66 protein-coding genes (2 of these 66 running past the window's edge) are annotated in these 53,933 nt (G+C 71.0%); 10 read left to right on the top strand and 56 right to left on the bottom strand.

Annotated features, from left to right (window positions below; translation table 11 throughout):
- A protein-coding gene (locus MOV08_RS23975; protein ID WP_275308771.1) for a serine/threonine-protein kinase crosses the window boundary here: on the bottom strand, positions 1-1,329 show its 5' portion. The gene continues 792 nt to the left of window position 1, outside the view; the window shows 1,329 of its 2,121 coding nt (coding positions 1-1,329); it begins with the start codon at positions 1,327-1,329; its stop codon lies beyond the left edge, outside the window.
- Positions 1,330-1,518: 189 nt separating this feature from the next.
- Here MOV08_RS23975 and MOV08_RS23970 point away from each other — a divergent pair, with 189 nt between their 5' ends.
- A complete protein-coding gene (locus MOV08_RS23970; protein WP_275308770.1) occupies positions 1,519-2,793 on the top strand; it encodes a serine hydrolase domain-containing protein in 1,275 nt (424 codons plus the stop codon).
- A 37-nt stretch (positions 2,794-2,830) separates the two neighbouring features.
- Here MOV08_RS23970 and MOV08_RS23965 read toward each other — a convergent pair whose 3' ends face one another.
- Complete coding sequence (locus tag MOV08_RS23965; protein WP_039635466.1) at positions 2,831-4,540, bottom strand: glycerol-3-phosphate dehydrogenase/oxidase; 1,710 nt, start codon at positions 4,538-4,540, stop codon at positions 2,831-2,833.
- A gap of 246 nt (positions 4,541-4,786) precedes the next feature.
- Between MOV08_RS23965 and MOV08_RS23960 the strand changes: the two genes are divergently transcribed.
- A complete protein-coding gene (locus tag MOV08_RS23960) occupies positions 4,787-6,034 on the top strand; it encodes a nucleotide sugar dehydrogenase (protein ID WP_039635464.1) in 1,248 nt (415 codons plus the stop codon).
- Positions 6,035-6,093: 59 nt separating this feature from the next.
- On the opposite strand, the gene MOV08_RS23955 is transcribed toward MOV08_RS23960, so the two are convergent.
- From MOV08_RS23955 to MOV08_RS23940, 4 genes are all read right to left on the bottom strand, one after another.
- A complete protein-coding gene (locus MOV08_RS23955; protein ID WP_039635462.1) occupies positions 6,094-7,209 on the bottom strand; it encodes a GuaB3 family IMP dehydrogenase-related protein in 1,116 nt (371 codons plus the stop codon).
- Positions 7,210-7,308: 99 nt separating this feature from the next.
- Positions 7,309-8,811 carry an IMP dehydrogenase gene (gene guaB / locus MOV08_RS23950; RefSeq protein ID WP_039635461.1) on the bottom strand — a complete coding sequence of 501 codons (1,503 nt, stop codon included), beginning with the start codon at positions 8,809-8,811 and terminating at the stop codon, positions 7,309-7,311.
- Positions 8,812-8,980: 169 nt separating this feature from the next.
- Entirely contained in the window at positions 8,981-9,556 is a 576-nt protein-coding gene (locus tag MOV08_RS23945) for a sigma-70 family RNA polymerase sigma factor (protein WP_018538709.1), read from the bottom strand.
- Between the two features lie 279 nt (positions 9,557-9,835).
- Positions 9,836-10,447: a response regulator transcription factor gene (locus tag MOV08_RS23940; protein WP_003948568.1), complete on the bottom strand. Its 612-nt coding sequence runs from the start codon at positions 10,445-10,447 to the stop codon at positions 9,836-9,838.
- Between the two features lie 382 nt (positions 10,448-10,829).
- Between MOV08_RS23940 and MOV08_RS23935 the strand changes: the two genes are divergently transcribed.
- Positions 10,830-11,162, top strand: a complete 333-nt coding sequence (locus MOV08_RS23935; protein WP_018538710.1) for a WhiB family transcriptional regulator — start codon at positions 10,830-10,832, stop codon at positions 11,160-11,162.
- A gap of 68 nt (positions 11,163-11,230) precedes the next feature.
- On the opposite strand, the gene MOV08_RS23930 is transcribed toward MOV08_RS23935, so the two are convergent.
- Complete coding sequence (locus MOV08_RS23930; protein ID WP_275308769.1) at positions 11,231-12,142, bottom strand: LysR family transcriptional regulator; 912 nt, start codon at positions 12,140-12,142, stop codon at positions 11,231-11,233.
- A 78-nt stretch (positions 12,143-12,220) separates the two neighbouring features.
- Between MOV08_RS23930 and MOV08_RS23925 the strand changes: the two genes are divergently transcribed.
- Positions 12,221-12,892: an MOSC domain-containing protein gene (locus tag MOV08_RS23925; protein WP_039641397.1), complete on the top strand. Its 672-nt coding sequence runs from the start codon at positions 12,221-12,223 to the stop codon at positions 12,890-12,892.
- 70 nt (positions 12,893-12,962) lie between these two features.
- Here the strand turns inward: MOV08_RS23925 and MOV08_RS23920 are convergent, their stop codons facing one another.
- Complete coding sequence (locus tag MOV08_RS23920) at positions 12,963-13,736, bottom strand: SDR family NAD(P)-dependent oxidoreductase (protein ID WP_275308768.1); 774 nt, start codon at positions 13,734-13,736, stop codon at positions 12,963-12,965.
- A 256-nt stretch (positions 13,737-13,992) separates the two neighbouring features.
- Here MOV08_RS23920 and MOV08_RS23915 point away from each other — a divergent pair, with 256 nt between their 5' ends.
- Positions 13,993-15,003 carry a hydroxyacid dehydrogenase gene (locus MOV08_RS23915; RefSeq protein ID WP_275308767.1) on the top strand — a complete coding sequence of 337 codons (1,011 nt, stop codon included), beginning with the start codon at positions 13,993-13,995 and terminating at the stop codon, positions 15,001-15,003.
- 94 nt (positions 15,004-15,097) lie between these two features.
- Here MOV08_RS23915 and groL read toward each other — a convergent pair whose 3' ends face one another.
- Positions 15,098-16,723 (bottom strand): chaperonin GroEL, encoded by a 1,626-nt coding sequence (gene groL / locus MOV08_RS23910; protein WP_039635445.1) that lies wholly within the window; start codon positions 16,721-16,723, stop codon positions 15,098-15,100.
- 135 nt (positions 16,724-16,858) lie between these two features.
- Positions 16,859-17,167 carry a co-chaperone GroES gene (gene groES / locus MOV08_RS23905; RefSeq protein ID WP_016571324.1) on the bottom strand — a complete coding sequence of 103 codons (309 nt, stop codon included), beginning with the start codon at positions 17,165-17,167 and terminating at the stop codon, positions 16,859-16,861.
- 408 nt (positions 17,168-17,575) lie between these two features.
- Here groES and MOV08_RS23900 point away from each other — a divergent pair, with 408 nt between their 5' ends.
- The gene (locus MOV08_RS23900; RefSeq protein WP_235096025.1) at positions 17,576-19,012 is read left to right on the top strand and encodes an FtsW/RodA/SpoVE family cell cycle protein; all 1,437 of its coding nucleotides are present in this window, start codon (positions 17,576-17,578) and stop codon (positions 19,010-19,012) included.
- Positions 19,013-19,075: 63 nt separating this feature from the next.
- Positions 19,076-20,272, top strand: a complete 1,197-nt coding sequence (locus tag MOV08_RS23895; RefSeq protein ID WP_039635439.1) for a class I SAM-dependent methyltransferase — start codon at positions 19,076-19,078, stop codon at positions 20,270-20,272.
- A 23-nt stretch (positions 20,273-20,295) separates the two neighbouring features.
- Here MOV08_RS23895 and MOV08_RS23890 read toward each other — a convergent pair whose 3' ends face one another.
- From MOV08_RS23890 to tsaB, 4 genes are all read right to left on the bottom strand, one after another.
- Positions 20,296-20,664, bottom strand: a complete 369-nt coding sequence (locus MOV08_RS23890; protein WP_039635437.1) for a hypothetical protein — start codon at positions 20,662-20,664, stop codon at positions 20,296-20,298.
- Positions 20,665-20,780: 116 nt separating this feature from the next.
- Positions 20,781-21,908, bottom strand: a complete 1,128-nt coding sequence (tsaD, locus tag MOV08_RS23885) for a tRNA (adenosine(37)-N6)-threonylcarbamoyltransferase complex transferase subunit TsaD (protein WP_275308766.1) — start codon at positions 21,906-21,908, stop codon at positions 20,781-20,783.
- A gap of 2 nt (positions 21,909-21,910) precedes the next feature.
- Positions 21,911-22,438, bottom strand: a complete 528-nt coding sequence (locus tag MOV08_RS23880) for a GNAT family N-acetyltransferase (protein WP_275311866.1) — start codon at positions 22,436-22,438, stop codon at positions 21,911-21,913.
- Between the two features lie 44 nt (positions 22,439-22,482).
- Entirely contained in the window at positions 22,483-23,160 is a 678-nt protein-coding gene (gene tsaB, locus MOV08_RS23875; RefSeq protein WP_275308765.1) for a tRNA (adenosine(37)-N6)-threonylcarbamoyltransferase complex dimerization subunit type 1 TsaB, read from the bottom strand.
- A gap of 131 nt (positions 23,161-23,291) precedes the next feature.
- On the opposite strand from tsaB, the gene MOV08_RS23870 reads away from it, so the two are divergent.
- Positions 23,292-23,870, top strand: a complete 579-nt coding sequence (locus MOV08_RS23870; protein ID WP_039635431.1) for a hypothetical protein — start codon at positions 23,292-23,294, stop codon at positions 23,868-23,870.
- A gap of 33 nt (positions 23,871-23,903) precedes the next feature.
- Here MOV08_RS23870 and MOV08_RS23865 read toward each other — a convergent pair whose 3' ends face one another.
- The 8 genes from MOV08_RS23865 to MOV08_RS23830 all read right to left on the bottom strand — a co-directional run bounded on the left by MOV08_RS23865 (position 23,904) and on the right by MOV08_RS23830 (position 31,835).
- Positions 23,904-24,194 (bottom strand): hypothetical protein, encoded by a 291-nt coding sequence (locus MOV08_RS23865; RefSeq protein ID WP_275308764.1) that lies wholly within the window; start codon positions 24,192-24,194, stop codon positions 23,904-23,906.
- Positions 24,195-24,372: 178 nt separating this feature from the next.
- The gene (gene tsaE / locus MOV08_RS23860; protein ID WP_275308763.1) at positions 24,373-24,915 is read right to left on the bottom strand and encodes a tRNA (adenosine(37)-N6)-threonylcarbamoyltransferase complex ATPase subunit type 1 TsaE; all 543 of its coding nucleotides are present in this window, start codon (positions 24,913-24,915) and stop codon (positions 24,373-24,375) included.
- A gap of 70 nt (positions 24,916-24,985) precedes the next feature.
- Positions 24,986-26,293, bottom strand: coding sequence for an alpha/beta fold hydrolase (locus MOV08_RS23855; protein ID WP_275308762.1), 1,308 nt, complete (start codon positions 26,291-26,293; stop codon positions 24,986-24,988).
- Positions 26,290-27,477, bottom strand: coding sequence for an alanine racemase (alr, locus tag MOV08_RS23850; RefSeq protein WP_275308761.1), 1,188 nt, complete (start codon positions 27,475-27,477; stop codon positions 26,290-26,292). Before alr ends, MOV08_RS23855 begins: the two co-directional genes overlap by 4 nt.
- A gap of 319 nt (positions 27,478-27,796) precedes the next feature.
- Positions 27,797-29,227: an NAD(P)H-hydrate dehydratase gene (locus MOV08_RS23845; protein WP_275308760.1), complete on the bottom strand. Its 1,431-nt coding sequence runs from the start codon at positions 29,225-29,227 to the stop codon at positions 27,797-27,799.
- A 71-nt stretch (positions 29,228-29,298) separates the two neighbouring features.
- Positions 29,299-29,667 (bottom strand): holo-ACP synthase, encoded by a 369-nt coding sequence (locus MOV08_RS23840; protein WP_039635420.1) that lies wholly within the window; start codon positions 29,665-29,667, stop codon positions 29,299-29,301.
- A 4-nt stretch (positions 29,668-29,671) separates the two neighbouring features.
- Complete coding sequence (gene glmS, locus MOV08_RS23835) at positions 29,672-31,519, bottom strand: glutamine--fructose-6-phosphate transaminase (isomerizing) (RefSeq protein WP_039635418.1); 1,848 nt, start codon at positions 31,517-31,519, stop codon at positions 29,672-29,674.
- Positions 31,520-31,577: 58 nt separating this feature from the next.
- Entirely contained in the window at positions 31,578-31,835 is a 258-nt protein-coding gene (locus MOV08_RS23830) for a hypothetical protein (protein ID WP_275308759.1), read from the bottom strand.
- A gap of 170 nt (positions 31,836-32,005) precedes the next feature.
- On the opposite strand from MOV08_RS23830, the gene coaA reads away from it, so the two are divergent.
- Positions 32,006-33,004, top strand: coding sequence for a type I pantothenate kinase (gene coaA, locus MOV08_RS23825; RefSeq protein ID WP_376738535.1), 999 nt, complete (start codon positions 32,006-32,008; stop codon positions 33,002-33,004).
- A gap of 75 nt (positions 33,005-33,079) precedes the next feature.
- Here coaA and glmM read toward each other — a convergent pair whose 3' ends face one another.
- The 3 genes from glmM to rplM form a co-directional block, all read right to left on the bottom strand.
- Positions 33,080-34,438, bottom strand: a complete 1,359-nt coding sequence (gene glmM / locus MOV08_RS23820) for a phosphoglucosamine mutase (protein WP_039635412.1) — start codon at positions 34,436-34,438, stop codon at positions 33,080-33,082.
- A 140-nt stretch (positions 34,439-34,578) separates the two neighbouring features.
- Entirely contained in the window at positions 34,579-35,091 is a 513-nt protein-coding gene (gene rpsI, locus MOV08_RS23815) for a 30S ribosomal protein S9 (protein WP_039635410.1), read from the bottom strand.
- 42 nt (positions 35,092-35,133) lie between these two features.
- Complete coding sequence (rplM, locus tag MOV08_RS23810) at positions 35,134-35,577, bottom strand: 50S ribosomal protein L13 (protein WP_275308758.1); 444 nt, start codon at positions 35,575-35,577, stop codon at positions 35,134-35,136.
- A gap of 336 nt (positions 35,578-35,913) precedes the next feature.
- On the opposite strand from rplM, the gene MOV08_RS23805 reads away from it, so the two are divergent.
- A complete protein-coding gene (locus MOV08_RS23805; protein WP_275308757.1) occupies positions 35,914-36,777 on the top strand; it encodes a hypothetical protein in 864 nt (287 codons plus the stop codon).
- A 55-nt stretch (positions 36,778-36,832) separates the two neighbouring features.
- Here the strand turns inward: MOV08_RS23805 and truA are convergent, their stop codons facing one another.
- The 31 genes from truA to rplC form a co-directional block, all read right to left on the bottom strand.
- Positions 36,833-37,684 carry a tRNA pseudouridine(38-40) synthase TruA gene (truA, locus tag MOV08_RS23800; protein WP_275308756.1) on the bottom strand — a complete coding sequence of 284 codons (852 nt, stop codon included), beginning with the start codon at positions 37,682-37,684 and terminating at the stop codon, positions 36,833-36,835.
- Positions 37,685-37,769: 85 nt separating this feature from the next.
- Positions 37,770-38,252 carry a 50S ribosomal protein L17 gene (rplQ, locus tag MOV08_RS23795; protein WP_275308755.1) on the bottom strand — a complete coding sequence of 161 codons (483 nt, stop codon included), beginning with the start codon at positions 38,250-38,252 and terminating at the stop codon, positions 37,770-37,772.
- A 218-nt stretch (positions 38,253-38,470) separates the two neighbouring features.
- Positions 38,471-39,493: a DNA-directed RNA polymerase subunit alpha gene (locus MOV08_RS23790; protein WP_003956430.1), complete on the bottom strand. Its 1,023-nt coding sequence runs from the start codon at positions 39,491-39,493 to the stop codon at positions 38,471-38,473.
- Positions 39,494-39,608: 115 nt separating this feature from the next.
- On the bottom strand, positions 39,609-40,235 hold the full coding sequence (rpsD, locus tag MOV08_RS23785; RefSeq protein ID WP_039635400.1) for a 30S ribosomal protein S4: 627 nt from the start codon (positions 40,233-40,235) through the stop codon (positions 39,609-39,611).
- Between the two features lie 27 nt (positions 40,236-40,262).
- A complete protein-coding gene (gene rpsK, locus MOV08_RS23780) occupies positions 40,263-40,667 on the bottom strand; it encodes a 30S ribosomal protein S11 (RefSeq protein WP_004571845.1) in 405 nt (134 codons plus the stop codon).
- A 64-nt stretch (positions 40,668-40,731) separates the two neighbouring features.
- Entirely contained in the window at positions 40,732-41,112 is a 381-nt protein-coding gene (rpsM, locus tag MOV08_RS23775; protein ID WP_039635397.1) for a 30S ribosomal protein S13, read from the bottom strand.
- Positions 41,113-41,309: 197 nt separating this feature from the next.
- A complete protein-coding gene (gene rpmJ, locus MOV08_RS23770) occupies positions 41,310-41,423 on the bottom strand; it encodes a 50S ribosomal protein L36 (RefSeq protein ID WP_003956441.1) in 114 nt (37 codons plus the stop codon).
- A gap of 60 nt (positions 41,424-41,483) precedes the next feature.
- Positions 41,484-41,705, bottom strand: coding sequence for a translation initiation factor IF-1 (gene infA / locus MOV08_RS23765; protein ID WP_003956442.1), 222 nt, complete (start codon positions 41,703-41,705; stop codon positions 41,484-41,486).
- Positions 41,706-41,891: 186 nt separating this feature from the next.
- Entirely contained in the window at positions 41,892-42,728 is an 837-nt protein-coding gene (gene map / locus MOV08_RS23760; protein WP_039635386.1) for a type I methionyl aminopeptidase, read from the bottom strand.
- A 115-nt stretch (positions 42,729-42,843) separates the two neighbouring features.
- Positions 42,844-43,497 carry an adenylate kinase gene (locus tag MOV08_RS23755; protein ID WP_275308754.1) on the bottom strand — a complete coding sequence of 218 codons (654 nt, stop codon included), beginning with the start codon at positions 43,495-43,497 and terminating at the stop codon, positions 42,844-42,846.
- Positions 43,497-44,810 carry a preprotein translocase subunit SecY gene (gene secY, locus MOV08_RS23750; RefSeq protein WP_039635382.1) on the bottom strand — a complete coding sequence of 438 codons (1,314 nt, stop codon included), beginning with the start codon at positions 44,808-44,810 and terminating at the stop codon, positions 43,497-43,499. The genes MOV08_RS23755 and secY overlap by 1 nt, the downstream gene beginning before the upstream one ends.
- A gap of 228 nt (positions 44,811-45,038) precedes the next feature.
- The gene (gene rplO, locus MOV08_RS23745) at positions 45,039-45,494 is read right to left on the bottom strand and encodes a 50S ribosomal protein L15 (protein ID WP_039635380.1); all 456 of its coding nucleotides are present in this window, start codon (positions 45,492-45,494) and stop codon (positions 45,039-45,041) included.
- A 1-nt stretch (position 45,495) separates the two neighbouring features.
- On the bottom strand, positions 45,496-45,678 hold the full coding sequence (rpmD, locus tag MOV08_RS23740) for a 50S ribosomal protein L30 (RefSeq protein ID WP_039635378.1): 183 nt from the start codon (positions 45,676-45,678) through the stop codon (positions 45,496-45,498).
- On the bottom strand, positions 45,678-46,280 hold the full coding sequence (gene rpsE / locus MOV08_RS23735) for a 30S ribosomal protein S5 (protein ID WP_039635375.1): 603 nt from the start codon (positions 46,278-46,280) through the stop codon (positions 45,678-45,680). The genes rpmD and rpsE overlap by 1 nt, the downstream gene beginning before the upstream one ends.
- A gap of 46 nt (positions 46,281-46,326) precedes the next feature.
- Complete coding sequence (gene rplR / locus MOV08_RS23730; protein WP_039635373.1) at positions 46,327-46,710, bottom strand: 50S ribosomal protein L18; 384 nt, start codon at positions 46,708-46,710, stop codon at positions 46,327-46,329.
- Positions 46,711-46,713: 3 nt separating this feature from the next.
- Complete coding sequence (gene rplF, locus MOV08_RS23725) at positions 46,714-47,253, bottom strand: 50S ribosomal protein L6 (RefSeq protein ID WP_039635371.1); 540 nt, start codon at positions 47,251-47,253, stop codon at positions 46,714-46,716.
- Between the two features lie 21 nt (positions 47,254-47,274).
- Positions 47,275-47,673 carry a 30S ribosomal protein S8 gene (gene rpsH, locus MOV08_RS23720; protein ID WP_039635369.1) on the bottom strand — a complete coding sequence of 133 codons (399 nt, stop codon included), beginning with the start codon at positions 47,671-47,673 and terminating at the stop codon, positions 47,275-47,277.
- Between the two features lie 239 nt (positions 47,674-47,912).
- On the bottom strand, positions 47,913-48,098 hold the full coding sequence (locus MOV08_RS23715; RefSeq protein ID WP_003956452.1) for a type Z 30S ribosomal protein S14: 186 nt from the start codon (positions 48,096-48,098) through the stop codon (positions 47,913-47,915).
- Between the two features lie 5 nt (positions 48,099-48,103).
- The gene (gene rplE / locus MOV08_RS23710; protein ID WP_018538751.1) at positions 48,104-48,664 is read right to left on the bottom strand and encodes a 50S ribosomal protein L5; all 561 of its coding nucleotides are present in this window, start codon (positions 48,662-48,664) and stop codon (positions 48,104-48,106) included.
- The gene (rplX, locus tag MOV08_RS23705; protein ID WP_039635367.1) at positions 48,664-48,987 is read right to left on the bottom strand and encodes a 50S ribosomal protein L24; all 324 of its coding nucleotides are present in this window, start codon (positions 48,985-48,987) and stop codon (positions 48,664-48,666) included. The genes rplE and rplX overlap by 1 nt, the downstream gene beginning before the upstream one ends.
- 3 nt (positions 48,988-48,990) lie before the next feature.
- Complete coding sequence (rplN, locus tag MOV08_RS23700; protein WP_003998823.1) at positions 48,991-49,359, bottom strand: 50S ribosomal protein L14; 369 nt, start codon at positions 49,357-49,359, stop codon at positions 48,991-48,993.
- 171 nt (positions 49,360-49,530) lie between these two features.
- A complete protein-coding gene (rpsQ, locus tag MOV08_RS23695; protein ID WP_006604882.1) occupies positions 49,531-49,812 on the bottom strand; it encodes a 30S ribosomal protein S17 in 282 nt (93 codons plus the stop codon).
- Positions 49,812-50,036, bottom strand: coding sequence for a 50S ribosomal protein L29 (gene rpmC, locus MOV08_RS23690; protein WP_039635360.1), 225 nt, complete (start codon positions 50,034-50,036; stop codon positions 49,812-49,814). The genes rpsQ and rpmC overlap by 1 nt, the downstream gene beginning before the upstream one ends.
- Positions 50,036-50,455: a 50S ribosomal protein L16 gene (gene rplP / locus MOV08_RS23685; protein ID WP_016571059.1), complete on the bottom strand. Its 420-nt coding sequence runs from the start codon at positions 50,453-50,455 to the stop codon at positions 50,036-50,038. The genes rpmC and rplP overlap by 1 nt, the downstream gene beginning before the upstream one ends.
- Before the next feature lie 5 nt (positions 50,456-50,460).
- Positions 50,461-51,285, bottom strand: a complete 825-nt coding sequence (gene rpsC / locus MOV08_RS23680; RefSeq protein WP_039635358.1) for a 30S ribosomal protein S3 — start codon at positions 51,283-51,285, stop codon at positions 50,461-50,463.
- Positions 51,285-51,632 (bottom strand): 50S ribosomal protein L22, encoded by a 348-nt coding sequence (gene rplV, locus MOV08_RS23675; RefSeq protein WP_039635356.1) that lies wholly within the window; start codon positions 51,630-51,632, stop codon positions 51,285-51,287. Before rplV ends, rpsC begins: the two co-directional genes overlap by 1 nt.
- Before the next feature lie 44 nt (positions 51,633-51,676).
- A complete protein-coding gene (gene rpsS / locus MOV08_RS23670) occupies positions 51,677-51,958 on the bottom strand; it encodes a 30S ribosomal protein S19 (protein WP_016571057.1) in 282 nt (93 codons plus the stop codon).
- Between the two features lie 12 nt (positions 51,959-51,970).
- Positions 51,971-52,807, bottom strand: coding sequence for a 50S ribosomal protein L2 (rplB, locus tag MOV08_RS23665; protein ID WP_016571056.1), 837 nt, complete (start codon positions 52,805-52,807; stop codon positions 51,971-51,973).
- Positions 52,808-52,847: 40 nt separating this feature from the next.
- On the bottom strand, positions 52,848-53,171 hold the full coding sequence (gene rplW / locus MOV08_RS23660; RefSeq protein WP_039635354.1) for a 50S ribosomal protein L23: 324 nt from the start codon (positions 53,169-53,171) through the stop codon (positions 52,848-52,850).
- Entirely contained in the window at positions 53,171-53,821 is a 651-nt protein-coding gene (gene rplD, locus MOV08_RS23655; RefSeq protein ID WP_039635352.1) for a 50S ribosomal protein L4, read from the bottom strand. The genes rplW and rplD overlap by 1 nt, the downstream gene beginning before the upstream one ends.
- Before the next feature lie 8 nt (positions 53,822-53,829).
- On the bottom strand, positions 53,830-53,933 hold the final stretch of the coding sequence (gene rplC / locus MOV08_RS23650; protein WP_039635350.1) for a 50S ribosomal protein L3. 541 nt of this gene lie beyond the right edge of the window; 104 of the gene's 645 nt are visible here — the last part of the coding sequence; its start codon lies beyond the right edge, outside the window; it ends in the stop codon at positions 53,830-53,832.

The raw sequence follows: 53,933 nt of genomic DNA, 5'->3' as shown, positions 1-53,933 counted from the left end.
GCGCGGCGGGGCGGGACGGCCGTCGCGGTCGCCGGGTCTGGAGTCGGACCGGGCCGCCGCGGCGGCGTTCCGCACGGACGTCAGGGCCGCGCGCACCCGCTCCTTGGCGGCGTCCGCGTCGAACCCGGCGCGGGCCGGGGAGCCGTCCGCCGCGGTCTTGCTCGCGGCCGGCCGCGCCGCGGCGCTCTCCTTGGCGGGCTCCCGCGCCGGCGCCGGCTTCGCCGAACCGCCGTCCGTGCGCGCCGCCTTCGACGCGCCCGGCGCCGCCCGGTCGGCCCCGGTGGCCGCACCGGTACCGGTGGCCGTGGTGGCCGCACCGGCCGCGCTCGCCGCCGAGGCCGCGGAGGCCGTCGGCTTCGCCTTGGGCTTCTTCGGCGCCCGGGGCTTGGCGGTGTCCTTGGCGGGCCTGGCGCCGCCGGGCCGCTCCGGCGGCGCGGTGGGCAGGACCATCGCCCGCGTCGCGTCCATCGGGGGCTCCGGCTTGGGCTCCGGCGCGTGGATGACCTCGTGCAGCAGCGCCCGCGCCCCCGCCTCGTCCAGCCGGCCCTCCGGATCCTTCACCAACAGGCCGTAGATGACGTCCTCCAGCGGCCCGGCGCTCTTGGGCGGCTCGACCGGCTCGGTCATCACGGCGGTGAGGGTGGCGATCGCCGAGCCCTTGTCGTACGGGGGCACGCCCTCGACACAGGCGTACAGCAGCCCGCCGAGCGACCACAGGTCGGCGGGCGGGCCCGGCTTCTGGCCGCGGGCCCGCTCCGGCGAGATGTACGAGGGCGCGCCGACGAGCATGCCGGTCGACGTCACCGAGGGGTCGCCCTCGACCTGGGCGATGCCGAAGTCGGTGAGCACGACCCGGCCGTCGTCGGAGATCAGCACGTTGGACGGCTTCACGTCGCGGTGCAGGATGCCCTGGCCGTGGGCGGCACGCAGGACGTCGAGCACCGCGTGGCCGACCTCGGCGGCGCGGCGCGGGGTGAGCGGACCGTCGTCGCGGATGACCTCGGCCAGCGAGCGGCCCTCGACCAGCTCCATCACGATCCACGGCCGGTCGTCCTCGTCGACCACGTCGTAGACCGTCACCGCGCTGTTGTTGCGGATCCGGGCGATCGCCTTGGCCTCGCGCAGCGTGCGGGTGATCAGACGACGCTTCTCGTCCTCCTCGATCCCGCCGGGAAAGCGCAGTTCCTTGACCGCGACCGTGCGCCCCAGGACCTCGTCGCCGGCCCGCCAGACGGTGCCCATTCCGCCCCGGCCGAGAACATCGGCGAGCCGGTACCGGCCGGCGAGGAGCCTGCCCTCCTTGCCGTCCATCTCGACCTCGTCGCCCACTGAATCCCCTCTGCATTCCAGCCGAGTTGGCGGCCTCGATTCTCCATCGATCGCCAAACTGGCCCAACTCGGACAACCCACCCTGGCAGAGCCTTCATTCTCTCTCATCCGCGGCCGTGCGGAAGGCCCGGGTGGGTGCCGGAGGGTGCCGCGCACCCGTCATGATGGCCCCGACGACGGGAGTTCTTTTTGCCGCTCCACCCTCCCCGCCCGATCACCCCGGGTCCGCCGCGCCCGGTCGCCCTCATCGTCCTGGCCGTGCTGGCCGCCCTGGCCCTGACGGCGTGTACGAGCACCCCGCTCGCCTCCGTGGCACGCCCGAGGGCGGTCCGGGCGCCGGCCACCACCGCTGCCGCGCTGCACCGCCTGGTGACCGACGGCGCGCCCGGCGCGGCCGCGCTGGCCACCCGGGACGGCCGCCTGGCCGCCCTCCCGTCGCCCAACCACCGCCCCTCAACGGCGCCGCTGCGCGGCGGCACCTCCCAATTCACCGCAGTCGGCGTCGCCGATCTGCGCAGCGGCCGGAAGATGGGCCGCCTGGACCGCTTCCGGGCGGGCAGCCTCACCAAGACCCTGGTCGCGACGGTGGTCCTGCAACTCGTCGGCGAGGGCCGGCTCGCCCTGGACGACCCCGCCGCGGAGCACCTCCCGCCCGGCGTGCCGCTCACCGGCGCGGGCGGCGCGAACGATCTGCGCCGGGTGACGATCCGCCAGCTCCTGGACCACACCAGCGGCCTGTTCAACTACACCGAGGACCCCCACCTCGCCGAACAGCTCTACGGCGCGGGCTTCGTGGCCCACCGCTACGACCGCCACACCCCCACCGAGCTGCTGCGGATCGCCCTCGCCCACCCGCCGACCGGCGCCACCGGCGGTAGCCGGGGGAGCGCCCCCTTCTCCTACTCCAACACCAACTACCTGGTCCTCGGCCTGGTCATCCAGGGCGTCACCGGGCACCCGTACGCCGAGGAGCTGCGCCGCCGGATCCTGGCCCCGTTCGACCTGCGCGGCACCTCGTTCCCCGGCGACAGCCCGACACTGCCCGCGCCGCACGGCCGCGGCTACTCCGTGATCGACGGCCGCCAGGTGGACAGCACCGCCCTCAACCCCAGCCGGGCCGGCGCCGCCGGCGAGATGATCACCACCCTCGTCGACCTCAACCGGTTCTTCGCCGCGCTGCTCGGCGGCAGGCTCCTGGCGCCCCGCCAGATGGCCCAGCTGCGCAGCGAGAAGGCCACCCACGGCGCGTACGGCCTGGGCGTCTACGCCACCCGTCTGCCCTGCGGCGTGACGGTCTGGGGCCACAACGGCGACATCAACGGCTCGTACGCGCAGACCGCCGGCACCGCCGACGGCCGGCACCTGGTCAGCTACCGGGTCAACACCGACGACCCGACCGACCAGGGCGACGGCACCGCCGTGCTGACCGCCGAGTTCTGCCCGTCCCGCGCCCGGCCGGACTGAGACGGCGCAGCCGGGCCGGACCCGGCTGCGCCACGGACTACGTCAGCGGCACGATGTCCGGCGCGCCCAGCCGGGCCGCATCCGCCGTCAGGTCGTCGGGCTGGCGCTGGGATTCGCGCTCCGCCTCCACCCGCTTCTCGTAGTGCGCGATCTCCTTCTCGATCTGCGCGCTGTCCCAGCCCAGCGCCGGCGCCATCAGCTCGGCGGCCTCCCGGGCGCTGCGGGTGCCGCGGTCGAAGGTCTCGATGGAGATCCGGGTGCGCCGGGTCAGTACGTCGTCGAGGTGCCGGGCGCCCTCGTGCGTGCAGGCGTAGACGACCTCGGCGCGCAGGTAGTCGTCGGCGGCGGCGAGCGGCCGGCCCAGCGAGGGGTCGGCCACCACCATTTCCAACAGTTCCTCGGACAACGAGCCGTAACGGTTCAACAGGTGCTCCACCCGGGCCACGTGCAGACCGGTCCGGGCGGCGACCCGGGCCCGCGCGTTCCACAGCGCCCGGTAGCCCTCGGCGCCCGCCAGCGGCACGTCCTCGGTGACGCACTCGGCGACCCGGGCGTCCAGCCCGTGCACCGCCTCGTCCACCGCGTCCTTGGCCATCACCCGGTAGGTGGTGTACTTGCCGCCCGCGACGACCACCAGGCCCGGCACCGGGTGGGCGACCGTGTGCTCCCGGGACAGCTTGCTGGTGGCGTCCGACTCGCCTGCCAGCAGCGGCCGCAGACCGGCGTAGACGCCCTCCACGTCGTCCCGGGTGAGCGGGGTGGCCAGCACCGAGTTCACGTGCTCCAGCAGGTAGTCGATGTCGGCGCTGGAGGCCGCCGGGTGCGCCTTGTCCAGGTCCCAGTCGGTGTCCGTGGTGCCGATGATCCAGTGCCGCCCCCAGGGGATGACGAAGAGCACGCTCTTCTCCGTCCGCAGGATCAGCCCGGTCGTGGAGTGGATCCGGTCCTTGGGGACGACCAGGTGGATGCCCTTGGAGGCGCGGACGTGGAACTGGCCGCGCTCCCCGATCAGCGCCTGGGTGTCGTCGGTCCACACGCCCGTCGCGTTGACGATCTGGCGGGCCCGGATCTCGTGCTCCACACCGCCCTCGACGTCCTGCACCCGCGCGCCGACCACCCGCTCGCCCTCGCGCAGAAAACCCACCACCCGCGCCCGGTTGGCGACGTGCGCGCCGTAGGCCGCCGCGGTCCGCACCAGGGTGGTGACGAACCGGGCGTCGTCCATCTGCGCGTCGTAGTACTGCAACGCGCCGACCAGCGCGTCCCTCCGCAGGCAGGGCGCCACCCGCAGCGCGCGGCGGTGCGAGAGGTGGCGGTGGACGGGCAGCCCCCGGCCGTGGCCGGAGGAGACCGACATCCCGTCGTAGAGCGCCACGCCGGAGCCCGCGTACCAGCGCTCCCAGCCCTTGTGCTGGAGCGGATAGAGGAACGGCACCGGCTTGACCAGATGCGGCGCCAGCCGCTGGAGCAGCAGCCCGCGCTCCTTCAGCGCCTCCCGCACCAGCGCGAAGTCCAGCATCTCCAGATACCGCAGGCCGCCGTGGATGAGCTTGCTCGACCGGCTGGAGGTGCCCGACGCCCAGTCACGGGCCTCGACCAGCCCGGTGTCCAGCCCGCGGGTCGCGGCGTCCAGCGCGGTACCGGCGCCGACGACGCCGCCGCCGACCACCAGCAAGTCCAGTTCCCGCTCCGCCATCTGGGTGAGTGCCTTGGCGCGCTGCGCCGGTCCGAGTGTCGCTGTCTTCACCACTGCCTCCCGCTGTGATTCGGAGCCGGACCCCCCGTCCGTCGATTCTCTCCGCGGTTGGTTCCGGCGACCACCTTCCGCTCAGGGCGGCAACACCCGGCCACCTCGATCCGCCAATACCCATTCTGGGTCAAATATCCGCTTAGTCTACTTATGTCCTTTTAGTGGTTGGGGTCCGCGCGCCGCCGGCCACCACCAGGACACCGCGCAGGGCCCACACACTCGCTCGGGAAGGACGGCCGCAGCATGCCCGCAGATCTCGCCGTCATCGGACTCGGTCACCTGGGTCTCCCCCTCGCCCAGGCCGCCACCACCGCCGGCCTCACCACCATCGGCTACGACCCCGATCCCCAGGTGGCCGCCCTCCCCGGCACCGGCGGCCCCCTCTCCCCCACCGAGGTCCGCCGGCTGCTGGCCGCCGGCTTCCGCACCACGGCCGACCCCGCCGCCCTGGGCCGGGTCCGCACGGCCGTCCTGTGCGCGCCCACCCCGCTCGGCGCGGACGGCACCCTGGACCTGTCCGCCCTAGCCGACGCCGCCCGCACCCTGGCCACCCGCCTGCGCCCGCACACCACCGTCATCCTCGAATCGGCCGGTTACCCGGGCACCACCGAGAAGTTCCTCCGCCCCCTCCTGGAAGCCGGCTCCGGCCTCACCGCCGGCCGCGACTTCCACCTCGCCTGCTCCCCCACCCGCCACGACCCCGGCAACCGCACCCACCGCTACCGCAACACCCCCAAGGTCATCGGCGGCCTCACCCCCGCCTGCACCGAGGCCGCCGCCGCCTTCTACGGCCGGCTCACCGACAAGGTCGTCCGCGCCCGCGGCCCCCGCGAGGCCGAGACCGCCAACCTGCTGGAGACCAACTACCGCCACATCAACATCGCCCTGATGAACGAGATGGCGGTCTACTGCCACGAGATCGGCGTGGACCTGTGGGACGTCATCCGCTGCGCCGAGACCAAGCCGTTCGGCTTCCAGTCCTTCCGCCCCGGCCCCGGCGTCGGCGGCCACGCCGCCCCCATCGACCCCAACCACCGCGCCCCGCACGGCGGTTCACCCGGCGCACCGCTGCGCATGGTGGAACTCGCCCAGGAGATCAACGGCCGGATGCCGACCTACGTCATCCAGCGCTGCACCACGCTCCTGAACGAGCACGGCAAGTCCGCCCGCGGCGCCCGCGTCCTGCTGCTCGGCGTCACCTACAAGCCCGACCTCGCCGACCTGGCCGGCACCCCCGCCCACGAGGTCGCCGCCCGCCTGCGCGACCTGGGCGCCCACCTCACCTACCACGACCCCTACGTCCCCCACTGGGAGGTCCACGGCCGCCCCGTCCCCCGCGCCGACTCCCTCTACGAGGCCGCCGCCACCGCCGACCTGACGGTGCTCCTCCAACCGCACCGCACCTACGACCTCCAGGGACTGGCGGTCAAGGCACAACTCCTCCTCGACACCCGCGGCGCCACCCCCACCGGCGCCGCCCACCGCCTGTAACGCGCGAAAGCCCGGCCGCGCCAACGCGCAGCCGGGCTTCTCACTTCCTCAGACGGGGCCTACCGCCGCGGCGCGACCGTCACCTCGACCCGCTGGAACTCCTTCAGCTCGGAGTAGCCCGTGGTGGCCATCGCCCGCCGCAGCGCGCCGAAGAAGTTCATCGTCCCGTCCGGCGTGGTCGACGGACCGCACAGGATCTCCTCCGTCGTGCCGACCGCACCGAGGTCGACCCGCTTGCCGCGCGGCACGTCCTCGTGGACCGCCTCCATGCCCCAGTGGTGGCCGCGGCCCGGCGCGTCCGTCGCCCGCGCCAGCGGCGAGCCCATCATCACCGCGTCCGCGCCACAGGCGATCGCCTTGGGCAGGTCGCCGGAGTAGCCCACGCCGCCGTCGGCGATCACGTGCACGTACCGGCCGCCGGACTCGTCCATGTAGTCCCGACGGGCGGCGGCGACATCGGCCACCGCGGTCGCCATCGGCACCTGGATGCCCAGGACGTTGCGGGTGGTGTGCGCCGCCCCGCCGCCGAAGCCGACCAGCACGCCCGCCGCGCCGGTCCGCATCAGGTGCAGCGCCGCGGTGTACGTCGCGCAACCGCCGACGATCACCGGCACGTCCAGCTCGTAGATGAACTGCTTGAGGTTCAGCGGCTCGGCGGCGCTGGAGACGTGCTCGGCGGAGACCGTCGTCCCGCGGATCACGAAGATGTCCACGCCCGCGTCCACGACCGCCTTGGAGAACTGCGCGGTGCGCTGCGGGGAGAGCGCGGCGGCGGTGACCACACCGGCCTCGCGCACCTCCTTGATGCGCTGCCCGATCAGCTCCTCCTTGATCGGCGCGGCGTAGATCTCCTGGAGCCGCTTGGTGGCGGTGGCGCCGTCCAGCTCCGCGATCTCCGCCAGCAGCGGCTCGGGGTCCTCGTAGCGGGTCCACAGCCCTTCGAGGTTGAGCACGCCGAGGCCGCCCAGCTCGCCGATGCGGATCGCGGTCTGCGGGGAGACCACCGAGTCCATCGGGGCCGCGAGGAACGGCAGCTCGAAGCGGTAGGCGTCGATCTGCCAGGCGATCGAGACCTCCTTCGGGTCGCGGGTGCGCCGACTGGGTACCACGGCGATGTCGTCGAACGCGTATGCCCGGCGGCCGCGCTTGCCGCGCCCGATCTCGATCTCAGTCACTGGTTCTGCCTTCCTACGGATACGCCCCCAGTATCCCCGACGGGGAAGACTGGGGGCGCATCCGGCCGCCGCTCGGCGAAGCGGGCGTCGAGGAGGCCGTCAGCTGCGCGCGTAGTTGGGCGCCTCGGTGACCATCTGCACGTCGTGCGGGTGGCTCTCCTTCAAACCGGCGGCGGTGATCCGCACGAACCGGCCCTTCTCCTTGAGCTCGGGGATGTCGGCGGAGCCGACGTAGCCCATGGAGGCGCGCAGACCGCCGACGAGCTGGTGCGCGACCGAGGCCAGCGGGCCGCGGTAGGGCACCTGGCCCTCGATGCCCTCCGGCACCAGCTTGTCCTCGGAGAGGACGTTGTCCTGGAAGTAGCGGTCCTTCGAGAACGACCGGGCCTGGCCGCGCGACTGCATCGCACCCAGCGAACCCATGCCCCGGTAGGACTTGAACTGCTTGCCGTTGACGAAGACCATCTCGCCCGGCGACTCCTCGCAGCCGGCCAGCAGCGAGCCCAGCATGACGGTGTCCGCACCGGCCGCGATCGCCTTGGCGATGTCGCCGGAGTACTGCAGACCGCCGTCGCCGATCAGCGGCACGTTCGCCGCGTGGCACGCCTGCGCGGCCTCGTAGATCGCGGTGACCTGCGGGACGCCGATGCCGGCGACCACCCGCGTGGTGCAGATCGAGCCCGGGCCCACGCCGACCTTCACGCCGTCCACGCCGGCGTCGATCAGCGCCTGGGCGCCGTCACGGGTGGCGACGTTGCCGCCGACGACGTCGACGCTGATGTTGGACTTGATCTTGGCGATCATGTCGAGGATGCCGCGGCTGTGCCCGTGCGCGCTGTCCACGACCAGGAAGTCCGCACCGGCCTCGACCAGCGCCTGCGCCCGGTCGTAGGCCGAGTCGCCGACGCCCACCGCGGCACCGACGATCAGCCGGCCCTCGGCGTCCTTGGCGGCGTTCGGGTACTTCTCCGCCTTGACGAAGTCCTTGACCGTGATCAGGCCCTTGAGCACGCCCGCGTCGTCGACCAGCGGCAGCTTCTCGATCTTGTGGCGGCGCAGCAGCTCGATGGCGTCCTCGCCGGAGATGCCGACCTTGCCGGTGACCAGCGGCATCGGCGTCATGACCTCGCGCACCTGGCGACTGCGGTCCATCTCGAAGGCCATGTCGCGGTTGGTCACGATGCCCAGCAGCTTGCCCGCGGCGTCGGTGACCGGCACCCCGCTGATCCGGAACTTGGCGCACAGCGCGTCCGCCTCGGCCAGCGGCGCGTCCGGCCGGACCGTGATCGGGTCGGTGACCATCCCGGACTCGGAGCGCTTGACCAGGTCGACCTGGTTGGCCTGGTCCTCGATCGACAGGTTGCGGTGCAGCACGCCCGCGCCGCCCTGGCGCGCCATGGCGATCGCCATCCGCGCCTCGGTGACCTTGTCCATCGCGGCCGAGAGCAGCGGGATGTTGACCCGGACGTTCCGCGAGACGCGGGACGCGGTGTCGACGGCGTTGGGCAGCACCTCCGACGCGCCGGGCAACAGCAGCACGTCGTCGTATGTCAGCCCGAGCATGGCGAATTTGGCGGGCATACCCTCGACGTTGTCACTCATGACACCTTCCCCAATGCTCTTGCCTCAGCGCGGACTCCCATGCTAACGGCCTTGTACGGTGTCCCATTCCACGAGCAATGAGGGCCTCGTCACTCGTACTTTCCTACGGCGACTTCCCGCCGCGGGACGAGCGGGACGGCGATCCATCGGACGCCGCGCTGTCCGGGGGCTACTGCTCGGCCAGCGCCCGCAGCCTGCTCAGGGCACGGTGCTGGGCGACCCGCACCGCACCGGGCGACATGCCCAGCATCTGCCCGGTCTCCTCGGCCGTCAGCCCCACCGCCACCCGCAGCAGCACCAGCTCCCGCTGGTTCTCCGGCAGATTGGCCAGCAGCTTCTTGGCCCACTCCGCGTCGCTGCTCAGCAGCGCCCGCTCCTCGGGACCCAGCGAATCGTCCGGCTGCTCGGGCATCTCGTCCGACGGCACGGCCGTACTGCCCGGATGCCGCATCGCGGCCCGCTGAAGATCGGCGACCTTGTGGCCGGCGATGGCGAAGACGAACGCCTCGAAGGGCTTCCCGGTGTCGCGGTAGCGGGGCAGCGCGCACAGCACCGCGACGCAGACCTCCTGCGCCAGATCCTCGACGAAGTGCCGGGCGTCGCCGGGCAGCCGGGAGAGCCGGGTGCGGCAGTAGCGCAGGGCGAGGGGGTGGACGTGGGCCAGCAGGTCGTGGGTGGCCTGCCGGTCTCCTTCGACGGCGCGTGCGACGAGAGCGCCGATCTCCTGCTTCCCGTCATCGCGCATCGGTCCATGGTGCCTTGACGCCGAACGATCCGCGGCATCAGGTCCACACTTGTGCACTGAAGCGTTATGCGCGGCAGGTGCGCCGGCTGTCATCTCGTGCGCCCTCCCCTCCTGCCCGACCGGCCCGTCCCCGAGGAACTCCATGCCTCAAGCATGCGGCACCGCGCGGGGAATCGGGCCGCCGTGGCACCGGGCAGCGTGCGGGGCACCATGTCGCCCCGCCCGCCAGAGGGCGGGCGGGGATCTTCATTCCCCCGCATCGCTGCACGTCACGACGGTTCAGCGGACCAGACCCCAGCGGAAACCGAGCGCCACCGCATGCGCCCGGTCAGAGGCGCCGAGCTTCTTGAAAAGCCGCCGCGCGTGCGTCTTGACGGTGTCCTCGGAGAGAAACAGCTCACGTCCGATCTCGGCGTTGGAGCGGCCATGGCTCATCCCCTCCAGCACCTGGATCTCGCGGGCGGTGAGCGTCGGCGCGGCGCCCATCTCGGCCGACCGCAGCCGGCGCGGGGCGAGCCGCCACGTCGGATCGGCCAGGGCCTGGGTCACCGTCGCGCGCAGCTCGGCGCGCGAGGCGTCCTTGTGCAGATAGCCGCGGGCGCCGGCGGCGACCGCCAGCGCGACCCCGTCCAGGTCCTCGGCCACCGTGAGCATGATGATCCGGGCACCGGGGTCGGCGGACAGCAGTCGGCGCACGGTCTCGACACCGCCGAGGCCGGGCATCCGTACGTCCATCAGAATCAGGTCCGAGCGATCGGCCCCCCAGCGGCGGAGGACCTCCTCGCCATTGGCCGCGGTGGTCACGCGCTCCACGCCGGGCACGGTTGCAACCGCCCGTCGGAGCGCCTCTCGGGCAAGCGGGGAGTCGTCGCAGACGAGGACGGATGTCATGACCGCCCTCCGCAGCTGATGCGCGTCACCTTGAGCCTCCAGGCTGGTACGTATCGTCACCTGGGCGGTTGGCGCACCCCTCGGACACCTGCCCGAGGACTACCTCCGCCAACCACCTCCGCACACTCAACGACGGTCACTCGAAAGAGTTACGGCTTCGGCGACCGAGTTCAGCACGCTCCGTAAGGAGCCGGATACGCAGACGACTCACCGAGCTGCCGGCATCCGCGCGTGCACCCTATGCCCTATTTGGCTCTGTTTCTTCCATTTTCGCGTTGACTGCGGCTAGATTCGCAATGAGTCATATTTACATCTACTTCGACAGTAGATGTAACGTCGTGAGCACCGAGCCCGATACGCATCGCCTCCGAGGGGACAAGCAATGGCAGATTTCTCCCGCCTCCCGGGCCCGAACGCAGACCTCTGGGACTGGCAGCTGCTGGCCGCCTGCCGCGGCGTGGACAGCTCGCTCTTCTTCCATCCCGAGGGCGAGCGGGGGGCGGCCCGCAGCGCGCGGGAGGCATCGGCGAAGGAGGTCTGCATGCGCTGCCCCGTGCGGGCCCAGTGCGCGGCGCATGCGCTGGCCGTCCGCGAGCCCTACGGCGTCTGGGGCGGCCTCACGGAGGACGAACGCGAGGAGCTCATGGGGCGGGCCCGGCACCGGATGGTCCCGGCCAGCTCGCTGCCCGGACACGCGACCATGCCGGGCGCCTGACCGACAGCGCCCCGCATCATTCGAAGAAACGTTCCTGCACGCCTGACGGGCGGCACCGCTCGCGGCGGTCAGCGCCCCGCGGCGTCCGCCAGCTGATCCAGCATCGCCCCGACCGCGGGCACGTGCGCCAGGTCCGGCAGCGTGAGCGCGACGATCTCGCGGTGCACCGCAGGCTCCATCCGCACCGTCGACGCCCCCTTGGGACGCACCGACTCCAGCGTCAGCTCGGGCAGCGCCGCGACCCCCAGCCCCGCCCCGACCAGCCCGATCACCGCCGGATAGTCGTCGGTGGCGAAGTCGATGCGCGGGGTGAACCCGGCGCGCTCGCACACCTCGACCAGATGCGTGCGGCAGCGCGGGCAGCCCGCGATCCACGGCTCGCCGGCCAGGTCCGCGAAGCACGCGGCACCGGCCTTGGCCAGCCGGTGGCCGTCCGGCACCAGCCCGACCAGCCGGTCCGACAGCACCGGCCGGACCACCAGGTCCTCCCACTCCGCCCCGGCGGACGGGTCCGCGCCGGGCACCTCGGGATAGCGGAACGCCAGCGCGATCTCGCACTCGCCGTTGCGCAGCAGCTCGATCGAGCGCGGCGGCTCGGCCTCGTCCAGCGACACCCGGACCCCCGGGTGCGCGGCCCGCATCCTGGCCAGCGCCGTCGGCACCAGCGTCGAGCTGCCCGACGGGAACGACACCAGCCGCACCCGCCCCGAGCGCAGCCCCGCGATGGCCGCGACCTCGTCCTCGGCCGCGCTGAGCCCCGCCAGGATGCCGGCCGCGTGCCGGACCAGCGCCTCGCCGGCCTGCGTCAGCCGCATCTCGCGCCCGGTGCGCACCAGCAGCGGGGTGCCGGCGGACTGCTCCAGGGCCTTCATCTGCTGGCTGACCGCGGGCTGGGTGCAGCCCAACTCCCGCGCGGCGGCGGAGAAGGAACCGGTCCGGGCGACGGCGCGCAGCACGCGGAGATGACGGGCTTCGATCACCCTTCGAGCATAAGCGATTCTTGGACAGAACATGAAAAATAGCGTGAAGTCTTTTGCCGGATGTCCTACCGTGCGCACATGAATGCGACGTTGCTGACCGTGAACATCGGGCGGGCCACCCCCTCCGCCCACACCTCCAACGAGGGCGGAACGGGCATCGACAAGCGCCCGGCGGACGGGCCCGTGGCGGTGACCGCCCCCGGCCCCAAGGGCACCGCCGGCAGCGGCCTCGCGGGCGACGCGGTGGTCGACCGGCGCCACCACGGCGGCGACGACCAGGCCGTCTACGCCTACGCCCGCGAGGACCTCGACGACTGGCAGCGGCAACTGGACCGCGAGCTGGCCAACGGCGTCTTCGGCGAGAACCTCACCACCGCCGGCCTGGACGTCACCGACGCCCGGATCGGCGAACGCTGGCGCATCGGCCCGCAGGTGCTGCTGGAGGTCACCTCGCCGCGGATCCCCTGCCGGACGTTCCAGGGCTGGCTGGACGAACGCGGCTGGATCAAGCGGTTCACCCAGGCCGCGGTGCCCGGCGCATACCTGCGGGTCCTGGAGGCCGGCGAGATCCGCGCCGGCGACACCGTGACCGTCGAGCACCGGCCCGACCACGACGTCACCGTCGCGCTGATGTTCCGTGCCCTGACCACCCGGCGCGAACTGCTGCCGCGCCTGCTGGCGGCGGGCGACGCCCTGCACGAAGAGGCCCGGGCGACGGCGACGAAGTACGCGGCGCAGAGCGCGAACTGACCCCGCGGGGCCCGGTCGACCGGGCCCCGGCGACGCGATGCCGCCTCGCACCGCGCGGTCGGTCCCGGCCCTACTTCGGGCCGTACTTCCGACCGGTGCGCGAGGTCAGGCCGCCCAGCACGCCGCGCGGCGCCAGCTTCACGACGCCCATCAGGGCCTTGTAGCGCGGGTCCGGAATGGACAGCGACTTGCCGCGCGCCAGGTCCTTCATGGCCGCGTCCACGAGCTTGTCCGCGTCCAGCCACATCCAGCCCGGGATGTTGTCCGTGCCCATCCCGGCCCGCTGGTGGAACTCGGTCCGCACGAAGCCCGGGCACAGCGCCATCAGGCGCACCCCGCTGCCCGCCAGGTCGCGCGCCGCGCCCTGGGTGAACTGCACGACCCACGCCTTGCTCGCGCCGTACGTGCCGCGCGGGACGAACGCCGCGACCGACGCCACATTGACCACGGCGCCGCGCCGGCGCTCGCGCATCCCGCGCACCCCGGCCGTGGTCAGCCGCAGCACCGCCTCGCAGTGCACCTTCAGCATCGTCAACTCGTCGGCCATCGTGACTTCGAGGTACTCGCCCTTGTTGCCGAAGCCGGCGTTGTTGACCAGCAGGTCCACCGGGCGCCTGGTGTCGCCCAGGCGCGCCTCGACGGCGGCGATGCCGTCCTCCGTCGCCAGGTCGGCGCTGAGCACCTCCGCCTCGATCCCGTGCCGGTCGTGCAGTTCGGTGGCCTGCTCCCGGAGCCGCTTCTCGTCGCGGGCCACCAACACCACGCTGTGCCCGTCGCTCGCGAGTCGGCGGGCGAATGCGGCGCCGATGCCGGCCGTTGCTCCTGTGATCAATGCAGTCGTCATACCGGAACGGTAGCGGGGGGCCGGCGCTTCCCACGTTGCGGCCGGGGTGGCGTTTGGCTTCCGTCGGTCCGCGGCGGGTGCGGGGCGCCCGCCGCGGCGGCGGACCGGGGCTCCATGGCCGCCCCGCGTCGTCGGCCGCCCCTCCGTACCGGCCGGCGGGCCGTGAACGGTCGGGGCCGCCGGCGGGTAGGCACCGACCGCCAGGGGCGGCGGAAGCCGAGCGTCCGCCCCGCCGCGACGCAGGAGGAGTCCAGAGATGCGCCCAGCACTGCTTCTGGCCATGGGGCCGGGTATCGCCGAGCGGCTGTTCGGGGGGCCGCAGCGGGTCCGGCTCGAACGGCTGGCCCGGACGGACTGCCAGCTCGTCGCACACGAGTTGGCCGCGCCGGGACCCGCGGTGGCCGCCGCCCTCGCCGAGGCCGAGGTGCTGCTCACCTGCTGGGGCGCCCCGCCGCTGACCGCGGAGGTGCTCGCGGCGGCGCCCCGGCTGCGGGCCGTCGTGCATGCGGCCGGGTCCGTCAAGCAGCTCGTCACCGACGCCTGTTGGGACCGGGGCGTCGCCGTCAGTTCGGCCGCCGCGGTCAATGCGCAGCCGGTCGCGGAGTACACGCTGGCCGCGATCCTGTTCGCCAACAAGCGCGTGCTGCACGCCGCCCACCGCTACCGCACCCTGCGCGCGCCCCACGACTGGCTGGGCGAACTGGACGGCGCCGGCAACCACGGCCGCACCGTCGGCATCGTCGGCGCCTCCCGGATCGGCCGCCGCGTCCTGGCGTTGCTGCGCACGTTCGACCTGCGGGTGCTGCTCCACGACCCGTACGTGGACGAGGAGGAGGCGGGGCGGCTGGGGAGCGAGCCGGTGGCGTTGGCGGAGTTGTGCGCGCGCAGCGACGTGGTCAGCGTGCACGCGCCGGAGGTGGCCGCCACCCGGCATCTGATCGGCGCCCGCGAGTTGGCGCTGATGCCGGACGGGGCGACGCTCGTCAACACCTCCCGCGGGTCGCTGGTGGACGAGGCGGCGCTGGTCGCGGAGTTGCGCAGCGGGCGGATCTCGGCCGTGCTCGACGTCACCGAGCCCGAACTCCCGCTCGCCGGCTCACCGTTGTACGACCTGCCGAACGTGCTGCTCACGCCGCATGTCGCCGGGTCCATGGGCACCGAGCTGCGGCGGATGGCCGACCATGCCCTCGACGAGGTGGAGCGGTATGCGCGGGGCCTGCCGTTCGCGGATCCGGTGCGGCGGGAGGGGTTGGGGCACTCGGCCTGACGGGTTCCGGGTACGGGCGAGGCCCGGCCCGCTGGGGTGCGGGGCCGGGCCTCGTGGGGTGCCGGCGCGGATGCGGCCGGCGGTTGCGCAGGGGTCAGTGCGCGTGGCCGTGGCCGTGACCGGCGGCGGCAGCCTCTTCCTCTTCCTTCTTCTCGACGACCAGGGTCTCGGTCGTGAGCAGGAGGGAGGCGATGGAGGCGGCGTTCTCCAGGGCGGAGCGGGTGACCTTGACCGGGTCGATGACGCCGGCCTTGACCAGGTCGCCGTACTCGCCGGTGGCGGCGTTGAAGCCGTTGCCCTTGTCGAGCTCGGCCACCTTGGAGGTGATCACGTAGCCCTCCAGGCCGGCGTTCTCGGCGATCCAGCGCAGCGGCTCGACGGCGGCGCGGCGGACCACGGCGACACCGGTGGCCTCGTCGCCGTCCTTGTCGAGGTTGCCCTCCAGGACCTTGACGGCGTGGACCAGCGCGGAGCCACCACCGGAGACGATGCCCTCCTCGACCGCGGCGCGGGTCGCGGAGATGGCGTCCTCCAGACGGTGCTTCTTCTCCTTGAGCTCGACCTCGGTGGCCGCGCCGACGCGGATCACGCAGACGCCGCCGGCGAGCTTGGCGAGGCGCTCCTGGAGCTTCTCGCGGTCCCAGTCGGAGTCGGTGCTCTCGATCTCGGCCTTGATCTGGGCGACGCGGCCCTGGACGTCCCCGGAGTTGCCGCCACCGTCGACGAGGGTGGTGTCGTCCTTGGTGATGGTCACGCGGCGGGCGGTGCCCAGCACGTCCAGGCCGACCTGGTCGAGCTTGAGGCCGACCTCCTCGGCGACGACGGTGCCGCCGGTGAGGGTGGCCATGTCGCCGAGCATCGCCTTGCGGCGGTCACCGAAGCCGGGGGCCTTGACGGCCACCGCGTTGAAGGTGCCGCGGATCTTGTTGACGACGAGGGTGGAGAGGGCCTCGCCCTCGACGTCCTCGGCGATGATCAGCAGCGGCTTGGAGGCGTTCGCCTGGATGATCTTCTCAAGCAGCGGCAGAAGGTCCTGGATGGAGGAGATCTTGCCCTGGTGGATCAGGATGTAGGGGTCGTCGAGGACGGCCTCCATGCGCTCCTGGTCGGTGACCATGTACGGCGAGAGGTAGCCCTTGTCGAAGGCCATGCCCTCGGTGAAGTCCAGCTCCAGGCCGAAGGTGTTGGACTCCTCGACGGTGATCACACCGTCCTTGCCGACCTTGTCCATGGCCTCGGCGATCAGCTCGCCGACCTGCGGGTCCTGGGCGGACAGCGCGGCGACGGCGGCGATGTCGGACTTGTCGTCGATCGGGCGGGCGGTCGCCAGCAGCTCGTCGGAGACGGCCTTGACGGCGGCGTCGATGCCCTTCTTCAGGGCGGCCGGGGAGGCACCGGCGGCGACGTTGCGCAGGCCCTCGCGGACCAGCGCCTGGGCCAGCACGGTGGCGGTGGTGGTGCCGTCACCCGCGATGTCGTTGGTCTTGGTCGCCACCTCCTTGACGAGCTGGGCGCCCAGGTTCTCGTACGGGTCCTCGACCTCGACCTCGCGGGCGATGGTGACACCGTCGTTGGTGATGGTCGGGGCACCGAACTTCTTGTCGATGACGACGTTGCGGCCCTTGGGGCCGATGGTGACCTTGACGGTGTCGGCCAGCTTGTTGACGCCGCGCTCAAGGGCGCGACGGGCGTCCTCGTCGAACTTCAGGATCTTCGCCATGGCTGCTTCAAGTCCTCTCGTTGCGATCGTCGGCCTCGCCGCCGTGACCGCTCTCGCTCAAACGAACTGCGCCCCTGCCCCGGGTCGATGAGAACGCGGGAACCAGGGGCGCAGATCAGGGCAAATCCGGGTGACTTACTTCTCGACGATCGCGAGCACGTCGCGAGCCGAGAGGACGAGGTACTCCTCGCCGCTGTACTTCACCTCGGTGCCGCCGTACTTGCTGTAGAGCACGACGTCACCGACCTTGACGTCGAGCTCGACGCGCTTGCCGTCCTCGAAGCGACCCGGACCGATCGCCAGGACGACGCCCTCCTGGGGCTTCTCCTTCGCGGTGTCCGGAATGACCAGGCCAGAGGCCGTGGTCTGCTCGGCGTCGAGCGGCTGGACCACGATGCGGTCCTCGAGCGGCTTGATGGCAACCTTGGAGCTGGCGGTCGTCACGATCCGACCTCCCCCTTCGGAGATCTCACGGGGTTAACTGTCTGAGGTGGCGACCAGGTGGATCCGTCGTCGCGGGTGCCGGATCTGCCCGTCGCTGTGTTGGCACTCCCCGAGGGAGAGTGCCAACGCTGAGACTATGACGCGGTTAGCACTCGGTCAAGCGGAGTGCCAGCGCGCCGGATACGCGTACCGTGTCTGCTGCCGGTGGCCGGGGGTGGGGTCGGACACACCTGCCGGCCGACGGCAACCGCGCCCGCGGCCGGCCCGTCTTGCCCCTGGGACCGCTGGCCACCGGGCCACGACCCGGCCGCCCCGCGGCCCTGACCCATCGATCGCGGAGGAACAGTGCGTGGACTGACCAGCGCTTCCCGGAATCCCGGGGGACCGGAGAGCGATGCCGAGCGCACCATGACGTTCGCCGCGCTGGCCCACGCGCCGAACCGTCGGCGCACCGAAGCCTGGCTGCTCGGGTTCGTCGTCTTCATCACCGTCTTCGGCTACGCCTACACCGAGCTGTCGATGAAGGGGCAGCTCCCCGGCGGGCTGGCCGGCTTCGCGGTGAGCGTCTTCTTCATCGCGCTGGTGCCGCACCTGGTCGTCCGCCGGTTCGCGCCGCGCGCCGATCCGCTGATCCTGCCGTTGGCGACACTGCTGACCGGGATCGGGCTGGTGCTGCTGCACCGGCTGGACATCACCTATGCGGAGAAACCCCGGCTGCACATCGCCCAGGCGGCGACCGGGCAGTTGGTGTGGACGGTCATCGGAGTGGCGGTCTGCATCGCGATCCTGATGGTGCTGCGCGACCATCGGCTGCTCCAGCGCTACATCTACCTGACGATGGCCGTCGCGCTGGTGATGCTGATGGCGCCGGCGTTCTTCGGCGCGGACAAGTTCGGCGCCAAGCGCTGGATCATGCTCGGGCCGCTGTCGCTCCAGCCCGGCGAGTTCGTGAAGATCATGATCGTGGTGTTCTTCGCGGGCTATCTCACGGTCAACCGCGATGCGCTGGCGCTGTCCGGGCGCCGGGTGATGGGCATGCAGCTGCCGCCGGGACGGCAGCTCGGACCGATCGCCACGATCTGGGTGATCAGCCTGCTGGTGCTGGTCTTCGAGCGCGACCTGGGCACCTCGCTGATCTTCTTCGGCGTCTTCGTGATCATGCTCTACATGGCCACCGAGCGCACCAGCTGGGTGGTCTGCGGCCTGCTGATGGCCGTGGTCGGCGCCGGCGTCGTCGGCTCGACCGAACCGCACGTCAAGGGCCGTGTGATGGCCTGGCTGCACCCGATGGACATCTTCCTGCCGGAGAACAAGCGGCCGCCGGGCCTGATCTCCGACCAGGCGGCACAGGCGCTGTTCAGCTTCGGCAGCGGCGGGATAGGCGGCTCCGGGCTCGGCCAGGGCCACCCCGAGCTGATCGGATTCGCCGGCAACAGCGACTTCATCCTCACCACCGTCGGCGAGGAACTGGGACTGGCCGGCGTGATGGCCGTCCTGTTGTTCTACGCGCTGCTGGCCCAGCGCGGGATGCGGGCAGGGCTGACCGCCCGCGACCCGTTCGGCAAGCTGCTGGCGGTCGGGCTCTCCGGCGCGCTGCTGCTCCAGGTCTTCGTCGTCACCGGCGGCGTCACCGGCCTGATCCCGCTGACCGGCAAGGCGCTGCCGTTCCTCGCGGCGGGCGGCTCGTCGATGGTCGCGAACTGGGTGATGGTGGCGGTGCTGCTGCGGGTCAGCGACAGCGCCCAGCGGCGCCGGGAGCCGGTCCGCCCGTCTCCGGAGCGGCCGGACGCGGACGCGACCCAGCGGGTGCCGCGGATCAGCGGACCGCCCGCACCCGGGGCCTGACGGCGACGCTCCGCCGACCGGCCCGCGGGACCGTCCGCGGGCCGGCCCACCGGCTGGCCCACAATGGTGCGGGTGACCGACCTCGACACCTTCTCCGCGCTGCTCGCCCCCGAGGGCCAGGAACTGCTGGCCCTCCTACGGGACTACGACCCGGCGGACGAGCTGGCGACCGCCACCCGGCTCCGCCGCGACCATCCCGCACCGCTGGTCTCCGCCGCCCTCGGGCAGGCCCGGCTGCGACAGCGGGCCGCCGCGAAGTTCGGCGCGGACGCCGCGCGGATGTACTTCACCCCCAACGGCGTCGAGCAGTCCACCCGCACCTCGGTCGCCGCCCACCGCGCCGCCCGGCTCGCCGCGGCCGGCGTGCGGACCCTGGCCGACCTGTGCTGCGGGATCGGCGGCGACGCGCTCGCGCTGGCCCGGGCCGGGATCCGGGTGCTGGCCGTGGACCGCGACCCGCTGGCCTGCGCGGCGGCCCGGGCCAACGCCGAGGCGCTGGGGTTGGCCGGCCTCGTCGAGGTGCGGTGCGCGGACGTCACCGAGGTCGACACCGCCGGGTACGACGCGGTGTTCGTGGATCCGGCGCGGCGCAAAGGGGTCCGCGGCGGCCGCATCTTCGATCCCGAGGCGTATGCGCCGCCGCTGTCCTGGGCGGTCGGGGCGGCCCGTTCGGCGCCGTGCGCGGCGTTGAAGATCGCGCCCGGGGTGCCGCACGAGGCGCTGCCCGAGGACGCCGAGACGGAGTGGATCTCCGACGGCGGGGACGTGAAGGAGGCCGTGCTGTGGTTCGGCACCGGCCGGGGCGGCGCCCACCGGGCCACCCTGTTGCCGGCCGGCGACTCCCTGGTCGGCGCCGGCCTCCCTGACCCCGAGCCGGGGCCGGTGGGCGACTGGCTCTACGAGCCCGACGGCGCGGTGATCCGCGCCCATCTGGTCGCCGACGTCGCGGAGCAGGTCGACGGGCGGCTGATCGACCCGACCATCGCGTATGTGACGGCGGACCGGCTGACGCCGACGCCGTACGCCACCGCCTACGCGATCACCGACGTGCTGCCCTTCAACGTCAAGAAGCTCAAAGCGCTGCTGCGGGAGCGCGAGGTGGGCGTCGCGGTGATCAAGAAGCGCGGGTCCGCGGTGGAGCCCGAGGAGCTGCGCCGCAAGCTCAAGCTCGCCGGGCCGCGCACCTGCACGGTCTTCCTCACCCGGGTCGCGGGGGCGCCCACGATGCTGCTGGGCCACCCCGCGGCGCAGGGCGCCTGACGACGGGAGTCTGACGACAGGCCCTAGGCCAGGTCGGTCAGATCCTCGGCGTAGACCTGGGAGAGCGGCTGCGGGCCCACGTACTGCTGGCAGGCGCACGGCCGGGCCTCGTAGCGGGCGGGCCGCTGGTCCGCGTCCCAGGCGACGGCGGTCCGCACCAGCTCATGGCACTTGCCCTGTTTGTCGTGCTTGGCGAGGTGGTGCTCACAGCCGCAGACGGCGGCCGGCGGCCGGTCCGACGCCTCCAGGGCCAGGCGCTCCTCGCGGCGGGCCTCGATGAGGGCGAGCTTGCGCTTGTGGCGCGTCTTGAGCGCCTTGCGGACCGTGCCGCGCACCGCGGTGCCGGCGTAGAGGGCCGGCCCGGCCAGGAAGAAGAGATACCACCAGTCCATCGCGCGTCCCCCGTCGTTCCCCCTGTGCGGACGGGGCGGTCGGCCCGCGCCCCGGCCACCAGGATAGAGCGTCGCGCGACGCCTCCCACCAGCCGGAACACCGACGGCCGGAACGCCTACGAGTAGAGGTTGTCCTTGCTCAGCTCGTGGAAGTGGTCGTGGTCGTGCGCATGCCCGTGGGTGTGGGCGTGCGGGTCCGGGACGTGGGTCTCGGTGACCGGCAGCGAGGAGTCCGCGGAGAGGTCCCAGGCGGACGCCGGGCGGTTGCGGGCCACCATCTCGGCGCCCAGGGCCGCCACCATCGCCCCGTTGTCGGTGCACAGCTTGGGGCGCGGCACCCGCAGCCGGATGCCGGCGTCCTCGCAGCGGCGCTCGGCCATCGCCCGCAGCCGGGAGTTGGCCGCCACCCCGCCGCCGATCATCAGGTGGTCCACGCCGTTGTCCTTGCAGGCCCGGACGGCCTTGCGGGTCAGGACGTCGACGACCGCCTCCTGGAAGGACGCCGAGACGTCCGCGACCGGCACCTGCTCGCCGGCCGCCCGCTTGGCCTCGATCCAGCGGGCCACCGCGGTCTTCAGTCCGGAGAAGGAGAAGTCGTAGAGGGGGTCGCGGGGGCCGGTCAGCCCGCGCGGGAAGCGGATCGCGTCCGGGTCGCCCTCGCGGGCCATCCGGTCGATGACCGGGCCGCCGGGGAAGCCGAGGTGGAGCACCCGCGCCACCTTGTCGAACGCCTCGCCGGCGGCGTCGTCGATGGTCGCGCCGAGCGGGCGGACGTCGGAGGTGATGTCCGGGGCCAGCAGCAGCGACGAGTGGCCGCCGCTGACCAGCAGCGCCATCGTCGGCTCCGGCAGCGGACCGTGCTCCAGCTGGTCCACGCAGATGTGCGAGGCGAGGTGGTTGACGCCGTAGAGCGGCTTGCCGAGGGCGTAGGCGTACGCCTTGGCGGCCGAGACGCCCACCAGCAGGGCGCCCGCCAGGCCGGGGCCCGCGGTGACCGCGATGCCGTCCAGATCGGAGGCGGCGACCCCGGCGTCCTTCAGCGCGCGCTGGATGGTGGGGACCATCGCCTCCAGATGGGCGCGGGAGGCCACCTCGGGCACCACCCCGCCGAAGCGGGCGTGCTCGTCGACGCTGGAGGCGACCGCGTCGGCCAGGAGGGTGTGGCCGCGGACGACGCCGACACCGGTCTCGTCGCAGGAGGTCTCGATACCGAGGACGAGCGGTCCACCGCGGGAGTCAGCCATGTTCACGTTCCTTGTACGGAGGGTGCTTCGGAGGAGGTCTGGGAGGGGCGGCGCATCACCAGTGCATCGACGTTGCCGGGCTGGTAGTAGCCGCGGCGGAAGCCGATCGGCTCGAAGCCGAAGCGCTCGTAGAGGCGCTGCGCGCGGGTGTTGTCGACCCGCACCTCCAACAGCACCTCGTGGCATTCGAAGTCGGTGGCGGTGGCGAGCAGCGCGGACAGCAGCCGGGCGCCGAGGCCGCTGCCCCACTGGTCGCGGGCGGTGGCGATGGTCTGTACGTCGCCGGTGCCGTCGATCGCGGCCAGCCCGCCGTAGCCGACGATCCGGCCCTCGACGGCACCTCCCCCGGACTCCGTCCGGGGGGACCCCCGTCGCGGCGGCACCTGCACCTCGGCGACGAGGTAGCGGCGGGTGGCCAGCGGGCCGCGGGCGTGCGCGAGTTCGGACCAGAACATCCCCGGCGACCAGGCGTCCTCGGGGAAGAGGTCACGCTCCAGCTCCAGCACCGGGCCCAGGTCCCACCAGCGCATCTCCCGCAGCACGACGGACGGCCCGGTCGCCTCGGGTCGGCCGCTCACTGGGGAGTGACCACCTTGTAGTTGGCCGGTACCTGGGCGTCGGGGCGGCGCAGGTACAGCGGTCGCGGCGGCAGCAGCTCCTCGCCGGCGGCCAGCTTCCGCGCGGCGAGCTCGGCCAGCGCGGCGGCGGACTGGTGCTCGGGCCCGTCCCGCCGGACGCCGGTGAAGACGGTGTCGTAGAGCAGCGCGCCGGCGCCCACGGCGGGGACCCCGGCGACCTCGTCGGCGATCTCGGCGGGGCGGTCCACGGCCGGCTCGGTCAGCCGGGCCGGGGGGAGGTCGGGCGACGTGCGGGCCGCGTAGCGCGCCCAGTAGACCTCCTTGCGGCGGGCGTCGGTGGCCACGACGAAGGGTTCGGTCAGACCGGAGGCGTGGGCGATGCCGTCCAGCGAGCACAGGCCGTGGACCGGGACGTCCAGCGCCGCCCCGAAGGTGGTGGCCGTCACCAGCCCCACCCGCAGCCCGGTGTACGGGCCGGGTCCGACGCCGACCACGATGTCGGTGACCTCGGCGAGCTTGTGCCCGGCCTCGGCCAGCACCCGGTCGACGGCGGGCAGCAGCAGTTCGCCGTGCCGGCGCGCGTCCACGTCCCCGGCGGCGGCGAGGGTGCGGGAGCCGTCGTGGAGCGCGACGGTGACGGCGGGGGTGGCGGTGTCAAGAGCTAGCAGCAGCACGCCTTCAAGACTACGGCGCGGCCGGCGGTGCCCGTCGCGGTGCTACCGTCGATCCGCAGCCAGCCCGGTCAGCACAACAGCCAGCAGCCTCCCGCCCCCGGGCGAGGAGCGTACGGAAAGGTGGCACCGCGGTGCCCGCTAAGAGCAGCACGATCGTCACCGGTCTCACCGCGGCCGCCCTGGTCGCGATCGGTGTGCTGGGCTTCCAGGCGTCCGCCTCCGCCTCCGGTCCGCTCGCCCCGGTCCGGGGCGACGCCCGGGCGGCCGACAAGAAGCCGGACGCCCGCGACCAGCACGACAAGAAGGACAAGCCGCCGGCCCCGGTGCCGGTCCCGGCGCAGTCCGGCACCGGCAAGCGCGTGGTCTACGCGCTGGGCGCCAAGCGGGTCTGGCTGGTGGGCGCGAACGGCACGGCGCAGCGGACGTTCACGGTGTCGCCGAGCACGGTGCACCCGGCGCCGGGGACGTACCCGGTCAGCTCGCGGTCGGTGAGCGTGACCGGCTCGGACGGGGTGGCGATCGAGCACGTGGTGCGGTTCGCCGGCGTCGACGGGGTGGCCGTCGGCTTCAGCGCGGCGGTCGACGGCTCCACGCCCACGCCGGGCGGGGCGAGCGGGAAGAAGACCGGCGGCATCCGGGAGTCGCGCGAGGACGGCGCGGCACTGTGGGACTTCGCGGTGCGCGGTGTGAAGGTCGTCGTCGTCCCCTGAGCCCGCCGGGCCCGGCCGCTTCGCCCCTGTGGGTTACGCGGCGTCGCGCCCCGTAGTGGACGCCCGCCCCTCGGGTCCGGCGCCGCCCGACCCGCCCGCTCGCCCGGCTTCGGTGTCCTCGGCCCGCTCCTGCGCGCCGTTGCGCTGCTGTGTGCGGGGTTCCGCCGCGGCGTCCGGCGGTGTGGAGACGGCGCTGGCCGCGGCGCAGGCCGCGAGGAGTTCGTTCATCGTCGGCGGCGCCTTCCGCGCGTCCTGTTCGGCGCGCCCGGCCGCCGCGACGGGGGTGGCCCCGCGCCGTTCGGTCGTGGGCTGGTGGGGGGACATGGACGCCTCCCGGGCTCCTGGGGCAAGCGACAGGGGTTAGGGTCTACTTAGGTACACCTAACCAGGGCTCTCCCACCCATGTGACCACGCCTGACACCGCCGACGCAACATCTTGCCGACGGCTTGTCGGAAACTACCGCCCCACACCGCCCGATAAGGGCTCTTTTGCGCCCTTTCGTCAGCAGATCTCCAGGTCCGGAAGCCCGGCGTCCACCCAGCGCCCACCGATCCCGGCGACCGTCACCTCGCGGACGTCGTCCACGTCCTCCTCCGGGTGCCCGTCCACGCCACCGGGGGCGTCGGCGCCCCCTCCCACGGCCCGGCCGATGACGACGTGCAGCCGGTCCTCCGCCAGCTCCTCGACCTTGCCGTCGCCCCACTCGACGACCACCACCGACTCCGGCAGCGAGACGTCGAGGTCCAGGTCCTCCATCTCGTCCAGGCCGCCGTCGAGCCGGTACGCGTCGACGTGCACCAGCGCCGGGCCACCGGTCAGCGACGGGTGCACCCGGGCGATGACGAAGGTCGGCGAGGTCACGGCGCCGCGCACGCCCAGGGCCTCGCCCAGACCGCGGGTCAGCGTGGTCTTCCCCGCACCCAGCTCACCGCTGAGCAGCACCAGGTCGCCGGGGCGCAGCAGCGGCGCCAACCGGCGGCCCAACTCCTGCATCTGATCGGGGGACTTGACGGTTACGCGGGCAGTCGCGCCAGTGGTGCTCATGCCGCAAATGGTACGGCCCGGACGGGGCGACGGTCCCGCACCGAGCCCGGGACCGCCGTCCGGGACCGGCTCAGGCCCGCGCGGTGCGCGACCGGCGGGCCGCCGCGCCCGCCCGTTCCACCAGCGCCACCAGGTGGTCGTTGACCAGCTCGGGCCGCTCCAGCATCACCAGGTGCCCGGCGTCCGGCACGCACACCAGTTCGGCGTCCGGCAGCACCTCGGCGATGGTCCGGCTGTGCTCGGCCGGGGTGATCAGGTCCTCCTCGCCGGCGAGCACCAGCGCGGGCACCGCGTCGTACGCCACCAGCGCCTCGGTCTTGTCATGGACCGCGAACGCCGGGAAGAACTCGGCGACCACGTCGATCGGGGTCGCCTCGATCAGCCGCTCCCCGAACCGCGCGATCGCCGGATCCACGTCATCGGACCCGAACGAATAGCGCTTGATCAGCCCCGCGAACAGATCGGCGGTGGCCCGCCGCCCGCGCTCGACGATCTCGCTCTGCCGGCCCAGCGCCTTGAGCACGCCCGGCGCCAGCCAGTGGAACGCCTTGGAGCCCATCGACGGCAGCCCGAACCCGACCTCGCTCAGCCGGCCCGCCGACGTCCCGATCAGCGCCACGCCGACCACCCGCTCCGCGACGTACTCGGGGAACTGGTCGGCCAGCGCCATCACCGTCATCCCGCCCATGGAGTGCCCGACCAGCACGATCGGCCCCTCGGGCACCGCGGCGTCCAGCACCGCCTTCAGGTCCCGGCCCAGCAGGTCGATGGTGACCGGCTCGGTCCCGTCGACCTGTCCGTGGCCGCGGGCCGAGCGGCCGTGGCTGCGCTGGTCCCAGTGGACGGTACGGAGCGCGCCGCGCAGCGCGGCCCGCTGGAAGTGCCAGGAGTCCTGGCTGAGGCAGTAGCCGTGGCTGAAGACGACCGTGGGCGCCGGGGAGCGCCGCCCCAGGGCCGCCGTGAGCCGCTTGTGCAGCCCGCTCCGGGCGTCCTGGGCGGCCCGCACCTCCTTGCCCGCGCGGCCGCCCGCGGTGCCGTTCACGACCGTCCTGCCGCCCTTGGCCCGCCTGGCGGCCGGGCCGTCCACCACCTCGTCGACCTCGTAGTACAGCTCGGTCCCGTCCTCGGCGATCGCCGCGCCCGGGGTGCCGCGCAGCGTGCCGTACGGGCCGGCCGCGTCCAGCGCCAGCCGGGCCCGGCGGCGCATCCCGCGGCCGACCGTCAGGCGCTCTATGGCCACCCCGGCCGCCGCGCCCGCCGCGACCACGCCGATCGCCAGGCCCGCGACGCCCGCGTGGCGGCCCGCCCGGGCCCAGTTCCCGGCCGCCTCCGCGGCCGTCTCCACGGCCTGCGCCGCGGCCTCCGTGCCGTCGGTCATGCCACACCCCCCGTCAGCGCCGCGTCCTGCGCGGACCGGTCCGGCGCCTCGCTGTCCACATAGACGCGGGGCACCCGCTTCCCGATCCGGGTGACGATCTCGTACCCGATCGTCCCGGCCGCCCGCGCCCAGTCCTCCGCGCTCGGCTCGCCCTGGTCGCCGGGCCCGAACAGCACCGCCGGCTCGCCGGCCTCGGCGTGGTCCCCGCCCAGATCGACGACGAACTGGTCCATCGCGACCCGCCCCACGATCGTCCGCCACTTCCCGGCGACCAGCACCGGCCCCGTCCCCGAGGCGTGCCGCGGGATCCCGTCGGCGTACCCCAGCGGGACCAGCGCCAGGGTCGTCTCCCCCGGCGTCGTGTAGTGGTGCCCGTAGGACACCCCGTGCCCGCCCGGCACCCGCTTGACCGACGCCAGCGAAGCCTGAAGCGTCATCGCCTGCCGCAGCCCGAAGTCCTCCGGCGCCCCCACCTCGGGGCTGGGCGACACGCCGTAGATCCCGATCCCCGTCCGCACCAGGTCGAAGTGGGCCTCGGGGAGGGTGAGCAGCGCCGGCGTGTTGGCGATGTGCCGCACCTCCGGCCGCAGCCCGGCCGCCTCGGCGACCGCCAGCGCCCGGCGGAACTCCGCCAGCTGGGCGGCGATCGACGGGTGCCCGGGCTCGTCGGCGCAGGCGAAGTGCGACCAGACACCGGTGACCGCGAGCACGCCCTCCGCCTCGGCGGCGCGGGCGGCGGCGGTCAGCTCCGTCCAGTCCGCCGGCGGGCAGCCGTTGCGCCCCAGACCGGTGTCGATCTTGAGCTGGACGCGGGCGACCCGGTCACGGTCGCGCGCCGCGGCCACCGCCTCCCGCAGCGCCCACATGCCGCTCACCGAGACATCGACGTCCTGCTCGATCGCTTCGCCCCAGGGCCCGCCCGGCGTCCACAGCCAACACAGCAGACGGCCGGTGTCCCCGGCCGCGCGCAGCGCCAACGCCTCCTCGGGGAGCGCCACGCCCAGCCAGGGCGCACCGGCCTCGCGAGCGGCGCGGGCACAGTGGATCGCGCCGTGTCCGTAGGCGTCGGACTTGACGACGGCCATCAGCTGCGCCCCGGGGGCGAGGCTCCGCAAGGCACGGACGTTCGACCGCACGGCGGCGAGGTCAATGACGGCACGGGCTCGCTTCGCTGTCTCGTTCATCCCCCTCAGTGTCGCAGGCGAGGCGCCGCGCCGGCCGCCTTCCCGCGTTGTGGTGAGGGTGGGGTTGGTATTCCACCGGGCAGCGACGCCCCGGCGTGCGCGCCGCCGCGACCGCCTCCACCTGCGCCATCGAGGGGCAGCCGCCGACGGGCCCGGGCCGCACACCGGCCCGCGTGACACCCGCCCCCAGCGGGGCGGTAGACGGACCACCAGCCTCCGCGAAGGACGGACAAAAGTGCGGAACAGCAACAAATCGCTCGCGCTGCCACGGTGGCCCGGGTGATCCGCATCCGTCCGGGTCCGGCGGCATCAACAGCCGCTACGACACCACGTTCTCCCAGGCCGCCCCCAACGCCCCGGCCACCTCCGACGCCACGATCGGCTCGCCCCGCGGCCCCGCCGCGTGCCGAGCCGCGAGCCCGTGGAGGTAGGCGCCCACCGAACCGGCGTCCCGCGGCGCGAGGCCCGCGGCCAACAGCGCCCCGGTGAGGCCGGAGAGCACGTCCCCGCTGCCGGCCGTCGCCAACCACCCCGTCCCGGTGGGGTTGGCCCGCACCGGAACCCCGGCAGCCGGATCCGCCACCAACGTCGTCGAGCCCTTCAGCAGCACCGTCGCCCCGTACCGCCCCGCCAACTCCCGCACGGAGTCCAGCCGCGCCGCCTCGACCTCCTCGCGCCCCCGCCCCAGCAGCGCCGCCGCCTCCCCCGCGTGCGGCGTCAGCAGGGTCCCGGCCGCCCGCCGCCGCACCTGATCGGGCGTCAGGAAGCGGAGCCCGTCCGCGTCCACCAGCACCGGGACGTCCGCCGACAACACGTCCTCCAGCCCGTCGGACTCATCACCGAGACCGGGCCCGATGACCCACGACTGCACCCTGCCCGCCTTCCCCGGCGGCCCGGTGTGCACCAGGGTCTCCGGGAACCGCGCCAGCACCGCGTCGGCCGCCGGCCCCACGTACCGCACCGCCCCGGCGCCGCCCCGCAGCGCGCCGGCCACCGCCAGCACCGCCGCCCCCGGATAGCGCGCCGACCCGGCGACCACCCCGACCACCCCGCGCCGGTACTTGTCGCTCTCCGCAGCCGGCCGCGGCAACAGCTCCGCCACGTCCGCGTGCTGCAGCGCCTCCACATCGGCGGTGGCCGGCGGGCGCAGGCCGATGTCCACCAGGCGGAGCGCGCCGGCCCGTTCGCGCGCCGGGTCGATCAGCAGGCCCGGCTTGTACGCGCCGAACGTGACGGTCGCGTCCGCCCGTACGGCGTCACCGGGCACCTCGCCGGTGTCGGCGTCCACCCCGCTCGGCAGATCGACGGCCACCACGATCGCCGCCTCCCGCGCCGCGCCGGCGAGCCGGGCGGCCTCCGGGCGCAACCCGCCCCGGCCGCCGATGCCGACGATGCCGTCCATCACCAGGTCGGCCCGCCCGATGTCGCGGAGCGGATCGGCCGAGACCCGGCCACCGGCCGCGCGCAGGGCCGCCAGGCCGCCGGCGTGGGCCCGTTCGGGCGAGAGCAGTACGGCGACCACCCCGGCGCCGCGGCGGGCCAGCCGGGCGCCGGCATAGAGCGCGTCCCCGCCGTTGTCGCCGCTGCCCACCAGCAGCACCACCCGGGAGCCGTACACCCGGCCCAGCAACTCGGCGCAGGCGACGGCGAGTCCGGCCGCCGCCCGCTGCATCAGGGCCCCCTCGGGCAAACGGGCCATCAGTTCCTGCTCGGCGGCCCGCACGGCCGAAACGCTGTAGGCAGTCCTCATGCGGCCAGTGTCACACCGGGACGGGGCGGCGGGGCGGCGGCGCGAAGAGCCCACCCCGCCCCGGCCCCGCCCTACCCCTCGGCGATCACCACCGCCGAGGCGACGCCCGCGTCATGACTGAGCGACACATGCCAGTTCTGCACGCCGAGTTCCGCGGCGCGGACGGCGACCGTGCCGCGCACCCGCAGCCGCGGCTGGCCGCTGTCCTCGACGTACACCTCGGCGTCCGTCCAGTGCAGACCGCCCGGCGCGCCCAGCGCCTTGGCCACCGCCTCCTTGGCGGCGAACCGGGCGGCCAGGGAGGCGATGCCCCGCCGCTCGCCGCTCGGCAGCGTCAACTCCGTCTCGATGAACAGCCGGTGCGCCAGCTCCGGCGTCCGCCGCAGCGCCGCCTCGAACCGGTCGATCTCCGCCACGTCGATCCCGACCCCGATGATCACCCGATCACTCCACCGTGACGGACTTGGCGAGGTTGCGCGGCTGGTCGACCTCGTTGCCGCGGGCGGTGGCCAGCTCGCACGCGAACACCTGGAGCGGCACCGAGGACACCAGCGGTTGCAGCAGCACCGGCGTCCGCGGGATCCGGACGAGGTGGTCGGCGTACGGGACCACCGCCTCGTCGCCCTCCTCGGCGATCACGATGGTGCGGGCGCCGCGGGCCCGGATCTCCTGGATGTTGGAGACGATCTTGTCGTGCAGGACGGACCGGCCGCGCGGCGAGGGGACGACCACGACGACCGGGAGGTCCTCCTCGATCAGCGCGATCGGGCCGTGCTTGAGCTCGCCGGCGGCGAACCCCTCGGCGTGCATGTACGCCAGCTCCTTGAGCTTGAGCGCGCCCTCCAGCGCCACCGGGTAGCCCACGTGACGGCCCAGGAACAGCACGGTGTTCTTGTCCACCAGCGAGCGGGCCAGCTCGCGGACCGGCTCCATGGTGCCCAGGACCTGCTGCACCTGCGTGCCGATGGCGGCGAGTTCGCGCACCACGTCCCGGATCTCGTCGCCCCACTTGGTGCCGCGCACCTGCCCGAGGTACAGCGCGACGAGGTAGACCGCGACGAGCTGGGTCAGGAACGCCTTGGTGGACGCCACCGCGACCTCCGGCCCGGCGTGCGTGTAGAGCACCGCGTCGGACTCGCGGGGGATCGTCGAGCCGTTGGTGTTGCAGATGGCCAGCACCCGCGCGCCCTGCTCGCGGGCGTGCCGCAGCGCCATCAGGGTGTCCATGGTCTCGCCGGACTGGCTGATGGCGATCACCAGCGTGCGGTGGTCCAGGATCGGGTCGCGGTAGCGGAACTCGCTGGCCAGCTCGGTCTCGCAGGGGATCCGCGTCCAGTGCTCGATGGCGTACTTGGCGATCATCCCGGCGTGGTAGGCGGTGCCGCACGCGACGATGACGACCTTGCTGACCTCCCGCAGCACCGCCGGCGGGATCCGCACCTCGTCCAGCGAGAGCACCCCGGCCGCGTCGACCCGGCCCAGCAGGGTGTCCGCGACCGCCTTCGGCTGCTCGGCGATCTCCTTGAGCATGAAGTAGTCGTAGCCGCCCTTCTCGGCGGCCGACGCGTCCCAGTCGACGTGGTAGTGGCGGACCTCCGCGGGCGCACCGTCGAAGTCGGTGACCGTCACGCCGTCCCGGCGCAGCTCGACGACCTGGTCCTGGCCGAGCTCGACGGCCTCCCGGGTGTACGCGATGAACGCCGCCACGTCCGAGGCCAGGAACGCCTCGTCCTCGCCGAGGCCCACCACCAGCGGGGAGTTGCGGCGGGCACCGACGACCACGTCCGGCGCGTCGGCGTGCACCGCGACGAGGGTGAACGCCCCCTCCAGCCGCCGGCACACCTGCCGCATCGCCTCGGTCAGCTCGCCGCACGAGGAGTACTCCTCGGCCAGCAGGTGCGCGACCACCTCGGTGTCCGTCTCGGACGCCAACTCATGGCCGCGGTCGGCGAGTTCGGCGCGCAGCGCGGCGAAGTTCTCGATGATGCCGTTGTGCACGACACAGACCCGGCCGGCGTTGTCCAGGTGCGGGTGGGCGTTGGCGTCCGTCGGACCGCCGTGCGTCGCCCACCGGGTGTGGCCGATGCCCACCGCGCCCGTGGGCAGCGGCCGGTCGGCCAGCTCCTTCTCCAGGTTGGCCAGCTTGCCGGCCTTCTTCGCCGCCGCCAGCCCGCCGTCGGCCAGCACCGCCACCCCGGCCGAGTCGTAGCCCCGGTACTCCAGCCGCTTCAGCCCGGCCAGCACCACCTCAAGGGCGCTCTGCCCGCCCACGTATCCCACGATTCCGCACATGGAGGCAGCCTAGGGCCTGTCGTCGCCCGGAGGACCGCCGTGCGGCGTCCGAGCCCGCTCAGTACCCGCGGGCTATCCGCTCCTGTGCCTCCCGGACCCGTTCGAGGAGCTCCTCGTCGGCCTCCGGGTCGGCGCCCGGCGCACGGTGCTCCAGGAAGTCCGTCAGGTCCTCGCCGAGATCCTCCTCCGGCAGTTCCTCGGCCAGCTCGGCGTGCACGCGGGCCGCGAAGGCGTCCGCCGCGGCCCGCGCGCCGGCCGCCCTGATCCGGCGTTCCCTGGCCCGCTCGCGCAGCAGTTCCACCAGGCGTGCTCGCACGCCACCCCCCTGTGTCTCCACGGCGCGCTCCCCTGGCGCCGTCCCCGTCACGACCGTCCCCGTCACCGACCGTACCGGGCGCCGCGCCGCCGGGTACAGAAACGCTGGTCCGGCCGTACCGGGCGCGGCACCGCCACCCCGCCGCCCGGCACCGGGGCCCGCCGCGGACAATGGGGCCCGTGCCCCAGACGACGGATTCGCCGCAACGACGCCGCACCGACAGCTCGCCGTACGTCGACCTGACGCGCGCGGAGTGGAGCGCCCTGCGGGAGAAGACCCCGCTGCCGCTGACCGCCGAGGAGGTCGAACGGCTCCGCGGCCTGGGCGACGTCATCGACCTCGACGAGGTGCGCGACGTCTACCTCCCGCTGTCCCGGCTGCTCAACCTGTACGTCGGCGCCACCAGCAACCTCCGCGGCGCGCTCAACACCTTCCTGGACGACACCGGCAACGGCCACGGCTCGCAGCCCGGCACGCCCTTCGTCATAGGCGTCGCCGGCAGCGTCGCGGTCGGCAAGTCCACCACCGCCCGGCTGCTCCAGGCACTGCTGGCCCGCTGGCCGGAGCACCCGCGCGTCGAGCTGGTCACCACCGACGGCTTCCTCTTCCCCAACGCCGAGCTGCACCGGCGGGGGCTGATGTCCCGCAAGGGCTTCCCGGAGTCCTACGACCGCCGGGCGCTGACCCGCTTCGTGGCGGACGTGAAGTCCGGCAAGGCGGAGGTCACCGCGCCCGTCTACTCGCACCTGATCTACGACATCGTGCCCGGCGAGCGGCTGACCGTGCACCGGCCCGACATCCTCATCGTCGAGGGCCTCAACGTGCTCCAGCCGGCACTGCCCGGCGGGGACGGCCGCACCCGGCTGGGCCTCGCCGACTTCTTCGACTTCTCGGTCTACGTGGACGCCCGCACCGAGGACATCGAACGGTGGTACCTCGGCCGCTTCCGCAAGCTGCGCCAGACCGCGTTCCAGAACCCGTTCTCGTACTTCCGCAAGTACACCCAGGTCTCCGAGGACGAGGCGCTGGACTACGCCCGCCTGATGTGGCGCACCATCAACCGGCCCAACCTGGAACAGAACGTGGCCCCCACCCGGGGCCGCGCCAACCTGGTCCTCCGCAAGGGCCCGGACCACAAGGTGCAGCGGCTGTCGCTGCGGAAGCTGTAGACACCGAAGCGGGGCCGCCCTCGACCCGGCAGCATCGCTGCCGTACGAGGGCGACCCCGCCCGGACGGAACTCCGTTATCCCAGCGCGGACTTGACCGCGTCGGCCAGGCGCTGGGCGACGGCCCGCGCCTGCTCGATGTCGGCCGCCTCGACCATCACCCGGACCAGCGGCTCGGTGCCGGAGGGCCGCAGCAGCACCCGTCCGGTGGCGCCCAGCTCCCGCTCCGCCTCGGCGACCGCGGCGGCCAGCTCGGCGGAGCTGGTCACCCGCGACTTGTCGACGTCGGGGACGTTGATGAGGATCTGCGGCAGCCGCTCCATCGCGCCCGCCAGGTCGGCCAGCGACCGGCCGGTCGCCGCGACCCGGGCCGCCAGCATCAGGCCCGTCAGCGTGCCGTCGCCGGTGGTGGCGTGGTCCAGCACGATGACGTGCCCGGACTGCTCGCCGCCCAGCGCGTAGCCGTGGGCCTTCATCTCCTCCAGGACGTACCGGTCGCCGACCGCGGTCTGCACGAGGTCGATGCCCGCGCCCTCCATGGCCAGCTTGAAGCCCAGGTTGGACATGACGGTGGCGACGACGGTGTTCTTGCGCAGCGTGCCGGCCTCGCGCATGCCGAGCGCCAGGACGGCCAGGATCTGGTCGCCGTCGACCTCGTTGCCGGCGTGGTCCACGGCCAGGCAGCGGTCGGCGTCGCCGTCGTGGGCGACACCGAGCGCGGCGCCGTGCTCCAGGACGGCCGACCGGAGCTTGTCGAGGTGGGTGGAGCCGCAGGCGTCGTTGATGTTCAGCCCGTCCGGCTCGGTGCCGATGGTGACGACCTCGGCGCCGGCCCGCGCGAACGCCTCCGGCGAGACCCGGGCCGCGGCACCGTGCGCCCCGTCGATGACGATCTTGAGCCCGTCCAGGCGGTTGGGCAGCACGCCGACCAGGTGCGCGACGTACTTGTCGAAGCCCTCGTCGTAGTCGGTGACCCGGCCCACACCGGCGCCGGTCGGCCGCTCCCACGGCTCACCGGCGCTGTGCCCGCGGTAGGTCTCCTCGATGCGGTCCTCCAGCTCGTCGGCGAGCTTGTGGCCGCCGCGGGCGAAGAACTTGATGCCGTTGTCGGGCATCGGATTGTGGCTGGCGGAGAGCATCACGCCCAGATCCGCACCGAGCGCCCCGGTCAGATAGGCGACCGCAGGGGTCGGCAGCACCCCCACCCGCAGCACGTCCACCCCGGCGCTCGCCAGGCCGGCGACCACCGCGGCCTCCAGGAACTCCCCCGACGCCCGCGGATCGCGACCGACCACGGCCACCGGCCGATGGCCTTCAAACGTGCCCGCCTCGGCCAGCACATGCGCCGCCGCGACCGACAGGCCGAGCGCCAGCTCCGCCGTCAGGTCCGCGTTGGCGACGCCGCGCACACCGTCCGTGCCGAAGAGTCGTCCCACTGGTGTCCTCCGAAGTAGATGAGCTGTGACCGGGGCTTGGATTCCAGGTATACGCCGCGGTCTGTCGGAAGCCGAACGCCCCGGCAGCACGGAAGTGCCACCGGGGCGTTCGCCAAGGGCTGCCTGCGTGCAGCGCGTGATTAGCGCTTGCTGTACTGCGGCGCCTTGCGGGCCTTCTTCAGACCGGCCTTCTTGCGCTCGACCGCACGGTCGTCACGCTTGAGGAACCCGGCCTTCTTCAGGGCGGGACGGTTGGCGTCCACGTCCGCCTCGTTCAGCGCACGGGCCACACCCAGGCGCAGCGCACCGGCCTGGCCGGAGATGCCGCCGCCGGAGATGCGGGCCACGACGTCGTAGCGGTTGTCCAGCTCGAGCACCTTGAAGGGCTCGTTGACTTCCTGCTGGTGCACCTTGTTGGGGAAGTAGTCCTCAAGGGTGCGGCCGTTGATCTTCCACTGGCCGGAGCCGGGGATGATCCGCACGCGGGCGATGGCGTTCTTGCGACGGCCCAGGCCGGCGGCCGGCTGCGGCTCGCCGAAGCGGGACGCGAGGGACTCGGAGGTGTACTCACCCTCCAGCGGAACCTCGGTCTCGGTGGTGTACTGCTCGACCTCGACCTCGTCCAGCGGGGTCTCGGGGGTGGTCTCAGCCACGATGCTTCCTCAGATTCTCTGTCGTCTTGGGGTGGCCGGGACTTACTGCGCGACCTGGGTGATCTCGAACGGGACCGGCTGCTGAGCAGCGTGCGGGTGCTCGGCGCCCGCGTAGACCTTCAGCTTCGAGAGCATCTGACGGCCGAGGGTGTTCTTGGGGAGCATGCCCTTGATGGCCTTCTCGACGGCCTTCTCGGGGTTCTTGGCCAGCAGCTCGTCGTAACGGACGGAGCGCAGACCACCCGGGAAACCGGAGTGACGGTAGGCCATCTTCTGGGTGCGCTTGTTGCCGGAGAGGTGCACCTTGTCGGCGTTGATGATGATGACGAAGTCACCGGTGTCAACGTGAGGGGCGTAAACCGGCTTGTGCTTACCCCGGAGGAGGGACGCGGCCTGGCTGGCCAGACGGCCCAGGACAACGTCCTGCGCGTCAATGATGTGCCACTGGCGCTGAACATCGCCGGGCTTGGGGCTGAACGTACGCACGTCTTAGCCTTCGCTTCGTGAGTCGGGTTATCCCCTGGGGAGACCCAGGGAAAGGGTCCTGTACTGGCACCGTGACTGCTCACACAGCGGGATGGCACTACGGGCGACGCAACCCGATCGTCCACCGCCGGTCAGCGGCCTGGCTAGCCGGCGTAAGGCCCCTCACGTGAGATAGAGCAAGCCCATACGCATAACGAACCAGCAGGATACTGACCCAACCCCGGACGGGTCAAAACGTGGCCCGGACAGGCGTGCGGTCGCGTCCCCCGCACACCGGCCCGAAGCGGTTCCGCTCCCCCCGCCACACGCTCACCCGCGCGCACTAGGATGCGCGGCATGAGTTTTGGGCAAGGGGGGCCGTTCGACGGCCCGGGGGGTTCCACTCCGGACTGGTCAGCGCTGGCCGACGAGAGCGCGGCACGCACGCGGCGCAAGCGCTGGCTGATGATCGGCGGCGGCGCGGTCGCCGTGCTCGCGGTGGCCGGCATCGTCGCCACCGCCGTGATCAACAGCGGCGGCCCGTCCGACGACAGCCCCTCGGCCCACCCCACCGCCTCCGGCCAGACCGCCGTGCCGGACGACAAGCCGTCCTTCCCCGACGTCTCGGTCCCGCCCCCGCCCAACCCGCAGGACTACATCTCCGACCCCAAGAAGGACACCGCGCCGCTCACCCCCGCCACCCTCTTCCCGCAGAAGAGCATGGTCGTCGGCGAGCACAGCTACCCGCAGACCGGCACCGCCAGCACCACCGACTGCACCGCCGGCGCCCAGGGCCCCCTGGTCTCCTCGCTCGGCCACAACGGCTGCAAGCAGCTGCTGCGCGCCACCTACTCCAGCGGCGGGGTCGCGGTCACCATCGGCGTCGCGGTCTTCGACTCGCCCGCCAAGGCCGCCGCGGTGATGAACGAGAACAAGCCCAACCTCATGCCGCTGTCCGGCAGCGGTGTCCCGGCCGACTTCTGCCAGGGCAGCAAGTGCCGGATGACCACCAACGCCACCGGCCGCTACGCGTACTTCACCATCGCCGGCTACACCAACGGCAAGGACGTCACCGGCAACGAGACCCAGGCCCTGCAGATCGGCCGGGACGGCGGCGCCTACGCCTTCACCCAGATCGCCCAGCGCGGCAAGGACCAGGCCGCCAAGGCCGCCGAGCAGCAGCTCAAGGAGGCCCGGCGAAAGGCCGGCAAGACCTCCTGACACCCCCGGCGGCGCCGGCCCCGCGCCCCGTGGCGGGCACGGGGCGGGCGCGGCCTCAGCAGCAGCCGGCCGACGGCAGCGACCGCTTGTTGCGCGCTTCCCTGCTCCGGGCGGCGAGCAGCTCGTCGGCGGGGTAGCCGACCTCCTCCAGGGTCAGCCCGTGGGGTCGTACGACGTGCACGGCGGAGTCCCGCACCCCCGCGGCCAGCACCTTCCCGGGCCACTCCGGACCCCGGTGGCCGTCGCCGACGAAGAGCAGCGCGCCGATCAGCGACCGCACCATGTTGTGGCAGAAGGCGTCCGCCCGGACCGTCGCGGTGATGATCCCGTCCGCGCCCTTGACCAGGCTCAGCTCCTGGAGCGTGCGGATCGTGGTCGCACCCTCCCGCTTCTTGCAGTACGCGGCGAAGTCGTGCTCCCCGAGCAGCCGCTGCGCGGCCTCGTTCATGGCGTCCACGTCGAGCGGCCAGTCGTGCCACAGGACGTGCCCCCGCAGCAGCGGGTCCACCCCGCCCGGGTTGTCGGTGACGCGGTAGGCGTAGCGCCGCCAGATCGCCGAGAAGCGCGCGTTGAAGCCGCTGGGCGCCTCCCGCAGGGCCCACACCCGTACGTCCTTGGGCAGGCGCCCGGCGAGCCGCTTGAGCAGCTTGTCGTGGTGCTCCCGCCACACCTGCTCGGGCAGATCGACCTGCGCGACCTGTCCTCGCGCGTGCACCCCGGCGTCGGTCCGGCCCGCGACGGTGAGCTCATAGGTCTCGCCCGACCGCGTCACGGTCCGGATCGCGTCCTCCAGCTCCCCCTGGACCGTGCGCCGCTCCCGCTGCTTGGCCCACCCGGAGAACTCCGAGCCGTCGTACGCCAGGTCCAGCCGCACCCGGACGAACCCGGGCTCCACTTCGTCACTCACACCGCAATCCTCTCAGGCCCACCACAGGCGAAAGCGGGCCCGCCCCCAGGGGGGCGGACCCGCTCACCGCTCAGCGACGACGGACTCAGGCGTCCTTCGACTCCTCGGCGGCCTCGGCAGCCTTGGCCTCGGCAGCCTTGGCCTCGTCGGCCTCCTTGACCGCGCGCTTGGCAGCGGCCTCGGCCTCGGCGACGGTCGCCTTCTTGGCGATCTCGCCCTCGACCAGCTCGATGACGGCCATCGGGGCGTTGTCGCCACGACGGTTGCCGATCTTGGTGATACGGGTGTAGCCACCCGGACGCTCCGCGAACCGCGGCGCGATCTCGGTGAAGAGCGTGTGCACGACGCTCTTGTCCGTGATCAGCTCCATGACCTGGCGGCGGTTGTGAAGGTCGCCCTTCTTCGCCTTGGTCACCAGACGCTCCGCGAACGGACGCAGACGACGGGCCTTGGCCTCGGTCGTCGTGATGCGGCCGTGCTCGAAGAGGTTGGTCGCCAGGTTGCGCAGGAGCGCCTTCTCGTGCGCAGCGCTGCCGCCCAGACGGGCGCCCTTGGTGGGCTTCGGCATGGTGTATCTCCTTCATTGCTGCACCGGCCGTATCAGGTACCGGTGTCAGTTCCCACGAGGCGGCCGCCCCGCGGAAGTCACACTGCATTCGCCCGGGGGACGACCCCCGGGCCCCCAGCAGGGGGTTCATGCATCAGCCCGTTCGGCGTTCGAGGACAAAGCCCCAGCCGAAAACGGCGGGACGGCCGAGAACGTCGACCACCCCGCCGTCAGGCGGATCAGTACTGCTCGGTCTCCACGAAACCGGCGTCCGCGTCGTCGTCCGCGCCGAACGCGTCGGCAGCGGCGGTCGGGTCGAACCCGGGGGGCGAGTCCTTCAGCGCGAGACCCATCCCGGCCAGCTTCGCCTTGACCTCGTCGATCGACTTCGCACCGAAGTTGCGGATGTCGAGCAGGTCCGCCTCGGAGCGCGCGACGAGCTCGCCCACGGAGTGGATGCCCTCACGCTTGAGGCAGTTGTAGGAGCGGACGGTGAGCTCCAGCTCCTCGATCGGCAGCGCCAGGTCGGCGGCCAGGGCGGCGTCCGTCGGGGACGGGCCCATGTCGATGCCCTCGGCGTCGATGTTCAGCTCGCGGGCGAGACCGAACAGCTCCACCAGGGTCTTGCCGGCCGAGGCCATGGCGTCGCGCGGACGCATCGCCTGCTTGGTCTCGACGTCGACGATCAGCTTGTCGAAGTCGGTGCGCTGCTCGACACGGGTCGCCTCGACCTTGTAGGTGACCTTCAGCACGGGGCTGTAGATGGAGTCGACCGGGATCCGACCGATCTCCTGGCCGACCTGCTTGTTCTGCACGGCGGAGACGTAGCCGCGACCGCGCTCGACGGTCAGCTCCATCTCCAGCTTGCCCTTGCCGTTGAGCGTGGCGAGGACGAGGTCGGGGTTGTGCACCTCGACACCGGCCGGCGGCGCGATGTCGGCGGCGGTGACCAGACCCGGGCCCTGCTTGCGCAGGTACATCACGACCGGCTCGTCGTGCTCCGAGGAGACGACCAGCTGCTTGATGTTGAGGATCAGGTCGGTGACGTCCTCCTTGACACCCGGCACGGTGGTGAACTCGTGCAGCACGCCGTCGATGCGGATGGACGTGACCGCCGCACCCGGGATCGAGGAGAGCAGGGTCCGGCGGAGGGAGTTGCCGAGGGTGTAGCCGAAGCCCGGCTCCAGCGGCTCGATGACGAACCGGGAGCGGTACTCGTCGACGACCTCTTCGGTCAACGAGGGACGCTGAGCGATCAGCATGGTGTGTGTCCTTCAGTCGTGGACGCCCGCTATTTGACGTCCGCTGTACTTCAAAGGGTACGGGCGGTACGACACCGATGGCGCCGTACCGCCCTGACCTGTTCCGCTGGGGCTCTTACTTGGAGTAGAGCTCCACGATCAGCTGCTCCTGCACCTGGGTGTCGATCACCTGGCGCTCGGGCAGGCTGTGCACGAGGATCCGCAGCTGCGAGGGGATCGCCTCCAGCCACGCCGGGACGGTCTTCTCGCCGGCCTCCGCCTTGGCCACCTCGAAGGGGGTCAGGGTCCTGGAGCCCGTGCGGACCTCGATGATGTCGTTCACGGCGACGCGGGCCGACGGGATGTCGGTCTTGCGGCCGTTGACCTGGATGTGCCCGTGGCGGACCAGCTGACGGGCGTGGTCACGGGACTTGGCGAAGCCGGCCCGGTAGACCACGTTGTCGAGGCGGGTCTCAAGGATGCGCAGAAGGTTCTCACCGGTCTTGCCGGTCTTCTGGTTCGCTTCCTTGTAGTAGCCCACGAACTGCTTCTCAAGGACACCGTAGATACGGCTGCACTTCTGCTTCTCACGAAGCTGGAGCAGGTACTCGCTGTCCTTGGTGCGCCCGCGACCGTGCTCACCCGGGGGGTAAGGACGGATCTCGATCGGGCACTTCGCGCTCTCGCACTTGCTCCCCTTGAGGAAGAGCTTCTGCTTCTCCCGACGGCAACGCTTGCAGTCGGCCCCGGTGTAACGCGCCATTGTCTAGTTGTCTCCTACTTCAGTGGGTCAGACGCGGCGACGCTTGGGCGGGCGGCATCCGTTGTGCGGGGTCGGGGTGACGTCCTGGATCGAGCCCACCTCAAGACCGGTCGCCTGCAGCGAGCGGATGGCGGTCTCGCGGCCCGAACCCGGACCCTTGACGAAGACGTCGACCTTGCGCATGCCGTGCTCCTGCGCGCGGCGGGCGGCCGACTCGGCGGCCATCTGCGCGGCGAACGGAGTGGACTTGCGCGAGCCCTTGAAGCCGACGTGGCCGGCAGAGGCCCAAGAGATCACGTTCCCGGTCGGGTCGGTGATCGAGACGATCGTGTTGTTGAACGTGCTCTTGATGTGAGCGTGCCCGTGGGCGACGTTCTTCTTCTCCTTGCGGCGCACCTTCTTGGCGCCGGCCGTACGGCCCTTCGGAGGCATTCAAATTCTCCCGTGGAGGTGATCGGTCCTACAGCGAAGACCGCTGGTGGGGTCCTGCTGAGGACTACTTCTTGCCCGGCTTCTTCTTGCCGGCGATCGCGCGACGCGGACCCTTGCGGGTACGGGCGTTCGTGCTGGTGCGCTGACCGTGCACCGGCAGACCGCGGCGGTGACGCAGACCCTGGTAGCAGCCGATCTCGACCTTGCGGCGGATGTCGGCCTGGATCTCGCGACGGAGGTCACCCTCGGTCTTGAGGTTGTTGTCCACGTACTCGCGGATCTTGACGAGGTCTTCCTCGACCAGGTCGCGGACCCGGGTGTCCGGGTTCACGCCGGTGGCGGCGAGGGTCTGCTGCGACAGCGTGCGCCCGATACCGAAGACGTAGGTGAGGGCGACCTCCACACGCTTTTCGCGCGGGAGATCAACGCCTGCGAGGCGTGCCATTGATGTGGCTCCTGATGGCTATTCGGAGGTCTTCCGCAGCACCGTTCCCGTAAGACTCTGCGGCATTACGAGCCGGGTCCCCGGCCTCCGAGCCGGGGGTGTCGTCCCTCGCGCGCGGCGCGGGGGTCGGGTGACTGCATATGTACGTTTTGTGCTTGCGTCGCGCGAACTGCGAAATTGCAGGTGGTCGGCGTGCGTCAGCCCTGGCGCTGCTTGTGGCGCAGGTTGTCGCAGATGACCATGACCCGGCCGTGGCGGCGGATCACCTTGCACTTGTCGCAGATCTTCTTGACGCTCGGCTTGACCTTCATGGGATGTGAGGTTCTCCGGGTCAGTGCCGCTGCCCCACGGGAGCGGGGCTTCGGCAAGATCTACTTGTACCGGTAGACGATACGGCCACGCGTCAGGTCGTAGGGAGAGAGCTCCACGACGACCCGGTCATCCGGGAGGATACGGATGTAGTGCATCCGCATCTTGCCGCTGATGTGCGCGAGGACCTTGTGACCGTTCTGGAGCTCTACCTTGAACATTGCGTTCGGCAGAGACTCGATCACGGTGCCCTCGATCTCGATGGCACCTTGCTTCTTGGCCACGCTTCGCCTTTCGGATCGGCTACCTTGATCGACTCACTTGCACTGTCCGCACCCGACGTGCGGGCACACGGGTGCACGAGAGCCGACGCGTCAGTCTACGTCAGTGCCTGAGAAAAGACGAATCCAGGAGTATTGCCCAACCGCGGAGATCATTACGCGCGGAAGCTGGTGACAGCATGCTGCGGACTACGCCAGAGGGTCCGGCGCCGCGGTGATGCCGAGGCTCGCGAGCTTGGCCTTGCCACCGTCGGGAGCGGTGAGCACCAACGGGCCGTCCTCGGTCAGCGCGACCGAGTGCTCCCAGTGCGAGGACCAGCTGCCGTCGTTGGACTTGACCGTCCAGTCGTCCTCGAGGACATGGGTCTTGGCGGTGCCGAGATTGATCATCGGCTCGATGGCGATGCAGAAGCCGGGCACCAGCTTCGGGCCCCGGCCGCGCTTGCGCTCGACGTAGTTCAGCAGGTGCGGGTCCATGTGCATCTGCGAGCCGATGCCGTGGCCGCCGTAGTCCTCGACGATGCCGTACTTGCCGCTGGCCGGACGGGGTTGGCGACGGATGTAACCCTCGATCGCCCGGGAGATGTCCACCAGCCGGTTGCCCTTGGCGACCGCGGCGACCCCCGCCCACATCGACTCCTCGGTGACCCGGCTGAGCTCGACCAGCTCCGCGGAGTGACCGGACCCGACGAAGGCGGTGTACGCGGCGTCCCCGTGCCAGCCGTCGATGATCGCGCCGCAGTCGATGGAGATGATGTCGCCGTCCTGGAGCACCGTGTCGGCGGACGGGATGCCGTGCACGACCACGTCGTTCACGGAGGTGCAGATGGTGGCGGGGAAACCGCCGTACCCGAGGAAGTTCGACTTCGCGCCGTGCTCGGCGAGCACCTTGCGCGCCACGTCGTCCAGGTCCTTGGTGGTGGCGCCCGGCACCGCGGTCTCACGGGTGGCCGCGTGGATGGCGGCGACCACCAGACCCGCCTCGCGCATCTTCGCGATCTGCGCGGGGTTCTTGATCTCCAGCATGCCGGTGCCTACCGCCTTCGTTCTCGCACGAGGTTGTGTCGGGGGATTTCCCGCCCACCCAACAGTACGGCCGCGGCGCCCGTGCTGGGCACCGCGGCCGTACCGAGCCGTGGCTTTACTCGCCGCGCTCCAGTGCGTTCATCGCGCGCTGGGTGACCTCCGCGACCTTGCCGAGGGCCGGGATCGTCACGACCAGGTCCTGGGCCTTGTAGTAGTCGATGATCGGCTCGGTCTCCGAGTGGTAGACCTCAAGCCGCTTGCGCACGGTGTCCTCGCGGTCGTCCTCGCGCTGGTACAGCTCGCCGCCACAGGCGTCGCAGACACCCTCCGTCTGCGGCTTGTTGTACTCGACGTGGAAGACGTGGCTGGAGTCCTTGCGGCAGATCCGCCGGCCGGCGATCCGCTTGACCACCTCGTCCTCGGGGACCTCCAGGTCCAGGACGGCGTCCAGCTTCAGACCCTTGGTCTGCAGGAAGGCGTCGAGCGCCTCGGCCTGGCCGAGGTTGCGCGGGAAGCCGTCGAGCAGGAAACCCTCGACCGCGTCGGCCTGTTCCATACGGTCCTCGGCCATCCCGATGGTGACCGAGTCCGGCACGAGGTTGCCGGCGTCCATGTAGGACTTGGCCTCGACGCCCAGGGGGGTGCCCTGGGAGATGTTGGCCCGGAACAGGTCCCCCGTGGAGATGTGCGGGATCGCGAGGTTCTTGGCCAGGTACGCGGCCTGCGTACCCTTACCGGCCCCCGGGGGTCCGACGAGGACGATTCGCATCAGCGGAGGAACCCTTCGTAGTTGCGCTGCTGAAGCTGGCTCTCAATCTGCTTCACGGTCTCCAGACCCACACCCACGATGATCAGGATGCTCGTCCCGCCGAACGGGAAGTTCTGGTTCGCGTTGAACAGCACCAACGCCACTGTTGGTACGAGCGCGATCAGCCCCAGGTACAGCGAGCCCGGCCACGTGATCCGGTTGAGCACGTAGCTGAGGTACTCGGCCGTCGGGCGACCAGCCCGGATACCCGGGATGAAGCCACCATACTTCTTCATGTTGTCGGCAACTTCTTCGGGGTTGAAGCTGATGGCCACGTAGAAGAAGGCGAAGAACACGATCAACAAGAAGTACGTAATGATGTAAACGGGGTGATTTCCCTTGGTGAAGTTGCTGGCGATCCACCTCGCCCACCCCGCGTTGGACCCGCTGAACTGAGCGATGAGCGCGGGGATGTAGAGCAGCGACGACGCGAAGATGACAGGAATCACACCTGCCTGGTTCACCTTCAGCGGGATGTAAGTGGACGTACCACCGTAGGAACGGCGCCCGATCATGCGCTTCGCGTACTGCACCGGAATGCGCCGCTGCGCCTGCTCGACGAAGACCACCAGAGCGACCATCGCCAGGCCCACCGCGATCACCGAGAAGAACTCGATCCAGCCGTCGGCCAGCTTGCCCTGCAGCTTGATCTGCCACAGCGCGCCCGGGAAACCGGCGGCGATCGAGATGAACATCAGGATCGACATGCCGTTGCCGATGCCGCGGTCGGTCACCAGCTCACCGAGCCACATGATGAGGCAGGTGCCGGCGGTCATCGTGATCACCATCGTGATGGTGGTGAAGATCGAGTCGTTGGGCACGATCTGGCTGGCGACCGGGCAGCTCTGGAAGAGCGCACCGCTGCGGGCGGTGGCGACCAGGCCGGTGCCCTGCAGCACGGCCAGCGCCACGGTCAGATAGCGGGTGTACTGGGTGATCTTCGTCTGGCCGGACTGTCCCTCCTTCTTGAGGGCCTCCAGCCGTGGGATCACCACGGTCAGCAGCTGGAGGATGATGCTCGCCGTGATGTACGGCATGATCCCCAGCGCGAAGATCGTGATCTGCAGCAGCGCTCCACCGCTGAACATGTTCACCAGGGCGAACAACCCGCTGTTACCGCCGGCCTGCTTCATGCAGGTCGCGACGTTCGCGTAGTTCACCCCTGGGACGGGGACGTGCGCTCCGATCCGGTAGAGCACGATGATGCCCAACGTGAACAGCAGCTTCTTGCGCAGGTCGGGCGTCTTGAACGCTCGGGCGAACGCGGTGAGCACGGTGCCTCCTGCGCCTCCCGCCTTCAGCGGCCGGGAGGTGACGGTCTTGAGGATCGACGAATACGTAGCGGCCGTACCGCGCGGAGCTCGCCCGCACGGCGCGATCCGGGGCGGACCCCGGACAAATCAAACAGTGCAGGCCACCTTACCGGCGACCGTACCCCCGTGGAACGACCAACCGGGGATGCCCCAATCAATGGGCATCCCCGGTCAGTTGAACCAACGAACTCAGAGGAGTTCGGTGACGGTGCCGCCGGCGGCGGCAATCTTCTCCTTGGCGGAGCCGGAAACGGAGTCAACCGTCACCGTCAGCGCCACGGAGATCTCGCCCTGGCCCAGGACCTTGACGAGCTCGTTCTTGCGCACCGCGCCCTTGGCGACCAGGTCGGCCACCGTGACCTCGCCACCCTGCGGGTAGAGCGCGGCCAGCTTGTCCAGGTTCACGACCTGGAACTGCTTGTGGGCGGGGTTCTTGAAGCCCTTCAGCTTCGGGAGGCGCATGTGGAGGGGCATCTGCCCACCCTCGAAGCGCTCCGGAACCTGGTAACGGGCCTTGGTGCCCTTGGTACCACGACCAGCGGTCTTACCCTTGGACGCCTCACCACGACCGACACGGGTCTTGGCGGTCTTGGCACCCGGGGCGGGCCGGAGGTTGTGGACCTTCAGCGGGTTGGTCTCCGCCATGTCAGTCGACCTCCTTGACCGACACGAGGTGGCGGACGGTGTGCACCATGCCGCGGTACTCGGGGCGGTCGTCCTTGACAACCACGTCGTTGATCCGCTTCAGACCAAGCGAACGCAGCGTTTCGCGGTGGTTCTGCTTGCTGCCGATCAGGGACTTGACCTGCGTGATCTCGAGACGGGCCATTACGCACCCACCCCGGCACGCGCCCGCAGCAGAGCGGCGGGAGCCACGTCCTCCAGCGGCAGGCCACGACGGGCGGCGATCTCCTCGGGCCGCTGCAGGCCCTTGAGCGCCGTCACCGTGGCGTGCACGATGTTGATCGGGTTGGACGAGCCGAGCGACTTGCTCAGCACGTCGTGGATGCCCGCGCACTCCAGGACGGCGCGCACCGGGCCACCGGCGATCACACCGGTACCGGGGGAAGCCGGCTTGAGCAGGACGACGCCCGCAGCCTTCTCGCCCTGGATGGGGTGCGGGACGGTACCGGCGATACGGGGGACCTTGAAGAAGTTCTTCTTGGCCTCTTCCACGCCCTTGGCGATGGCAGCCGGAACTTCCTTGGCCTTGCCGTAACCGACACCTACGGTGCCGTCACCGTCGCCCACCACGACCAGCGCGGTGAAGCTGAAGCGACGACCACCCTTGACAACCTTGGCGACGCGGTTGATCGCGACAACGCGCTCAACGTACGCGGTCTTCTCGGCGGCAGCGCCACCGTCGCGACCCTTCCGGTCCCGCCGCTCGCCGCCACCGGCACCGCTGCCGCGGCGCTGGGGTCCAGCCATTGGATTTACCTCTCTCTGTTACGTCCGCTAGCTCCGGAACCGGGGCTTAGAACTTCAGCCCGGCTTCGCGGGCGGCGTCGGCCAGAGCGGCAATCCGCCCGGCGTACTGCTTGCCACCGCGGTCGAACACGACGGCCTCGACACCGGCGGCCTTGGCACGCTCGGCGACCAGGGCGCCCACCTTCTGGGCCTGGGCGCTCTTGTCGCCCTCGCCACCACGGATCGACGCGTCCAGGGTCGACGCCGAGGCCAGCGTGTGGCCCGCGATGTCGTCGATCACCTGAGCGAAGATGCCGCGGTTGGACCGCGTCACGACCAGACGCGGACGCTCCGAAGTACCCGAAATCCGCTTGCGGATGCGGATGTGGCGACGCTTGGCAGCAGCGCGCTTGTAGGCGTTGCCCTTAGCGATCTTCACACCGTATGCCATGGCTTACTTACCCGCCTTTCCGACCTTGCGGCGGATGACTTCGCCCTCGTACTTGACGCCCTTGGCCTTGTACGGGTCGGGCTTCCGCAGCTTGCGGATGTTCGCGGCGACCTCGCCGACCTTCTGCTTGTCGATGCCCTCGACGCTGAACTTCGTCGGCGACTCGACCTTGAACGCGATGCCCTCGGGCGCCTCGATCAGGATCGGGTGGCTGTAGCCCAGGGAGAACTCCAGGTTGGAGCCCTTGGCCTGGACGCGGTAGCCGACACCGCTGATCTCGAGCTTCTTCACGTAGCCCTGGGTCACGCCGGTGATCATGTTCGCCACCAGCGTGCGGGACAGGCCGTGCAGGGCCTTGTTCTGACGCTCGTCGTTCGGACGGGAGACGGCGATGACGCCGTCCTCACCCTTGGCGACCTCGATGGGCGCCGCGACGGTGTGCGAAAGGGAACCCTTGGGGCCCTTCACGTTGACCGTGCGGCCCTCGATGGTGACGTCCACACCAGCGGGAACCTGGATAGGCAGCTTGCCAATACGCGACATTAGCTATTCCTCCGTTCCCGATTACCAGACGTAGGCGAGGACTTCCCCACCCACGCCCTTCTTGCTGGCCTGCTGGCCGGTCAGGAGACCGTGGGACGTGGAGATGATCGCCACGCCCAGGCCGCCGAGGACCTTCGGCAGGTTGGTGGACTTTGCGTAGACCCGCAGACCCGGCTTCGAGATCCGCTTGATGCCGGCGATCGAGCGCTCACGGTTCGGCCCGAACTTCAGCTCCAGGACGAGGTTCTTGCCGACCTCGGCGTCCTCGACGCTCCAGCCGGTGATGTAACCCTCCTGCTGGAGGATCTCCGCGATGTGCGACTTGATCTTGCTGTGCGGCATCGCCACGGTGTCGTGGTACGCCGAGTTCGCGTTGCGCAGACGGGTCAGCATGTCTGCGATGGGATCAGTCATGGTCATGAATTGGCCTTCGGCCTCTCTCGCCGGGGTTTCCTATCTGCGCCATCCCTCTCCCCGATCTTGGTCGGGACGGGTGCGGCGCGGGGACCTACGGCGTAGTAAGCGACGTTATGCGGGCGGTGCCCGCGGTCGGTCTCGGGCGGCGGGGCGCCCAAACCCTTCTACCCTAAGGGAAAAGGGTCCGGGCGCCCGCCGACCGAATGCTTACCGAGAGCCTCCGGTAATGCCCAACTAGGGGATTACCAGGAGCTCTTGGTCACGCCCGGCAGCTCGCCACGGTGAGCCATCTCACGAAGGCACACGCGGCAGAGGCCGAACTTGCGGTAGACGGAGTGCGGGCGGCCGCAGCGCTGGCAGCGGGTGTACGCGCGCACACCGAACTTGGGCTTGCGAGCAGCCTTGGCAATCAGAGCCTTCTTCGCCATCTCGCTCACGCCTCCTTGAACGGGAAGCCGAGGTGACGAAGCAGGGCGCGGCCCTCGTCGTCGTTGGTCGCCGTGGTGACCACGGTGATGTCCATACCCCGGGTACGGTCGATCTTGTCCTGGTCGATCTCGTGGAACATGACCTGCTCCGTGAGACCGAAGGTGTAGTTGCCCCGACCGTCGAACTGCTTCGGGGACAGACCACGGAAGTCGCGGATGCGCGGCAGCGCCAGCGACAGCAGGCGGTCCAGGAACTCCCACATGCGGTCACCGCGGAGGGTGACGTGGGCACCGATCGGCTGGCCCTCACGCAGCTTGAACTGCGCGATGGACTTACGGGCCTTGGTGACGGCCGGCTTCTGACCGGTGATCGTGGTGAGGTCGCGCACGGCGCCCTCGATCAGCTTGGAGTCGCGGGCGGCGTCGCCCACACCCATGTTGACCACGATCTTGACGAGGCCGGGGATCTGCATGACGTTCTCGTACGAGAACTCGTCCTTCAGCTTGCCGGCGATCTCTTCGCGGTAGCGCGTCTTCAGACGCGGCGCGTTGGTGGTGGCAGTCATCAGATGTCCTCACCGGTCCGCTTGGCAACGCGGATCTTGTTGCCCTCGTCGTCGAAGCGGTACCCGACGCGGGTGACGACCTTCTTGCCGTCCTTCTCCACGACCAGCTGAACGTTGCTGATGTGGATGGGGGCCTCGGTCGTCACGATGCCGCCGGTCTGCGAACCACGAGCGGTCTGTCCGGCCTTGGTGTGCTTCTTGACCCGGTTGACACCCTCGACCAGGACACGGTCCTCGCGGGGGTAGGCCGCGATGACCTTGCCCTGCTTGCCCTTGTCCTTACCGGTGATGACCTGGACCAGGTCGCCCTTCTTGATCTTCATCGGTTACAGCACCTCCGGCGCGAGCGAGATGATCTTCATGAACTTCTTCTCGCGCAGCTCACGGCCCACGGGGCCGAAGATACGGGTGCCGCGGGGGTCGCCATCGTTCTTGAGGATGACGGCCGCGTTCTCGTCGAAGCGGATGTACGAGCCGTCGGGACGGCGGCGCTCCTTGACGGTGCGAACGATGACGGCCTTGACGACGTCACCCTTCTTCACGTTGCCACCGGGGATCGCGTCCTTGACGGTGGCGACGATGACGTCACCGATGCCCGCGTAGCGGCGACCGGAACCGCCGAGAACACGGATGCAAAGGATTTCCTTCGCACCAGTGTTGTCGGCGACGCGCAGTCGCGACTCCTGCTGGATCACGTCTATCTCCTGAATGTCTGCCGGTTCCCGGCAGGGGCGCGTCCCTTACGAGACGTCAGCCCCTGCCGAGCCTGGCGGAACTGTTCCTAGGGGGTCCCCCCAGGAGGGATGTGCTTGCCTGTCGAAATCCCCATGAGGGAATCCCCCTCACGGGGAATTCCCTCCCGGGAATTACTTGGCCTTCTCGAGGATCTCGACGATGCGCCAGCGCTTGGTGGCGGACAGCGGCCGGGTCTCCATCAGGAGGACGCGGTCGCCGACACCGGCAGCGTTCTGCTCGTCGTGTGCCTTGAGCTTGTTGGTACGGCGGATGACCTTGCCGTACAGCGCGTGCTTGACACGGTCCTCGACGGCGACGACGACGGTCTTGTCCATCTTGTCGCTGACGACCAGACCCTCACGGGTCTTGCGGAAACCGCGCTCGTTCGTCTCAGTCACATTCTTCTCGCTCATCAGGCGCTCTCCACCGTCTCGATGCCGAGCTCGCGCTCACGCATCAGGGTGTAGATCCGGGCGATGTCCTTCCGGACGGCCTTCAGCCGGCCGTGGTTCTCAAGCTGTCCGGTCGCCGCCTGGAAGCGGAGGTTGAACAGCTCCTCCTTGGCCTCACGCAGCTTGCCAACGAGCTCCTCGTTGTTCAGCTCGCGCAGCTCGGACGCCTTGGTAACGGCCGACATCACGATTCACCTGCCTCGCGCCGAACGATGCGGCACTTCATCGGAAGCTTGTGGGCGGCGCGGGTCAGCGCCTCCTTGGCAACCTTTTCGTTCGGGAAGGAAAGCTCGAACATCACCCGACCGGGCTTGACGTTCGCGATCCACCACTCCGGAGAACCCTTACCGGAACCCATGCGGGTCTCGGCCGGCTTCTTCGTCAGCGGACGGTCGGGGTAGATGTTGATCCACACCTTGCCGCCGCGCTTGATGTGACGGGTCATGGCGATACGAGCGGACTCGATCTGCCGGTTCGTCACGTAGGCCGCGGTCACGGCCTGAATGCCGTACTCACCGAAGGCCAGCTCGGTACCGCCCTTGGCCATACCGTTCCGCTTCGGGTGGTGCTGCTTGCGGTGCTTGACCCTGCGAGGGATCAGCATGTCGGTCAGCCCTCCGTTCCAGGGTTCTCCGCCGGAGCAGAGGCAGCGGCCTCGGCCTTGGGGGCCTCGGCAGCGGGAGCCTGCTGCTGCGGCTTGCGGCCGCGACCGCCACGCTCGCCACCGCGGCGCGGGCGCTGGTCGCCACCACCACGGGCCGGGCGGTTGCCCGCACGGGCGGCGGCGTTCTCGGCACGCACCTCGGCGATGTTCTTGACGTCGCCCTTGTAGATCCAGACCTTCACGCCGATGCGGCCGAAGGTGGTCTTGGCCTCGAAGAAGCCGTAGTCGACGTTCGCACGGAGCGTGTGCAGGGGCACACGGCCCTCGCGGTAGAACTCCGAGCGGGACATCTCGGCGCCGCCGAGACGGCCACCACACTGGATCTTGATGCCCTTGGCGCCGGCCTTCATCGTCGACTGCATGCTCTTACGCATGGCGCGACGGAAGGAGACGCGGGACGAGAGCTGCTCGGCGACGGCCTGGGCCACGAGCTGAGCATCGGTCTCGGGGTTCTTGACCTCGAGGATGTTCAGCTGGACCTGCTTGCCGGTCAGCTTCTCCAGCTCACCGCGGATGCGGTCGGCCTCGGCGCCGCGGCGGCCGATGACGATGCCCGGGCGAGCGGTGTGGATGTCAACGCGGACGCGCTCACGGGTGCGCTCGATCTCCACCTTGGAGATACCGGCGCGCTCCATGCCCTTCGTCATCATGCGACGAATGGCGACGTCTTCCTTGACGTAATCCTTGTACAGCTTGTCGGCGTACCAGCGGGACTTGAAGTCCGTCGTCACGCCGAGCCGGAACCCGTGCGGGTTTACCTTCTGGCCCATTACCGGGTTCCTTCCTTGCTGCTGACGACCACGGTGATGTGGCTGGTCCGCTTGAGGATCCGGTAGACACGGCCCTGGCCGCCCGGACGGATCCGCTTCAGGGTCGGGCCCTCATCCACGTACGCCGCGCTGACGTACAGCGTGGAGGCGTCCGAGTGGTCGTAGTTGTGCGCGGCATTGGCAATGGCGCTGTCCAGCACCTTGCCCACCGGCACGCTCGCGGCCTGCGGGGCGAAACGCAGGACCGCCTGAGCCTCCGTGGCGTCCATGCCACGGATAAGGTCCACCACGCGGCGGGCCTTCATGGGCGTGACGCGGATGTACCGCGCCTGGGCCCTGGCTTCCATGGTTGTCCCTTCGGTGTCAGTCATAGTCTTCGCACTCCGGTCGATCAGCGACGACGCGACTTGCGGTCGTCCTTCTCGTGGCCACGGAAGGTGCGGGTCGGCGCAAACTCGCCGAGCTTGTGGCCGACCATCGACTCGGTGACGAACACCGGGACGTGCTTGCGGCCGTCGTGCACCGCGATCGTGTGGCCGAGCATGGCCGGGACGATCATGGAGCGGCGGGACCAGGTCTTGATGACGTTCTTGGTGCCTGCATCGTTCTGTACGTCCACCTTCTTGGCGAGGTGGTCGTCGACGAAGGGCCCCTTCTTGAGACTGCGCGGCATCTAAACCCGCTCCTAGCGCTTCTTGTTCGTCTTGCGGCGGCGGACGATGTACTTGTTGCTGGCCTTCTTCGGCGAGCGCGTACGACCCTCCTTCTTGCCCCAGGGCGAGACCGGGTGGCGACCACCGGAAGTCTTGCCCTCACCACCACCGTGCGGGTGGTCAACCGGGTTCATCACGACACCACGCACGGTCGGGCGGACGCCCTTCCAGCGCATGCGGCCGGCCTTGCCCCAGTTGATGTTCGACTGCTCGGCGTTGCCGACCTCGCCGACAGTGGCGCGGCAGCGGACGTCGACCAGGCGGATCTCGCCGGACGGCATACGCAGGTGGGCCATGGAGCCCTCCCGCGCCAGCAGCTGCACGGAGGCACCCGCGGAACGGGCGAACTTCGCGCCACCGCCGGGCCGCAGCTCGATCGCGTGGATGGTCGTACCGACCGGGATGTTGCGCAGCGGCAGGTTGTTGCCCGGCTTGATGTCGGCGCCAGCGCCGTTCTCAATCCGGTCACCCTGCTGCAGGCCGCGCGGGGCGATGATGTAGCGCTTCTCGCCGTCCGCGTAGTGCAGGAGCGCGATGCGCGCGGTGCGGTTGGGGTCGTACTCGATGTGCGCGACCTTGGCCGGCACGCCGTCCTTGTCGTGACGACGGAAGTCGATCACACGGTAGGCGCGCTTGTGGCCACCGCCCTGGTGGCGAACGGTCACACGACCGGCGTTGTTACGGCCGCCCTTGCTGTGCAGCGGGCGGACCAGCGACTTCTCCGGCGTGGACCGCGTGATCTCGACAAAGTCGGCGACGCTGGAGCCACGACGGCCCGGGGTCGTCGGCTTGTACTTGCGGATACCCATTTCTCAGTCCTCGTCCGATTTCGGACGATCCGGACCGCCGTTAGGCGGTCGGACCGCCGAAGATGTCGATACGGTCGCCCTCGGCGAGGGTCACGATGGCGCGCTTGGTGTTGGCACGCTTCCCGAAACCGGTGCGGGTGCGCTTGCGCTTGCCCTGCCGGTTGATCGTGTTGACCCCGGTGACCTTGACCGAGAAGACCGCCTGGACGGCCTGCTTGATCTGGGTCTTGTTGGCGCGCGGGTCGACGATGAACGTGTACTTGTTCTCGTCCAGCAGCGCGTAGCTCTTCTCGGAAACAACCGGCTTGACGAGGACGTCGCGCGGGTCCGTGAAGGTCTTGCTGGTGACGACGGCCTCAGTCATCAGGCGTCGCTCCCTTCGGTCTCAACGGCCTTGGGGCCAGACACGAAGGACTCGAAGGCGGCCTTGGTGAAGACCACGTCGTCGGAGACGAGCACGTCGTACGTGTTCAGCTGGCCCGGCTCCAGGATGTGGACCTGGGGCAGGTTGCGGGCGGACAGCCACGCGGCCTCGTCGGAGCGCTCGGCGACCAGGAGCAGGTTCTTCCGCTCGCTGATCTTGCCGAACAGGCCCTTGGCGGCCTTGGTGGACACCGCGCCCTCGACCACGCCGGAGACGACGTGGATGCGGCTGTGGCGGGCCCGGTCGGAGAGGGCACCGCGCAGGGCGGCGGCCTTCATCTTCTTGGGCGTCCGCTGCGAGTAGTCACGCGGCTGCGGGCCGTGGACGACGCCACCGCCGGCGAACTGCGGCGCACGGGTCGAACCCTGGCGCGCACGGCCGGTGCCCTTCTGGCGGTACGGCTTCTTGCCACCGCCACGGACCTCGCCGCGGGTCTTGGTCTTGTGCGTGCCCTGACGGGCAGCGGCCAGCTGCGCGACGACGACCTGGTGGATCAGCGGGATGCTGACCTTGGCGTCGAAGATCTCCGTGGGGAGCTCGACGGTCCCGGCCTTGTCGCCTGCCGGCGAAAGGATGTCAATGGTGCTCATCGGTTACCTCAGGCCCCCTTGGCCGCGGTACGGACCAGGACGAGGCCGCCGTTCGGACCAGGAACTGCGCCCTTGATGAGCAGCAGACCCTTCTCCGCGTCAACGGCGTGGA

Source organism: Streptomyces yunnanensis (assembly GCF_029011865.1).
GTDB classification, from domain to species: Bacteria; Actinomycetota; Actinomycetes; order Streptomycetales; family Streptomycetaceae; genus Streptomyces; species Streptomyces yunnanensis.
This window is presented reverse-complemented; position numbering and strand designations above follow the sequence as displayed.

Bases quoted from the DNA above. Each gene is read 5' to 3' on its own strand.
- MOV08_RS23960 (WP_039635464.1), top strand. From the start codon at position 4,787: ATGCCCGCAGATCTCGCCGTCATCGGACTCGGTCACCTGGGTCTCCCC.
- guaB (WP_039635461.1), bottom strand. From the start codon at position 8,811: ATGAGTGACAACGTCGAGGGTATGCCCGCCAAATTCGCCATGCTCGGG.
- MOV08_RS23945 (WP_018538709.1), bottom strand. From the start codon at position 9,556: ATGCGCGATGACGGGAAGCAGGAGATCGGCGCTCTCGTCGCACGCGCC.
- MOV08_RS23940 (WP_003948568.1), bottom strand. From the start codon at position 10,447: ATGACATCCGTCCTCGTCTGCGACGACTCCCCGCTTGCCCGAGAGGCG.
- MOV08_RS23935 (WP_018538710.1), top strand. From the start codon at position 10,830: ATGGCAGATTTCTCCCGCCTCCCGGGCCCGAACGCAGACCTCTGGGAC.
- MOV08_RS23925 (WP_039641397.1), top strand. From the start codon at position 12,221: ATGAATGCGACGTTGCTGACCGTGAACATCGGGCGGGCCACCCCCTCC.
- MOV08_RS23920 (WP_275308768.1), bottom strand. From the start codon at position 13,736: ATGACGACTGCATTGATCACAGGAGCAACGGCCGGCATCGGCGCCGCA.
- MOV08_RS23915 (WP_275308767.1), top strand. From the start codon at position 13,993: ATGCGCCCAGCACTGCTTCTGGCCATGGGGCCGGGTATCGCCGAGCGG.
- groL (WP_039635445.1), bottom strand. From the start codon at position 16,723: ATGGCGAAGATCCTGAAGTTCGACGAGGACGCCCGTCGCGCCCTTGAG.
- MOV08_RS23900 (WP_235096025.1), top strand. From the start codon at position 17,576: ATGACGTTCGCCGCGCTGGCCCACGCGCCGAACCGTCGGCGCACCGAA.
- MOV08_RS23895 (WP_039635439.1), top strand. From the start codon at position 19,076: ATGGTGCGGGTGACCGACCTCGACACCTTCTCCGCGCTGCTCGCCCCC.
- MOV08_RS23890 (WP_039635437.1), bottom strand. From the start codon at position 20,664: ATGGACTGGTGGTATCTCTTCTTCCTGGCCGGGCCGGCCCTCTACGCC.
- tsaD (WP_275308766.1), bottom strand. From the start codon at position 21,908: ATGGCTGACTCCCGCGGTGGACCGCTCGTCCTCGGTATCGAGACCTCC.
- MOV08_RS23880 (WP_275311866.1), bottom strand. From the start codon at position 22,438: ATGCGCTGGTGGGACCTGGGCCCGGTGCTGGAGCTGGAGCGTGACCTC.
- MOV08_RS23865 (WP_275308764.1), bottom strand. From the start codon at position 24,194: ATGTCCCCCCACCAGCCCACGACCGAACGGCGCGGGGCCACCCCCGTC.
- tsaE (WP_275308763.1), bottom strand. From the start codon at position 24,915: ATGAGCACCACTGGCGCGACTGCCCGCGTAACCGTCAAGTCCCCCGAT.
- MOV08_RS23855 (WP_275308762.1), bottom strand. From the start codon at position 26,293: ATGACCGACGGCACGGAGGCCGCGGCGCAGGCCGTGGAGACGGCCGCG.
- alr (WP_275308761.1), bottom strand. From the start codon at position 27,477: ATGAACGAGACAGCGAAGCGAGCCCGTGCCGTCATTGACCTCGCCGCC.
- MOV08_RS23845 (WP_275308760.1), bottom strand. From the start codon at position 29,227: ATGAGGACTGCCTACAGCGTTTCGGCCGTGCGGGCCGCCGAGCAGGAA.
- glmS (WP_039635418.1), bottom strand. From the start codon at position 31,519: ATGTGCGGAATCGTGGGATACGTGGGCGGGCAGAGCGCCCTTGAGGTG.
- coaA (WP_376738535.1), top strand. From the start codon at position 32,006: ATGGGGCCCGTGCCCCAGACGACGGATTCGCCGCAACGACGCCGCACC.
- MOV08_RS23805 (WP_275308757.1), top strand. From the start codon at position 35,914: ATGAGTTTTGGGCAAGGGGGGCCGTTCGACGGCCCGGGGGGTTCCACT.
- rplQ (WP_275308755.1), bottom strand. From the start codon at position 38,252: ATGCCGAAGCCCACCAAGGGCGCCCGTCTGGGCGGCAGCGCTGCGCAC.
- MOV08_RS23790 (WP_003956430.1), bottom strand. From the start codon at position 39,493: ATGCTGATCGCTCAGCGTCCCTCGTTGACCGAAGAGGTCGTCGACGAG.
- rpsD (WP_039635400.1), bottom strand. From the start codon at position 40,235: ATGGCGCGTTACACCGGGGCCGACTGCAAGCGTTGCCGTCGGGAGAAG.
- rpsK (WP_004571845.1), bottom strand. From the start codon at position 40,667: ATGCCTCCGAAGGGCCGTACGGCCGGCGCCAAGAAGGTGCGCCGCAAG.
- rpsM (WP_039635397.1), bottom strand. From the start codon at position 41,112: ATGGCACGCCTCGCAGGCGTTGATCTCCCGCGCGAAAAGCGTGTGGAG.
- rpmJ (WP_003956441.1), bottom strand. From the start codon at position 41,423: ATGAAGGTCAAGCCGAGCGTCAAGAAGATCTGCGACAAGTGCAAGGTG.
- map (WP_039635386.1), bottom strand. From the start codon at position 42,728: ATGCTGGAGATCAAGAACCCCGCGCAGATCGCGAAGATGCGCGAGGCG.
- MOV08_RS23755 (WP_275308754.1), bottom strand. From the start codon at position 43,497: ATGCGAATCGTCCTCGTCGGACCCCCGGGGGCCGGTAAGGGTACGCAG.
- rplO (WP_039635380.1), bottom strand. From the start codon at position 45,494: ATGGCGGAGACCAACCCGCTGAAGGTCCACAACCTCCGGCCCGCCCCG.
- rpmD (WP_039635378.1), bottom strand. From the start codon at position 45,678: ATGGCCCGTCTCGAGATCACGCAGGTCAAGTCCCTGATCGGCAGCAAG.
- rpsE (WP_039635375.1), bottom strand. From the start codon at position 46,280: ATGGCTGGACCCCAGCGCCGCGGCAGCGGTGCCGGTGGCGGCGAGCGG.
- rplR (WP_039635373.1), bottom strand. From the start codon at position 46,710: ATGGCATACGGTGTGAAGATCGCTAAGGGCAACGCCTACAAGCGCGCT.
- rplF (WP_039635371.1), bottom strand. From the start codon at position 47,253: ATGTCGCGTATTGGCAAGCTGCCTATCCAGGTTCCCGCTGGTGTGGAC.
- rpsH (WP_039635369.1), bottom strand. From the start codon at position 47,673: ATGACCATGACTGATCCCATCGCAGACATGCTGACCCGTCTGCGCAAC.
- MOV08_RS23715 (WP_003956452.1), bottom strand. From the start codon at position 48,098: ATGGCGAAGAAGGCTCTGATTGCCAAGGCTGCTCGCAAGCCCAAGTTC.
- rplE (WP_018538751.1), bottom strand. From the start codon at position 48,664: ATGACTGCCACCACCAACGCGCCGCGTCTGAAGACGCGCTACCGCGAA.
- rplX (WP_039635367.1), bottom strand. From the start codon at position 48,987: ATGAAGATCAAGAAGGGCGACCTGGTCCAGGTCATCACCGGTAAGGAC.
- rpsQ (WP_006604882.1), bottom strand. From the start codon at position 49,812: ATGAGCGAGAAGAATGTGACTGAGACGAACGAGCGCGGTTTCCGCAAG.
- rpmC (WP_039635360.1), bottom strand. From the start codon at position 50,036: ATGTCGGCCGTTACCAAGGCGTCCGAGCTGCGCGAGCTGAACAACGAG.
- rplP (WP_016571059.1), bottom strand. From the start codon at position 50,455: ATGCTGATCCCTCGCAGGGTCAAGCACCGCAAGCAGCACCACCCGAAG.
- rpsC (WP_039635358.1), bottom strand. From the start codon at position 51,285: ATGGGCCAGAAGGTAAACCCGCACGGGTTCCGGCTCGGCGTGACGACG.
- rplV (WP_039635356.1), bottom strand. From the start codon at position 51,632: ATGGAAGCCAGGGCCCAGGCGCGGTACATCCGCGTCACGCCCATGAAG.
- rpsS (WP_016571057.1), bottom strand. From the start codon at position 51,958: ATGCCGCGCAGTCTCAAGAAGGGGCCCTTCGTCGACGACCACCTCGCC.
- rplB (WP_016571056.1), bottom strand. From the start codon at position 52,807: ATGGGTATCCGCAAGTACAAGCCGACGACCCCGGGCCGTCGTGGCTCC.
- rplW (WP_039635354.1), bottom strand. From the start codon at position 53,171: ATGACTGAGGCCGTCGTCACCAGCAAGACCTTCACGGACCCGCGCGAC.
- rplD (WP_039635352.1), bottom strand. From the start codon at position 53,821: ATGAGCACCATTGACATCCTTTCGCCGGCAGGCGACAAGGCCGGGACC.